The organism is Sphingomonas flavida (assembly GCF_036663655.1).
Lineage (GTDB): Bacteria > Pseudomonadota > Alphaproteobacteria > Sphingomonadales > Sphingomonadaceae > Sphingomonas.
Genome location: NZ_JAXOJH010000019.1, coordinates 1 through 54,424, shown reverse-complemented (window position 1 = coordinate 54,424; position 54,424 = coordinate 1). Strand labels below are relative to the sequence as shown.

The window sequence follows — 54,424 nt, the reverse complement described above, 5'->3', positions numbered from 1 at the left end:
ACAACAAATCACCGGCAACACCTTACCACCCCGTTCCCAGGGCTTCCAGCGCGCCAGTCTGTCGTAGCTGCACCGGTCAGTCGTTGCGACCACCGCTGCGGTGAAACCCCTCTAGGCGGACGTCGCGAACCGGTCAACAACATTTTTCACACCAATGACACTTTTCCTCCAAAACATCGTCACACACCCCCCCTAACTTCCCCAGCTCGCCGACCTCCCAGGGTTTCATACGGGCCGCACAGCCCCCTGCCCCGCCCCTGCCCCTGCCCATTGATCAAGAGCATCCTTCGACACCGATGCCTGCGGGCCGCAGTTCAAGAGCTCGGCTATTCGCGCCGCGTCGGCGTCGACCTTTTTCCGCAAAATCACGCTGACGTTCCGAGTCACCTGCAAAATGCACCATTATCATGTGCGGGTCGTTGTCGGCCCCTATGGTTACTCGACCTATCAGGGCAGCAGGCCCCGGACGCCCTGTCACCCGCTTTACCGCTGCGCCATCTGGGCGTGGAAAAGCGGGACACATGCCGTCACTTCGCTTGGAGGAAACCGTATGACGATGGCCACGCTATCGCACCATGGGCGCTATGACTATCGGCCGATCGTCGGGTGCGCCGACTATTCGTGGCCCGAGAACCGCCGTCTGGCGATCTATCTGGGCGTGAACCACGAAGTCTTCGCGTTCGGCGAGGGAATGGGAGCGACGCTGGCGCCGTCCAAGACCGAACCGGACGTCATGAACTTCGCCTGGCGTGACTATGGCAATCGGGTCGGAGCGTGGCGGTTCATGGAGATGTTCGACCGGCTCGAACTGCGGACCACCGCGCTCGTCAACGCCGCGATCATTACCCAGTGTCCGGGGCTTGCCGAGGCATGCCGGGATCGGGGCGACGAGATTGCCGCGCACGGGCATAGCAATGCGGAGGCCGAGGGGGAGCAGAGCGAGGACGATGAGCGTGCGATGATCGCCAACGTGCTCGAAACGTTCGCCAAGATCGGTGTTCGCCCGCGCGGCTGGCTGGGCCCCTGGATTTCCGAAAGCCACGGGACGCCCGATCTGCTGGAGGAGGCCGGTTTCGATTATGTCCTCGACTGGGCGCATGACGACCAGCCGACGCGACTGAGAACCCGCAGCGGCAGGGACATCCTGTCGATCCCCTATTCGCAGGAGATCAACGACATTCCTTCGATCATAGCCCGCCAGCAGGAGGCGGTGACCTTTGCGGGCATGATTGAGGACAATGTCGAACAGTTGCTGAGCGAGTGCGATCGCCGACCATCGGTCCTGGGTATTGCCCTCCATCCCTATATCATGGGGCAGCCGCACCGCGCACTGCATCTGGAACGCGTTCTGACCCGGCTGCGGAAAGCGGACGACCCGCGCATCTGGTGGACGACGGCGGGTGCCGTGGCCGAACATGTCGCCTCTCTGGGACATCCAGACGTCTGATGCTCCGTGCCTCGTCGTCGGCCGGTGATCAGCCTGGCTGGTTGGCAAGCACCGCGTCGAGCAGCCCCGGAAAGCGCTGGTCAAATTCACCACGGCGCAGCGTATTGATCATCTCGCGCCCCGCCTGCGTCGTCTCGATCAGCCCCGCAGCACGCAACAGCTTGAGGTGATTGGACAGCGTGCTCTTGGGGATGGAGTCGCACGGTGCTGCATCGGTGCAGCTCAGCCGTTCGGTCGCGGCCAGCCGCGCCACCATCGCCAGGCGATTGGAATCGGCCAGCGCGTGCAGCGCCAGGTCGAGGGGAACGTCCTCCAGCCGGGGATGGGTGAAACGGGGCATGAACCCGATATAGGGCAGACGAGCCAATTTAATAGTTCGGCATTATTGAACTATTAAAGCCTAACCCCATCTTCTGCCTGCCGACAGCGCACGATGCCGTGATCGCGGGCCCTATGTCTTGGAGAATGTACATGTCGCTTGCAGGCAAAAAAGCGCTCGTCACCGGTGGATCGCGCGGCATCGGAGCGGCCATCGCCAAGCGGTTGGCGGCCGATGGCGCGACTGTCGCGATCACCTATGCGGGCAACACGGCCGCAGCCGACGCCACCGTCGCGGCGATCGAGCGGGCCGGCGGCACCGCCTTCGCCTTTCAGGCCGATGCCGCTGATCCGGCCTCTCAGCGTGGTGGTGTCGAACAGGCCGCCGCCGCGCTCGGCGGGATCGATATCCTGGTCCACAATGCCGGGATCGCCGAATTCTCGACCTTGGCCGAGGATAGCGACGACACCTTCGATCGCCAGTTCGGCGTCAACGTGAAGGGTCTGCACGTCGGCACGCGCGCCGCCCTGCCGCATCTTCGCGATGGCGGGCGGATCATCCTGATCGGCAGCATCTCGGGCGAAATGGCCTTTCCTGCGACAACCATCTATAGCGCGACCAAGGCAGCCGTGGCGGCGCTGGCGCGCGGCTGGGCCAAGGACCTCGCCCCGCGCAACATCCTGGTCAATACGATCCAGCCCGGTCCGATCGACACCGACATGAACCCCGCCGACAGTGAGTTCGCGGCCCAGGTGCTGGGCGCCATCCCGCTCGGTCGCTATGGCAAGGTCGAGGAAGTGGCGGGCGCGGTCGCGTTCCTTGCCGGGCCGGACGCCAGCTACATTACCGGCACGACGCTCAATATCGACGGCGGTGTGACGGCGTAAGTCGTAGGCGGCCCCTTCCTCTCTATGGGAGGGGCCGCGCGTCGGGCTCCACCCATGATAGTGTCCGTGACGACTCGCGCGTGGCATGGGGCGGACACGCATGGCGTCCGCCACGTTTACAGGCGGCATCGGAAGCCCCAGCCGGAGTGTTCCCCATCTTTAATCTCGTCTTTGCTGTCCCCGCGCTGATCGTCCTGGCTCGCTGGCTGTCGCCGTTGCCGGTGCCCATCTGGGCCAAGCTTCCTGTCGGACTGCTGATGCTGGCCGCCTCGCAATTCCATTTGTGGAGCCGCTTTTCGTCCGGGTCGGTATTCGCGCCGGAGTTCTCCCGCCCGGTCGTGATCCTGTTCAACTGGGCGTTCGGCGCGCTGGTGCTGCTCGCGGTGTTCCAGCTGGTGGCTGATCTGGGGGCGCTGGTGACGATGCTCGTTCGTCGACAGGCGATCCGCGAACCCGCGACGCTGCGTTACGCCATCGCCGCGCTGGCGGCCGGGTTGGCCGGGCTCGGGGTGGCCAATGCCTTGCGCGTGCCACCGGTCCGGGACGTGACGGTCGCGATCCGCGACCTTCCGCCAGCGTTCAACGGCTATCGGATCGTCCAACTGACCGATCTGCATATCAGCCGCCTGTTTACCGCCGAATGGGCGCACGCGGTCGTCGAGCGGAGCAACGACGCCGGAGCCGAGCTGATCGTGGTGACCGGCGATTTCATCGACGGCTCGGTCGATATGCGCCGGGACGACGTGGAGCCGTTGCGCCGCCTGCGCGCGCCCGACGGGGTCTATGCCATTCCGGGCAATCACGAATATTTCTTCGACTATGAAGCGTGGATGCGGCACCTGTCAGGCATGGGGTTTCGCATGCTGACCAATGCCCATGCGGTCGTCGAACGCGGTGGCGATCGGCTGGTCATCGCCGGAGTGACCGACCTCTCGGCACCCAGCGTCGGCCAGGCCGGACCCGACCTGACCCTCGCGCTCCGCAACGTCCCCGGCGATGCGCCGGTCATCCTTCTCGACCACCAGCCCGGCAAGGCGCGCGATGCCGCCGCGCAGGGCATTGCGCTTCAGCTGTCCGGCCATACCCATGGGGGCATGATCCGTGGGCTCGACCGACTTGTGGCTCGCGGCAATGCCGGGTTTGTGTCTGGTCGCTACGCCGTGGGTGACATGACGCTCTATGTCAGCAACGGCACCGGCCTGTGGCCGGGCTTCGCCCTGCGACTGGGCGTACCGTCCGAGATCACCCGGTTCACGCTGCGGCCGATGCCGTAAATCGGGGCCAGCGCATCGTCGGCAATCCGACTTTATAATCAGGAATTTGCAACCCGCCGCATGATCGCGCAGGAGGGGAGACGCACGGGGACGCTTTAGGGGGAATGAGAATGAAGCGTCGGGTTCTGGGGCAGTTGCCGCTCCTTCAGGAACACCGGGCCTTGGCCTATGCGCTGAGCCTGTTGCTCTGCGCTATCGCCTGGTGGATACGCTGGATGCTTCATTCGGCCTTCCCGCCCGGCTTTCCGTACCTGACATTCTTTCCTGCGGTCATCCTTACCTCGTTCCTGTTCGGCCGCGGTCCGGGCGTGGTTTCGGCCGTGGTCTGCGGGCTGCTCGCCTGGTATTTCTTCATTCCACCGATCCACACCTTCGACCTGTCGGGGCGGACGCTTGTCGCGATCGGCTTCTACACCTTCGTCGTTGCCGTCGATATCAGCCTGATCGACGCGATGCAGCGCGCGTATCGGCGGACGGCGGGCCTGGCATCCGGGCAACGGCGCCTGGCCGAGCGCACGGAGCTTTTGTTCAACGAGCTCCAGCACCGGGTGTCCAACAACATCCAGATGGTCGGTGCCATGCTGTCGCTGCAACAGAGACAGGTCACCGATCCGATCGCCCGCATGATCCTGACCGATGCGTCCAAGAAGCTGCAACTGATCGGGCGTATCCAGCGACAGCTGTACTCGACCAGTGGCGAGCAGGTGCCGCTGGACATATTCCTGCGCGACCTGATGACCGACCTGTTCGCGGCCGATGCCAGGCCGGGTATCAGCCACCGGATCGACGCGGTTCCCGGCATCCTTCTGCCCCCCGATGCCGCGATCCCGCTCGCCCTCATCATGGCCGAGGGTATCGCGAACGCGATGGAGCACGGCTTTGCAGGCAAGGAATTCGGCACGGTCGTCGTCAACCTTACCCGCCGGGACGGGACGACCGAGCTTTGCGTCATCGACGACGGGGCCGGACTGCCGCCGGAATTCGCCCTCGCTCACTCGGACAGCCTGGGCCTGAAACTCGTGGCCAGCCTGACGCGGCAGATCGGGGCGCAGCTCAGCATCGAAAACCGGCCCTCGGCCGGGACCATCCTGCGCTTGCTCCTGCCCGACAATAATGGTCGGGATAGATCGGCTGACGCGGGAGGTTGAGAAACGATCGTGGCTCGAAACCAAGCGTCGAGCGGTTGTCCAGATACGCCTAACGAGGACCAATTGAAGCTGCTGCATCCGCTGCGCATGATATCCGTAATCGGCATGACCTCGCCGTTCATCGTCAGCGCCGCGGACCTGGAGATCGGCTATACCGTCGCACATAACCTTACGCTGACGATCGGCTCGCCCCCACCGCGACCATACTGATCTATACGATCACCGGCGGCACCGCCGATGGTCAGGTCTATCCGCGCAACGGCGGCTTCTATTACACTCGACTGCGTATAAAATGCTAAGCCCGTGGCAGTGGGGCGGCCTCCCCCGCCCCACTGTCCGATCAGTCCAGTCCGGTCAGGGCGAGTGTCGCGAAACTGGCCAGCCAGTGCTCGCCCATATAGTCGCCAGACACCGCCTCCAGCGCGACGTCCATGTGCCGGGCGGCGGACTCCTCCAATATGGCGGTGAGCTCCGGCGGCAGCGTTTGGGCCAGCGTGCGCATCGCCCAAGCACGGCTGAGGTTCAGGCCGTCGAGATGCGCGATCTGTCCGTCGCTGCGGTCGCTGACTTCGGCCGGGGTCAGGAGCGCCGCGGGCTGGCCTTCGGTCAATTCCGGCAGGAAGCCAGCGAACCAGTCGGCGAACGCATCGGCCGGCAGCAGGCGCTGCATCGCCATCGCCTCCACCAGCACCGGGGACAGGAAGTCCTGCCCGCTCGGCTCCCATGCCTGGGCGGCGCGGTCCTTGCCATACCAGCGGCGGGCACAGTCGGCCATCGTGGCGCGCATCGCATCGTCGCCTGCCACCCGCGCATAGCGGTCGGTCAGGACCAGCGCGAAGGCGGTATTGGCATGCATCCCGACCCGCACCGGATAGGTCAAGAGCGGCAGGAAATCGTGCCACCGCGTCGCGAAGGCTTCCGCCAGCGGCCTCAGGGTGGCGGCATGCGGGCTGCCCGAGACGGTCAACTCGCTCGCCAGCATCATCAACCAGGCCCAGCCATAGGGGCGCTCGAACCCGCGCGACGCGGGCCGATCGAGATAGGCGCGTTCGACCTCGACCTTTTCGGGCGTGAACGCCTCGGCAAACAGCGCGTCGATCTCGGCCGCTTCGCCAAGGGCAGGAAAGCGGTGGCGCAGCCGTGCCAGCAGCCAATATCCATGGACGCAGCTATGCCAGTCATAGCTGCCATAGAAGATAGGATGCACGACGCGCGGCACATAGGCATCCGCATCGCTGGTCATCACATGGTCCGCCTTGTGCGGATATTCGCGGGTCACATGGCCCAGGGCGATACGGGCGAAACGGCTGGCGAGATCGGGGGTCATGCTGTCTTTCCGGGGAAGGCGCAAAGCGTCAGGACGATGATGTTGAAGACGAGCAGGATCAACGCGGTCGGCCACTGGACGCGGATCACGCCAAACCGGTCGCGCAGTTCCAGGACGGCGGCGGGCACGATGTTGAAGTTGGCTGCCATCGGCGTCATCAGCGTCCCGCAAAAACCGGACAGCATGCCCAGGGCCGCGACCGCCGCCGGATCTCCGCCGAAGCGGTGGATGACGATCGGCAATCCGATCCCGGCGGTCATGATCGGAAAGGCGGCAAAGGCATTGCCCATCACCATCGTGAACAGGGCCATGCCGATGCAATAGGCCAGGGTCGCGGCCAACGGCGTATCCAGCGCCACGACACCGGTCACGCCGTCCGCCACAACGGTCCCGACCCCCGCCATCGCAAAGACCCCGCCCAGCGCCGCCAGCATCTGCGGCAGCACCATCGCCCATCCGATCGCATCCGATAGTCGCCGCCCCTCCGCTACGGCGGCACCGCGCGGCGGGCGGGTCAGCAGGATGGCGAGGCCAAGGGCGACCACGGCACCGACCGCCAGCGCGACAAGCGAAACCTGTTTGGGATCGATGACCGGCATACCGGCGATGATGCCATCGGGGATCAGCAACGTTCCCGCCAGCGTCACGACCGGCAGGGCGAGCGCGGGCACGAACAGGCGATGGCCCAGCCGTGCGGCCCCGGCGCGAGCGAGCCCCGCGTCATTGGATGCGACGGCCGAGGGACGCAGCCCCCAGGTCGCAAGGCCGACGAGAACCAGCACCAGCATCCCGGCCACCAGATCGGGAAGCCAGACGCCCGGCCCCAGCAGGACCGCGAACACGCCCCAGAACGCCGCATTGCGCCAGCGCGTCGGCGAGGCCCGGTCCAGCGCATGATGCACCGCGACGGCCGCAGGCAGGGCCGCCGCCGCAAAGCCCAGCGCATCCAGCCCGATCATCGGCACCGCGCCTTTAAACGGCGATCAAGCAGCAGCAATCGGATGCCATGGACGATAAAGGCCATGATCGCGGTCGGGATCGCCCATAGCGCGACATCCAGTGGCGCGACGACGACCCCCTCCTGCTCCAGCACCGCACGGATCAACAGGATCGAGCCGATCGCGATGAACACGTCCTCGCCGAAGAACAGGCCGATATTGTCGACCGCCGCCGCCTGCGCACGGATATCGTCGCGCAAGTCGGGGTCGAGCGCGGGGTCGCCGTCACGCGCCGCGACGCCTTCGACCATCGGGGCCACGATCGGGCGGACCATCTGGACATGCCCGCCCAGCGCGTTGAGGCCCAACGCAGCGGTCACTTGGCGCACCGCCAGATACCCCAGCAAGACACGCCCGACCGTCGCCCCACGCAACCGCCCGACCAGTTCACGCGCATGGTCGCGCAAGCCCGCCCGTTCGAGAAGTCCGATGGTCGGCAGCGCCAGCCAGGCGACGGCCATGAACCGGCTGGAGACGAAAGCCTTGCCGATCATCGCCACGACCTCGACCGGCCCGTGGCCCGCCGCCGCCGCGCTGGCGAAGGCGGCAATCGTCACGACCAGCAGCGGATTTACGCCCAGCGCAAAGCCGATGACGATGATCGCGATCCCCGACAACACCAGCATCGCGTCGCCCCTTCCCTACAGCGTCGCGGCGGCGCGCGCCGCCTGGTTATAATGGCCCGACAGCCGACGCAGCAGGGCAGCGGCCGCCGACAGCGCTTCGGCATCGGGGCCGTCCGCATCGACGGCGGCGGCCAGCACATGCTCGCGAATATCACGATACCCCGCGCAAAAGTCGCGCCCCGCCTCGGTCGCCAGCAACAGCTTCTCCTTGCCCTCGCGATGCGTCGCGATCAGCCCCGCCTTTTCCAGCTTTCGGATGGCGTAGGTGACCAGGTGCGTGTCCTCGATGTCGAGGACCAGCGCGATGTCGGCGATCCGCTTGGGCCGATCGCGATGCCGGACGGTGTGGAGGATCAATACCTCGAGCGGCGCAAGCGCCAGGCCGGTCGCGGCAGCGCAGCGGGCCATCCAGCGCTGGTAGGCGGCGGCCGCCAGCGTCAGGCTGAACTCCAGCTCCGAGAGCGCGGGCACCGAACCATCGGCAAGGTGCGCCGACGATACGATCGCGCGCCGTTCATTGGCCATATGCCCTCCAGTCCCGACCAACGATCGCGCTGGCCAGCCAATCTGTCAACATGTACACGATGATTCGTTGATAAATTACATACAAGGCTTATGCGATGCGCTGGTCGTTCTGGATTGATCGTGGCGGCACCTTCACCGACATCGTCGCGCGGGCGCCGGATGGGGCGATCACGACCACCAAGCTGCTCAGCGAAAATCCCGAACGCTATGACGATGCGGCGGTGGCGGGCATACGCCAGTTGCTGGACCTGTCCGACGATACCCCCCTGCCGACCGACATCATCGCGGAGGTAAAGATGGGGACGACGGTTGCGACCAACGCCCTGCTCGAACGCAAGGGCGCACGCACGTTGTTGGTGGTCGACCGGGGTTTTGCCGACCTGCTCGCCATCGGCAACCAGGCGCGGCCACGTCTGTTCGACCTCGATATCCGCCTTCCCGTTCCGCTCTATGATGCGGTGATCGAGATTGGCGGTCGCATCGACCGCGACGGAAATATCGTCGTGCCGCTCGACGAAGCGGCAACGGCCGAGGCCCTGGCCGCCAAACGCGCGGAGGGGTTCGAAGCGGTGGCGATCGCGCTGACCCATAGCTGGGCGCACCCCGCCACCGAAGCGCGTGTCGCCGAACTCGCCCGGGCGGCAGGCTTTGCGCAGGTGTCGGCCAGCCATGCGGTCAGCCCGCTGATCGGCCTCGTCTCGCGCGGGCGGACCAGCGTCGTCGATGCCTATCTGTCGCCGGTGCTGCGCCGCTATGTCGACCGGGTCGCGGGTGCCCTCGACGGCGTGCCGCTGCACTTCATGCAGTCGAACGGCGGGCTTGCCGAGGCGGCGGCGTTCCAAGGCAAGGACGCGATCCTGTCCGGACCGGCCGGTGGTGTCGTGGCGGCGGCGCGCACGGCGGAGGCGACCGGGATCGACCGTGTGATCGGATTTGACATGGGCGGCACCTCGACCGACGTCACCCTCTATGCCGGGCGGTTCGAGCGTGTGTTGGATGCCGAAGTGGCGGGCGTGGAAATGCGCGTGCCGATGATGGCGATCGACACGATCGCGGCCGGTGGCGGATCGATCCTGCATTATGACGGCGCACGCTTCCGCGTCGGCCCCGACAGCGCGGGCGCCAATCCCGGCCCCGCCTGTTATCGTCGCGGCGGGCCGCTGACCGTCACCGACGCCAATGTCCTGGTCGGCAAGATCCAACCGGCGCATTTCCCGGCGGTGTTCGGGCCGAACGGTGACGAGCCGCTGGATGCCGAGGCCACCGCGCGCGGCTTTGCCGCACTCGTCGCGCAGACCGGCATCACGGACCCGCGTCGGATCGCGGAGGGCTTTATCGAGGTGGCGGTCGCGCAGATGGCCGCCGCGATCAAGCGTGTCGCGCTGGAGCGCGGTGAGGATGTCTCCGGCTTCACGCTGCAATGCTTCGGCGGCGCAGGCGGCCAGCATGCATGTCGCGTCGCCGAGACGCTGGGCATGCGTCGGGTGCTGATCCATCCGCTGGCCGGGGTGCTTTCCGCCTATGGCATGGGTCTCGCCGATCGGATCGCCATTCGCCAGCGCTCGGTCGAACAACCACTCGGCACGCCGCTCGGCGACATCGCGGACGCGCTGGGCGAGGCCGCCGAGGCGGAGGTCGGGGCGGGGGCCGAGCGCGTCGCCACCGTCAACCTGCGCTATGCGGGAACGGACACCGCGCTGGGCGTCCCCTTGGGCGAGGATAGCGTGATGCGCGACGCGTTCGAGGCCGCGCACCTGACTCGCTTCGGCTTCGTCAGCCCGGACCGCGACATCATCGTCGACAGCCTGCTGGTCGAGGCGATCCTTCCGGGCGCGCCGGTTGCCCCGCCACGGCTTGCCCCCCGGCACGGCCCCCTGCCCGCCCCGATCGCGACCGTAACCGTATGGACCGGTGGTGCCGAACATGCGACGCCGATCCACGACCGCGCCGACCTGCGGCCCGGCGACCGCATCACCGGCCCGGCGCTGATCCGCGAGGCCATCGCCACGACGATGGTCGAACCGGGCTGGACCCTGGAGGTCGATGACGGCGGCGCGCTGATGCTCCATCACAGCGGGGCTGCGGCCCGCGCCGAACCCGACCCGGCGATTGCCGATCCGGTTCAGCTCGAGCTGTTCAACACCCAGTTCATGGGCATTGCCGAACGCATGGGCGTGGTGCTGCGCAACACATCCAGCAGCGTCAACATGAAGGAACGGCTCGACTTTTCATGCGCACTGTTCGACGCGGCGGGGCGGTTGATCGCCAATGCGCCGCATGTGCCCGTCCATCTGGGCGCCATGGGCGAAAGCGTGCGCGCGGTGATCGCCAGCCGGGGCGCGACGCTGAAGCCCGGAGATGTCGTCGCGCTCAATAACCCGTTCAACGGCGGCACCCACCTGCCCGACGTGACGGTCATCGCACCCGTCTTCGACGATGCAGGCAAGGCAATCCGCCTCTTCGTCGCCAATCGTGGCCATCATGCCGATATCGGGGGCCTCACCCCCGGATCGACGCCGCCCCAGTCCAGGACGCTGACGGACGAAGGCGTGGTGATCGACGACTTCCTGCTGGTCGATGGCGGCACCTTCCGCGAAGAGGCGTTTCGCCGCCTGCTCGCCGATGCACCCTATCCGGCGCGCAGCCCGGATACCAATGTCGCCGACATCAAGGCGCAGCTGGCGGCCAACGCCACCGGCATCGCCGAGCTGAACGCCCTGATCGCCGCGCGCGGATGGCCGATGGTGGACGCCTATATCGGCCATGTCATGGACCATGCCGAGCAAAGCATCCGCGGCGTGCTGTCCCGCCTGACCGATGGGGTGTTCGATTATGCGATGGACGACGGCACCCCGCTGAAGGTCCGCGTCACGGTCGACGCCGCGACCCGCAGCGCGACGATCGACTTCACCGGCACCGGCCCGGCCAGCCCCGGCAATTTCAATGCGCCCCCTGCGGTCACGCGCGCGGTCATCCTCTATGCCTTTCGCTGTCTGGTCGGCTCGGACCTGCCGCTCAACGAAGGTTGCCAGGTGCCGCTGACCATCGTCATTCCCGATGGCTCCTTCCTGTCGCCGCCGCGTGGCAGCGCGGTCGTCGCGGGCAATACCGAGGTCAGCCAGGCGGTCTGCAACGCGCTGCTCGGGGCGCTGGGCGCGTGCGCGGCGGCGCAGGGGACGATGAACAACTTCCTGTTCGGCAACGAGCGCTATCAATATTACGAGACGATATGCGGTGGTGCCGGAGCCGGGCCGGGCTTTGACGGCGCGTCGGCGGTGCATACGCACATGACCAACACGCGGATCACCGATCCCGAAATCCTCGAACTCCGCTATCCCGTCCGCCTCGACCGCTTTGCGATCCGCCGTGGATCGGGAGGCCAAGGCGCAACGCAGGGGGGTGACGGGGTCATCCGGTCAATCACCGCGCTGGAGGCGATGACGGCGACGATCGTCGCATCCCGCCGGACGATCGCCCCGTTCGGCCTTGCCGGGGGTGGCGATGGTTCGACCGGGGTCCAGCATGTCCAACGGGCCGATGGGACCAGCCAGGCCCTGGCCGGTGTCGACCAGGTGGCGCTGGAGGCAGGCGACTGCCTGACCATCCAGACCCCTGGCGGTGGCGGCTTCGGCCTCTCGCCAGACGGATAACGCCGCATGATCCCGTCAGGCGAGGCTGGAACCTTTCGCGGCTAAGGGGGTGCCGATCGCGGCAGCGATGTGCTCGAACGGAATTATCGCTCGTGAAAAATACATGGTCCGAATGCGGTTTCGATTCGTTTCGACGATGTCCCGAACAGGAGAGAAAAATATGCTGTTTCACACGATGGTCGGATCGAACGACATCGAGCGATCGAAGCGCTTCTATGACACGGTGCTTGGCACCCTGGGCGTCGGCGAACCGACACGAAATATCGCCGACAGCGGCCATATCCGTCTGATCTATAACAATGGCAACGGGACCAACTTCATCGTCAGCCAGCCGATCAACGACGAGCCGGCGACAATCGCGAACGGCAGCACCGTTGCCTTTGCGTGCGACTCGCCGGAACAGGTGAAGCGGTTTCACGACGTCGCGGTCGCCCATGGCGGCACCTCGATCGAGGCTCCGCCCGGACCGCGGAACACCGCCAGCATGGGCACGATCGAACTCGCTTATGTCCGCGATCCCGATGGCAACAAGCTGTGCGGGATTCACTTCCCCAAATAATCGGGCTCATCCGATATCGGCCTGACGGCGCTGCCCGTTCTCATTCTGAACGGGCAGCAACGCGGTTCCGAGAGGATGCAGATGGCCAGACGTTGGGACGTTGATCGCCGCATCCGTCAGGCGTAACGCTCCATCATGACCCGCAACCGAACTTGGCGAAAAGCCCTGATCGCCTTGTTCGTCGCGATCGTGGCCTTCACCGGCTACCACGCGGTTCGAACAGTCAGCGATGCCATCTATTGGAATGCGCACCGCGACGAACCGATCGAGCCGTGGATGACGATCGGCTATGTCGCCCATTCCTATCACGTGCCCCCTCATGTGCTTCATGCCGCATTGGGCCTGCCGCCGCACCCGGACCGGCGGCCGCTGGCCCGGATCTCGCGCGACAGCGGACTGACGATGACGCAGATCGAGGCACGACTGACCTATGCGATCGTGCATGTGCGCCCCCCCTACCCTCCGCCCGGCCCACCCCCGCAACCGATCATGCCATCGCGATCATCGTCGTCCGCCCGATGACCGACCAACTGCTCGAACTGCTGACGACCTACGGGCTGCCTGCGCTTTTCGTCGCGATGGTGCTGGCCGCAGCAGGCATGCCGTTTCCCAGTTCGCTGACATTGGTCGCGATGGGCTCGTTCGTCGCGCAGGGGGAATTGTCGTTCTGGCCGGTGATCTTCGCCGGTTCGGCCGGGGCCGTTGTCGGCGATCAGATCGGTTATGCCTTCGGGCGATATGGCGGGCGACCTTTGCTCGCGGCGGTCACGCAACGCATCGGCGGGGCGGACAAGGTCGAGAAGGCCGAGGCCCATTCGCGCAAATGGGCGGGCTGGGGCATTTTTTTCAGCCGGTGGCTCATCGGACCGCTGGGGCCGTGGATCAACGTCACCAGCGGGCTGACAAATTACCCCTGGGTGCGGTTCATCGTCCTCGACATTGCGGGCGAAGTCCTGTGGTTGTTGATCTACGTCTCGCTCGGTCGCGCCTTCAGCGACCAGGTTCAGACGATCGCAAGCCTGCTCGGCAACCTGACCTGGGTGATCGTCGGCCTGCTCGCGGCCATATTGCTAGGATGGAAGCTTTTCGGCCGCTCCCAGACGGCCTCTGACGACACGGAGTAACGGCCGAGCCATCCGGCGAATGCACGCCGCGTCGATCACACGCGAAGGCGCGACCGATACGACTTAGCCGTCCGCCAGACCGTGCCGATTGGCCTCGGCGATCATGCGCGCCAGACGCTCGGCATCCTCAGCGACCCGATCGTCGTCCAGTTCGCGCCGCAGCCACCGCAATTCGTGAAGCTTGCCGCTGTCGTCCAGTTCCCCGCATCCGACCCGCTTGCCATAGTCCAGCAAGGCACAAGTCGCACCGGGAACATGCTGCCGGACGATCTGCTGCACCCGATCGATAACATACTCGCCGGTTCCTGCAATTTCTGTCATTTCATCCTTCCATTCGGTGCCATGACGGCACCCGTATTTCGGCCCGGAAAGCCGCCCATGTCCGTCGATCCGATGCCGGACGTTTTTTGATTTGTATTTCGGTCGGGGCGATCGACCGGCCGGTATCAGCGCTGCTTCTTGGTGATGGTCGCGGTGAAGTCCGGATCCTTCTTCGCCACCCAGTCCACGAACTTCCGCACGTTCGGATTGTCGAGCAGGCCAGCGACATTCATGCCATGCCGCTGCAACTCGGAGTTGGTGAAATTGGCGGTCAGCGTCTGCTGGCAGATCGGATGCATCGGCACGACGTCGCGGCCACCGCGGCTTTTGGGGACAGGATGGTGCCAGACAATGGTCTTGCCCGTCGGCCGACCGCACAGCCAGCATGGCGTCGGCTCCGCCGGAACCTCGTCTTCCTGGGGAAGGTGATCATAGGGATCGTATTTCGAACGTCTGGCCATAACTCGATCTAGCTGCCTCGATTGCCGTGGCCTGTAGCAAAGCGAACGGCGGCATCATATGGAAAGCTGGGCGCAGGAGCCTCCATTCGAACGGCACGATACCGCGCCCGAGAAGCCCCGCAGGATGGCTACATCAGGTGCCTCAACGAGACGCCGTTCCCATGCTCTCCCGGTGCTGCGGCTGTGGCGTAACGAACATGATCATGTGCACGCGCATAGTGGTGATGGCGGGCGAATTGCCCTCCCCCCGACGGGCATACTACCGACCTAGAACTTCCGTCATGACTGACGAAGCGTTGGTTAGCATGTCTTCTTTGAAGGCATTTATATCCGCTGCATCCATGCAGCGGATATAAATGCTGGAATGAAGCCACTTTAATCGTTTGCAAAGCCTTGGTTGGTATTGGGTCCCCCGATTAAAAAACGGGGGATCAGGTGCTTCTTCAAAAGCTAATCATGTCGGGCATTCCATTCGTACTGACGGTTCCGGTACAAGCCCAGGCACAAACTACGCCGGCTGACAAGCGGACCGATGACAAGGCCGTCGAGAAGAATACGGCTAACAAGGATGTCGTCGTTACAGCCGTCGCGCGCGGGCGCGATCGTCTGGACAGCGCCATCTCGACCAGCTCGCTCGGCGCGGCCGAGATCCTGAAGGCGGCACCGCGCTCGACCGCCGAAATCTTCCGCAACATCCCCGGCATCCGCTCGGAAAGCTCGGGCGGCGACGGCAACGCCAATATCTCGATCCGGGGTCTGCCGATCGCGTCGGGCGGTGCCAAGTTCCTGCAGTTGCAGGAGGACGGGCTGCCGGTGCTCGAATTCGGCGACATCACCTTCGGCAATGCCGACATCTTCCTGCGCGCCGACATGAACGTGTCCTCGGTCGACGCCATTCGCGGCGGCTCCGCCTCGACCTTCTCGTCCAATTCGCCGGGCGGGGTCATCAACATGATCTCCAAGACCGGCGACGTGCCGGGCGGCGCGATCATGGCGACCGCCGGACTGGATTACGGCGAGTATCGGCTCGACTTCGATTACGGCGCCAAGCTCACCGACACGCTACGCTTCCATATCGGCGGTTTCTATCACCAGGGTGAAGGGCCGCGCCGCGTCGGCTATGACGGCACCAAGGGCGGCCAGATCAAGCTGAACGTCACCAAGGATTTCAGCGGCGGCTATATCCGCTTCTACGGCAAGTTCCTGAACGACCGGTCGGCGGCCTATCTGCCCAATCCCGTGCGCGTGACCGGCACCAACGCCGATCCGCGCTACGAAAGCATCCCCGGCTTTAACATCGCCCGCGACGCTCTGCTGTCGCGCTATAACACCAGCAACGTGACGCTGGATGGGCAGAATAATCCGGTGGTCGACGATATTCGCGACGGCCAGCATCCGGTGGTCAACGCCTTCGGGGTGGAAACGCGCTTCGACGTGTCGGGATGGACCGTGACCGACCGGTTCCGCTATGCCGATGTCTCGGGCCGGTTCATCTCGAACTTCCCCTCGGCGGTCGACGGCGCGGCGGCGACCGCGACCGCGCTGGGCGGTACCGGTGCGACGTTGCGCTATGCCAGCGGACCGAACAGCGGACAGGCGATCACGAACCTGTCGGGGCTGAACGGCAACGGCCTGCTCGCCCGCGTCGTCGTGTTCGACACCAAGCTCAACAGCCTGGACAATGTCACCAACGACCTGCGCGCCAGTCGCGTCTATGACATCGGCAAGGGCGAGCTGACCACCACCGCCGGCTTCTACAAGTCGCGGCAGACGGTCGACACCGACTGGCTGTGGACCTCGACGTTGATGGACGTGCGCGGCGACGGGCGCGCGGCATTGGTCGATGTGTATAATGCCGCGGGCGTCGCGCAGACCCAGAATGGCTATTATGCATTCGGGGCGGATTATTTCGGCGGCTGCTGCCGTCGCAGCTACCGCGTCGACTATAACGTCAATGCGCCGTTCGGCTCGCTGAACTACAAGATCGGGCGCTTCGCGCTGGGCGCCAGCATCCGCTACGACTTCGGCAATGCGCAAGGATCGATCTTTGGATCGGACCTCGGCGGCGGGCGCGTCGGCACCACGGCGCGCGACATGAACGGCGACGGCGTGATCTCGGCAGCCGAGCAGCGCGTGGCCGTGATCCCGCTCACCAGCCCGGCGCCGGTCGATTATAGCTGGCACTATCTGTCTTATTCATCGGGCCTGAATTTCCGCGTGTCGGAGCCGTTCGCGATGTTCGTCCGCTATAGCCGGGGCGCGCGCGCCAATGCCGACCGGCTGTTGTTCGGCCCGGCGGTCAGCACAACCGACGGCCATCTGATCAATCGCGACGCCGCGGTCGATTATGTGCGCCAGGCCGAACTGGGCCTGAAGTATCGCAAGAATGGCATGTACGTGAACCTGACCGGCTTCTGGGCGCGGACCGAGGAGCAGAATTACGAGGCGACGCGCCAGGTCTTCATCGACCGCGAATACCGCGCCTATGGCCTGGAGCTGGACGGGGCGTATAGCGTCGGCCCGTTCAACATGACTGGCGGGGCCACCTGGACCGATGCCAAGATCGTCAGCGACGCACTCAACCCCGGCGTGGTCGGCAACACCCCACGCCGTCAGGCCCGGCTGATCTTCCAGGCGACGCCGCAGGTCGATTGGGACCGCATCACGATCGGCGCGAACGTGATCGGCACGACCAGCAGCTATGCGCAGGATACCAACCAGCTGAAGCTGCCCGGCTATACGGTGGTCAACGCCTTCGTGCAGTTCCGCGCCACCGACCGCATCCTGGTTTCGCTGAACAGCAACAACCTGTTCAACGCCTTGGGCTTTACCGAGGCCGAGGATGACGTGATCCCGACAAATGGCATCGTACGGGCGCGGACGATCAACGCGAGAACGACCTCGCTGTCGCTCCGTGTGGGTTTCTGACAAAGATACGGGGCGTGGCCCGATAGCTGCGCCCCTCGTATATTTCCGTTTTGCTCAACATAAGCCTGTTATGGGCGTGTGATTGCTGCTGATCCATCCGTTCTCGGAAGAACATTTGCCGCGAGCCCTATCCGTCTGACGTAAGCGACGAGGAATGCTCACCGATCGCGCCGTACTCGCTGCTGCAGGGCAGCGGGTACGCAACCAGCATAAGGTGTTCAACAGCCTTCACCACACCTGAAAGACGGGTGCACCGTGGCGACGGCTGATCAACAACCCGCTGCCCTGAGCGGTGGTTTACGAGCAGAGGTGGCGACGGCTTGCTGCGGGATGCTTCGAGGCGCTTGTTGATCTGCCCCCTATTTTGAACGGACGGATTTTGGCCCAAGCAGAAAGCATGGCGCTATCCCCTGAATATAGGCTTATGTCCGTGTCCGAGATCATCACCGACGGCAGTCGGCGCCGTCACTGGAGTACGGCTGAGAAACTGAGGATCGTCGAAAAGACGCTCGATGGTCGCGAAAGCATATCGGTGGTGGCGCGCCGCAACGGGGTCGCGCCGAACCTGCTGTAACGCTGGCGGCCGCTGATGCAGGAAGGCGGGAGCGTCGTGGCCACCAGCGACGATGACGTGACCAGCCATCGCCAAGTACGCGAGATGGAAACCCGCATCGGCGAACTGGAGCGCCAGCTCGGGCGCAAGACGCTCGAAGTCGAGATACTGAAGGAGGAGCTGGAGCGCTCGCGCCCGAAAAAATGCGAGCTTGCTCATGCACTCACCGCTGCCGGAGAGTATCCGGTGAACCTGATTGCCAGCACGCTCGGCGTTGGGCGCTCGACGGTGTACGACCGCCCGACCGCCCGACCGGCAGCACCCGGACCCGCGGGCCGTACTCCAAGGCCCAGGATGCCGATCTGCTGTCCCGCATCCGCCAGATCGCCGCGCATCGGCCCACTTACCGCTACCGCCGCATTGCTGTGGTCCTCAACCGACAGCAACGCGCCGAAAGACTGGCGTCGGTCAATCGCAAGCGCATCTACCGCATCATGGCAGCCGACCGCCTGTTGCTGGCGCGGCGCTATACCAAGCGGGCGGACTATGGCCATGACGGGGTCGTGGTGGCGATGCGTTCCAACCTGCGCTGGTGCTCGGACGGCTTCGAGTTCATCTGCTGAAACAGCAAGGTCCTGCGCAGCGCCTTCATCAAAGATGTCCATGACCGCGAGATCGTCGCCAGGCGCGCGGTGCCGAAACTGGCATTAGCGGCTTGAACGTGCGCGGCATCATGTCGGAAGCCGTGGAAACCCGCTTCGGCGGCATGCGCGCGACGACACCGGTCAAGATGCTGTCGGAAAACGGCTCGGCCTATACCGCCAGCAAAACACGGATCTTCGCCCGACAGTTGGACCTCAAATCCTGCTTCACGCCTGTTCGCGGCCTACAATCCAACGACAGCTCGGCGGCCTTCGTTCATACCCTCAAACGCGATTACGTCCGCGTCTCGCCGCTTCTCGATGTACCCACCGAGTTGAGTTCGCTTGCCGGATGGATCGAGGACTACGGCACCTCCCACAGTTAGCGCTCAAAATGCGTTCGCCGCACGAGCATCACGCACGGATGTCTGCACCCGCCTGAACCCGTCCGGTGGAACAGGGGCCAGATCACAGGTGGACGACCTGAGCGCGGTGCTGCGACTGGCGGCCGGGCACACGGCCGAGCAAACTGCTGCGATCATCGCTAGCCAGGCCAAGTCAGCGACTACATCGGTCCAGCAGCGCTACTCGATGACATGCCGAAGACGCAGTGGCTGGTCGGCGACCGCAGCTACGACGCCGATGGATGCAGGGACGCCTTGCAGGCCAAGGGCATTCAACTCTGTATCCTGGGCCACAGATCGCGCAACGAGCCGGTACAGCACGATAAGCCCCGCTACCGGCATTATAGCCGCATCGAGATCATGTTCGGACGTCTCAAGAATTAGCCAGGACTGGCCACCAGCTACGACTACTGCCTGCCCGCTTTCTTCTCCGCCAATGCTCTCGCTACCACCGTCATCTTCTGGTGATGATCAACGAGCCCTGATCCTAAAGAACGTCAAATCAAACACCTAATCGAATCATGACGACGCCATGTGGCGCCACTTCAGCATGGTAGCTGTTAGACAAACGCCCCAAATCCTTGTGGGTCCACAGGTCGCGACCATGCAGCTTAACGCTGGTCGGCAAACCCAACTTCGTCCAGTCTGCGACGATCCGTGCGGGTGCTTCGCCCCGATTCCACAGCAGCAGCGTCCGTCCGCCATCCGCCATCGGCTTTACCCATACCTCTTGCTTCCCGGACCGTGCCACACGGTGGCCCTGCGCACCGAGCGGGTCCTGATCAACCGCGATGACGTCGCGATTGAGCAGGATGTCGCGCGTCGCCGCGCTCATGTCCGCCACATTGTTGCCCGCGATCAGCGGCGCGGCCATCATGGCCCAAAGCGAAAAATGGGTACGATATTCGGTGTCGCTGAGCCCGCCGTTACCGACCTCCAGCATGTCGGGGTCGTTCCAGTGACCCGGCCCGGCAAAGGGCCAGAGCGGCTCGTTGAGATCGACGATCGACGCGACGCCCCAGCTATAGCCGTGCTTGCCTTCCCATTTGTTGGTGATGTCGCCGGTCGTCCGCCACATGTTGCCGATCTTGGTACCCCATAACCACGGCCGCGAATTGCCCCATTCGCACAGCGAAAACAGGATCGGCCGCCCCGTCGCGCGCAATGCGTCGGCCATCGTCGCATAGGCCTCCTCCGCATTGCGGACGCCGGTCGAGCACCAGTCATATTTGAGATAATCGACGCCCCAGCGGGCATATTGCAGCGCGTCCTGATACTCATGCCCCTGGCTGCCCGGACGACCGCCGCAGGTCTTGGTACCCGCATCGGAATAGATGCCGAACTTCAGCCCCTTGGCGTGGATATAGTCGCCCAGCGCTTTCAACCCGCCGGGGAAGCGCGTGCGATCCTCGGTGATGAAGCCGTTCGCGTCGCGCGCGCCGTGCCAGCAATCGTCGATGACGATATATTCATACCCCGCCGCCTTCATCCCGTTTGACGCCATCGCGTCCGCCGTCTTGCGGATCACCTCCTCGTTGACGTTGCAGGAGAATTTGTTCCAGCTATTCCAGCCCATGGGCGGCGTCTGGGCCAGGCCGTTCGCGGTCCGCTTGGGGTCCTTGGACGGGGCTAGCGTGTTGGGATCGGTGTCCAGCACCTCCTGCGCCAGGACGGGTGCGGCCTGGAACAGCAGCGTGGCAGCGGCCAGCGGACGAATGAGGCGACGGAGCATGACGGTGCTTCCTGGCTCAGCGGGTCTTGGGAAGGCGAGCGATCGCCCTGGCGTGCTCGGCGACCAGACGGACGGTCGTGTCGCCGGTAAAGATGCCGTACCAGCCCTGCGGCTCGTGGGGCGGGTCGCCCATATATTGGCCGTCGCCGTCGCGGAAGCGATAGTCGGGATGCTGCGCCCGTGCCTCGCCATTCCACGCCCAGAAATTGGTCCCGGCGACGGGGCCGCCCTGCTGCATGTCGCGCAGCGCCGCCGCGTAGATCAAGCCGTAGAAGCGATCCTTGAACGTCGTCGCGACCTTGGGATCATTGCTGCCGCCGTCGCGTGGATAGCCGAATTCTTCGAAGATCAGCGGCTTGTTGAGCTGCCGGGCATAGCCGACATGCTTGGCGATATAATCCTGGGTCAGCGTCTCGCCGCGCTTGTAGGTGTTGGCGAGGTCGGTCTGCTTCACCCAATCCCAGTTGTTGGGCCAGATATGCGCGGTCAGATAGTCGATCTCAGGGATGCCATGCTCGGCCAGGACGATTTCCGGCTGCTCCAGCGCGCCCTTCAACCCTTCCGAACCGGTGCAGACCAGGTGATTGCCGTCGAGCGACTTGATCAGCTTCGCGCTGTCGCGCACCCAGCCATAGAATTGGTCGAGATGGGCATGCGCGGCATCGCCCGCCGGACGAGGTTCGTTGGACAACTGCCACGCCATGATCGTAGGATCGGCGGCATAGGGTTTGCCGGTGACGCTGTTGGTCCGCGACACGACGGTCCGGATCCAATCGTCATACATCAGCTTGGCCCGGGCATTGCCGTAGAATTGCGCGTTGAAATTGGCGAAGGCGGGCCAGGGATGCTCGGGATCGTTGGCGTTGATGAACGTGCCGCCGTTCACATAGGACAGATAGGTCATCATGCCCCCCGACCATTCCCAGAAGTTGGTCAGGTAGAGGACGGCGCGCATGTCACGCTTGGCCATCTCGGCGAGCGCATAGTCGAGCCCGGCGAGCAGCGTCTGGTTGATCGTCGTGGCGGTGCGGAAACCCGGCTTGATCGAGTTGCGCAACGGGCCTTCCTCGGCCGAGGCGAGGATCCGCAGGTTGGTCACCCCCATCGCCGCCAGCGCGTCCAACTCGCGCCCAAGCCGCGCGCGGTCGCCATAAGGGGCGTCGGCCCCCAGATAGGCGGCATACCAGATATTGGCACCGGCGAAGCGATAGACATCGTCGTCGATCATCAGCCGCATACCGTCGCGCCGGACGAAGGCGCGCTCCCCGGCCTTGGCCGCGCCGGTCGCAAGCGCGGGCGCACTCACCGCCCCCGCCAGCAGTCCCGCCGTACCCACAAAAGCGCGACGATTGATCGCCTTCGTCATCCTCTTAATCCCCGCTTCGTACCGGTCCCTTGGCGGGCCTGATATGTCCGTAGAAATCGGGGCGGCCCGTTATCGAGCCCCCCGTCCGATCCGTCGCTCAGCGGACCCCGCAGCTCACTGGCCCCGGAGGCGCGCTGGCGATCCGGATCGACGATATGTCAAAATTCAGCTTGCCGTTGGTGGCGATGATCCAGGGCTTGGACACCGCGCCCATCGCCACGCCGCCATCGGCAAAGCAGCGCAGCGGCACCGCGAGTTGGCGCCACTGCCCCAATTCGCCCTTCAGCGCCCCGGTAATAGGCACCGAGGCCATCTTGCCGCCCTCCATGCCCAGTGTCACCTCGCCACTCGGCGCACCGGTGACGCGGTAATCGAGCAGCAGGCTGAGTTGGCCGTTGGACTCGCGGGTAATGTCGATCGGCTTGGCCTCCTCGATCGCGGCGCCCGCAGGACCAGTGCCTGCGAAGGCGAAGCGAAGGCTGTCTTCCTGCGCAGCGCGGTCGACGCGGGTCTGCTGGACCGAGCCCATGACGTTCAGGCGCGCGCCAGCGGCCACCCGGCCACGCACGAACAGCGCATTCTGGTCGCCCGCCGTCACCGCCGGGCGTGCCTCGCTCAGCGTCGGCACGGTCATGCCCTGGCCATAGGTCAGGCCATAGCCGATCGGGAACAGCGGATCGTAATTGGGATCGCGCTTGTTCAGGACATATTGGTCGAGCCGCTTGGGCCAGGAAAAGCTGAGCTTCCCGTGGAAGTCGTTGCGCGGCTTGCCGTCGCGCCCGGCGATCAGCACGTCGGCGACGCCGCCGCCCTCGGTGCCCGGCAGAAAGGCCGCGACGAAGGCGTCCGCTGCGTTAAGCTCTGGGTTCACCCAAAGCGGGCGGCCCGACAGGAACACCGCGACGACCGGGATACCGGCGGCCTTCAGCTTCTTGAGCAGCGCCAGGTCGCTCTTGTCCTCCGGGCTGTACTCCAGCGTCGGACGGTCACCGGTGAACTCGGCATAAGGCGTCTCGCCGAAGACGACGATCGCGACATCGGGTTTGGCGGCATAGCTGCCGTCAATCGCCAATGTCGCCTTGCCGCCACCTGCCTTGACCGCCTCGTCGATGCCCGACCAGATTGACTGGGCATTGGGGAAGTTGGGATTGGTGACGCCGGTTCCCTGCCAGGTGATCGACCAGCCACCTGCTTGCTGACCGATGTTGTCAGCGCCGCGCCCCGCGACGAGGATGTTAGCGCCGGGCTTGATCGGCAGGATGGAGCCGTTGTTCTTGAGCAGTACCAGCGACTCGCGCACCGCCTGTCGCGCAATTGCACGATGCTCGGGCGCGCCGATCAGATTGAACCTGCCGCTGATAGGACGCGACGACGGACGCCCCGCCTCGAAGCTGCCCGCAAGCACCTTCACGCGCAGGATGCGCCGGACCGCATCGTCCAGACGTGCGGCCGGGATCGTCCCGTCCTTCGCCTCGCGCAGCGTGTTGGCGTAAAGCTGTTTCCAGCCCGGACCCGAATACATGAACATGTCGAGCCCGGCGTTAATTGCAGGCGCGCAGTCCTCGTTGGTGCAGCCCGGCACCTGGCCATGCGCGTTCCAGTCGCCGATGGTGAAGCCGTCAAAGCCCCAGCGATCCTTGAGCACGCCCGTCAGCAGGCTCTTGTTGCCGGTCATCTTGGTGCCGTTCCAGCTCGAGAAGCTGGGCATGACCGTGAGCGCGCCCGCGACCAGCCCGCTGCGATAGCCAGCCGCGTGGACGTCGCGCAGCACCTCTTCGGACACGCGCGTATCGCCTTGGTCGCGCCCGCCGGTGCCGCCGTCGCCGAGGAAATGCTTGATCGACGAGATGACATGGCCGGGCTTCATGAAGTCGCCACCGACGCTGCCCTGAATCCCCTCGACCATCTTGCCCGCATAGGATTCGACGACCGCCGGATCTTCCGAATAGCTTTCATAGGTCCGGCCCCAGCGGTCGTCCTGGACCACCGCGACGGTCGGCGCGAAGCTCCAGTCGATGCCGGTCGCCGCCGTCTCGGCCGCCGTCGCCGCGCCGATCTTGCGGATCAGCTCGGGATCGCGTGCCGCGCCCAGCCCGATATTGTGCGGGAACAGCGTCGCGCCGACGATATTGTTGGCGCCGTGGACCGCGTCCGTGCCCCAGATCAGTGGGATTTGGGGGCGACCGTCGCTGCGCTTCGCCGAAGCGTCGTAAAAGGCGTCGAACAGCTTGAGCCATTCGGGCGCGGGCGCGAATTCGTCATTATTGGGCGCCGAGTTGCCACCGTTCAGGATCGAGCCGAGCTTGTAGGTCTCGAGGTCCTTGGGAGTGATCGAAGCGATATCGACCTGGATCAGCTGGCCGACCTTGTCTTCGACGGTCATGCGCGACAGGATCTGGTCGACCCGCGCTTCCACCTTGGCATCACGCTGGCGCTTCAGGGGCAGCTTGGGCCATAGATCGGGATGCGCCACGGCGCTTCCAGTGCCAGCTGCGGGTGCCGTCTGCTGTCCAATCGCACCGCCGCTCAAGGCGGTCGCAGCCATGATCATGGTCAGGATGCGGTGAAACGCCATGAAATATCCTCCCCTATTTTTTATACCCCGACGTGCCGGTTTCCGGACGCCACTGTCAAGAAAACTTATTTCAAATTGTCTTATCGCGGCATTAGGATCGCCATCACCCTGGCCGCAATTCATGTGGCAGGAAAAGGGAGAGGCGGCATCCGGCGGTCGGAGGCATGCCGATTTCCGTACCGGAGAGTTCGATGCGCTACGCCCCTGCCCTGTTGATCCTGATGGCGACCACGGTATCCGCGCAGCAGACGCCCCCCGCCCCGGCAGCCGCACCGACGCAGAAGGCACCCGACGAAGGCGAAATCCGGCTGCACAACGACTTCGGCTGGTTGGGACGCTACCGCAACGCCAATGCCGAGGTGACCAAACCGGTGACGATCGTCTTCATGGGCGATTCGATCACGCAGGGATGGTTCGACAAGATGCCGGGCTTCTTCACGTCCGGACGGATCGGTCGGGGCATTGGCGGGCAGACGACGACCCAGATGCTTCTCCGCTTTCGCCAGGACGTGATCGACCTTAAACCGCAACTGGTTCAGATCATGGCGGGCACCAACGATATCGCGGGCAATACCGGCCCGATGACGCCCGAACAGACCGAGGCGAACATCATGTCGATGGCGGAGCTGGCCCGCGCGCACGGCATCCGCGTGATCCTGGCCTCCATCCCGCCCGCCGACCACTTCCCGTGGCGACCCGGCCTCGACACCGCGTCGCGGATCGCAGTGCTGAACGCCTGGATGCAGGGCTATGCCAAGCGCACCGGTTCGACCTATGCCGATTACTGGTCGGCGCTGCACGACGGACAGGCGACCCGCGCCAGCTTCACCTATGACGGCGTCCACCCCAATGAGGCGGGCTATGCCGCGATGGCGCCAGTCGCGGAAGCGGCCATCCGCACCGCGCTCACCAGCCCCCGCCCACGCCCGATCGCCGATTGAGCTTTGTCGGGACGATAGATACCAAGACGGAAAATTGGAGGAGGGAGTTACGGAGAGCCTTTTTGGAAAGCAGCAGGCAATCGATCCGGCCGGTGGTGCAAACCGGCGTGATGCGCGGCTTTCCATCTCGCTATCCGGAACGAACCTAGCTCGGGCGGGCGACTATAATCTGCGCACCGTGCTGCAGGCGATACGCCTCCGCCCTGACATCACGCGGGTTGATATCGCACAGCAGACCGGGCTGACCACCGCCGCGATCGCCAACATCACCGGCAAGCTGGCCCATGCAGGGCTGATAAAGGTCGCGGGGCGGCGATCCGGGGGGCGCGGCCAACCCGCGCTCAAGCTGACGATCGAGCCCGATGGTGCGTTCGGGATCGGGATCAACGTCGATCGCGATCACCTGACCCTGATTACGCTGGACCTGACGGGCGAGGTGCGGAGCCGGGTGACACGCGAGATGCCCTTTCCGATGCCCGGCGATCTGCTCGACTTCCTACACGACGAACTCGACGCCGCGATCGCGCAAGGACGCCTCGACCGGAGCCGCATCGTCGGGGTCGGTGTGGCGATACCCGACAAGATGGGCAGCATCGCCATACCGCACTCGCCCCCCGGCTATGCCATCTGGGACGAGACGGATCTTTTCGATCTGCTCGGCACGATGCTGCCGTGGCCGATCCACTGCGACAACGACGCCGCGGCGGCCGCCCTTGCTGAGGCCGAATATGGGATGGGGTTCGACCATCCCAATTTTTTCTACCTCCTGGTCAGCGCGGGCCTGGGCGGCGGGCTGGTGATCGATCGTCATTACCGGCGCGGCGCATCCGACCGATCGGGCGAGATCGGACTGATGCCCGATCCGGGGGGCGGCCGCACGGAGGGGTGCGTGCAAAATACGGTGTCGGTATCTGCGCTGCTCTTACGGTTGGCGGCGGCGGGGTATCGGGTGTCAAGCGTACCGGCGCTGGCCGAACTGCCCGAGGCCGCAGAGCCACTGATAGAAGACTGGATTCAGGATTCGGTGCGCGCGCTTGTCGGGCCAATCATCGCGGTCAATTGCCTTATCGACCCCAATGCGATCCTGATCGGCGGCCGGCTGCCGCCCGCCCTCGTCGCGCGATTGGCTCAGGCACTGGCCGAGCGGCTGGCGGTTGTCGCCATGCCTCGATCGGCTCCGATCCTGCCTGCGAGCATTGCCATGGACGCATCGGCCGTCGGCGCGGCGATCCTGCCCTTTCTTGACCGGCTGGTCCCTTCCGATGCCACGCTGATCCAAGCGGGGCGATAAGTATAAAAAAGGCCGCGGCTTATGGCCGCGGCCCAGTTATTCCCCAGGGGGGGAGCTTTAGTAGGTCAGGCGAACGCTCAGCTGGAACTGGCGGTCGCTCTTGAACCAGGTGCGCGGCGCTTCCAGCCCGGTCTGGTTCAGCACGAACGTCGTCCGTGTCGTTGCGTCGAGCAGGTTCTGCACCTGCAGGCCGATCTTGAACTGCTTGTTGACCGTGTAGAACAGCGAAGCGTCCGCCTGGCCGGTCGCCAATGCATAGACCGGCAGGAACGGGAAGCAGCAATCGCGGTTGGTCAGCAGATACTTCGACCGCCAGCTATAGGCGATACGCGCATAGATGCCGTTAAAGTCGTAGAAGGCCGAGACGTTGAAGTTGTACTTTGACAGCTGAGCCAGCGGCAGGGTGTTGTAGAGCCCAGCCACGTCGACCGGCGGACGACTGCCATCAGCAGGGCCGTTGTTGGGCGTCGCGTTGGGGATCTTGCCCGGATCGATATAGGTGAACGTCGCCTGCGTTCCCAGACCGCGCAGCAGGCCCGGGAGGAAGTCGTAGGTCTGCTGGTAGGACAGCTCCGCGCCCTTGATATTCGCGGTGCCCGGCGCATTGGCCGGGCCGTTCACCGATACGGCGAAGGTCTGGCCGTTGTTGGTGAAGTTCCGGACAAATCCATAATTGTCCAGGATGATGTTGGACAATTCCTTGTAGAACACGGCGCCGGTTAGCGAACCGACCTTGGCGAAGTACCATTCGGCAGTCAGATCGAACTGCTTGGCATCGATCGGACGCAGATACGGGTTACGCGCACTCGACTGAAAGCCATAGGATCCGGTCGTGTTGCCACCCGACGGGGTCAGTCCGACGAAGTTACGCAGGTCGTTGAACGCCGGACGCGAAATCGCCTTGGATGCGGCGAAGCGGAACAACAGGGTCGGCGTGACCTGATATTTCAGGTTGAGGCTGGGTAGCCACTTGTTGAAGCTCTGGCGCGCCAAGTCGCTCGTCGAGGCGCCGTTCGAGAAGGCAACAACTGCCGCCTGCTGTGCCGCGGTCAGCGTACAGATCGGACGCACGGTATTGTTGGTATTGGGCGAGGCGCAGAAGGCCGCGACAGTCGCGAAGCCACCCAAGGTCGTGCTGATCTGCGGGAAGGTGACACCGCCGACCGACTCGTCCTGGGTCCGGACGAAACGCAGGCCGATGTTACCCGACAGGCTAGTCTGGCCGCCACCGATATTGTCGGCACCGAAATCAACGCGTGCATAAGCGGCATAGGTCCGCTCGCGCACATTGTAGACTTCATTCGGCAGGAAATACCCGTCGACCAAGTTCGTGCCACGATCCTCCAGCGGCGTATAACCGCCGCCCGAAGCCTTGGTCGCCTGGCGGAGCAGTGCCGTCAGCGCGTCATGATCCGTGAGCAGCGAGTCACGGAGCGCAATCGTGGTCGGCGGGGTGTTTGCCTGACCACGATAGAAATCAGTGAAGTTCAGGCCGGTGACGGCGCCTGGATATTGGGCAGCCGTTGCAGGCCCCCCCGAGGTCCAGGTATCCGATACCGCACCCCAATTGTTGTAATCGTTGGTTTTCACCGTTTGATCGCGGTCGGAGTAACGACCACCGACGCGAACCTTGCGCAGGAAGGAGTCCTCCGACAGGTCATATTGCGCATCCGCCTTGAACGCCCACTCATGGCCGTCGCTGTTGGTGCGATTGTTCATCGCGTCGCGGATATAGATCTGGGTCGGGTCACCGAAATAGGCTGCAGGCGACTGACCATTTGGCGGAATGACCGAGACCTTCGGCACGCCGTTGCGGCCGTCGATCGACACGCCCGAGAAGGTCGCCAGCTCGACGACGTCGTCCGAATCCCGCCCCTTCGAATAGACATACTGGCCGTCGAAGTTGAGGTGCAGGCGGTCAATCGGATCCCACTTCACGTTCACCGACTGGTCCTGCGTGAAGCCATCGGTCTGGAAGTAGCGGTTGCCGAGCGTGGTGTACTGGCCACCACCGTTGCGGATCAGCGCGCCTGAGGTGAACAGCCCGTTCGCGTCATAGGTCGGCTGGCTGAAGGTCTGCCCGGCGAGCGGCGCGTTGGGGTTATAGCCCTGCGGGAAGATCTGGTTGGCGTCGGCATAATAGACGTTCGGTTCGACGGTGTGGTCGAGCCAAGTCTGCTTCGACTCGGCGCGCAGGAACTGCGCGGTGACCAGCAGATTGCCACGTGCATTCTCGTATTGCGCCGAACCCGAATAGCCGATGCGCGTGCGGTCGAAGTCCTGCATACGCGAGCCGGCACCCAGCGGCACATAGACTACGTTGCGGCCCGACGGGACGGGGTAATGGTCATAGGCGGTCGCGGCATAGGGCGTGCCTGCGTTGATCGTCCGGCCCTCGCCCGCATCCTGCTGGCCATTGCCGTTCGTGTCATCATTGTAGCGCGGGATGAAGGCGGAGTAGAATACCGAGTCCGAACGGCTAAACTGCTCGTTGTAGCTTGCACTGGCGAGCAGGCCGAAACGGCCGCCATTGCCAAGTTGCCACTGCTTGGAGAACAGGCCCACGACGGCCGGCGCGCTACGCTTGGCGAAGTCGCCATAGTTCACGCTGCCGGACAGATAGACCAGCGTGTCTTTCGTATCGAACGGCTTGCGGGTGTTGATATTGACGGTGCCCGAGATACCGCCTTCGATCAGGTCGGAAGTCAGGTTCTTGAACACCTCGACCGAGCCGACCAGTTCGGTCGGCACGTCGTTGAAGCCGATCTCGCGACCGCCCGACACGCCGAAGCTGTCGCGGCCGTTGAATTCACCGCGCACGTAGCTGAGGCCGCGGATGGTGACGCCCGAGCCTTCGACCGAGAAGTGGGCGGTGTCGCTGGCGGCGGCGAAACGGGTGATCGCGACGCCCGGCACGCGCTGCAGCGCTTCGTTGACCGATCGGTCGGGCAGCGCGCCGATATCCTCGGCGGTGATCGCGTCGACGACGGTATCGGCGTTGCGCTTGATCGACTGCGCATTGGCCAGCGACTGACGAAGGCCGGTAACGACGATGTCGCCTTCGGTCGCACCCTGCGCGGCGGGGGTCTGTACGTCGGCGGGGGTCACGTTGGACCGGTCCGCAGTCGTCTGGTTCTGGATCGAAACGCTGTTGGAGATCGGCTTCTTGCCGGCTGCGGCACCGGCCGGCACGCTGCTCGTGGCGGCGTCGGTCTGCGGCTTGCTTTCATCGTCACGCGACGCCGGTGCGGGGGCGGTCTGCGCGAATGCGACCGATGGGATGAACTGCGTGGCCGTGCACAGGGCCAAAAGCGACGCCGTCGTCGTCAAACGATTGCGGCGCACATTCTTATGCGCAGAATGCCGTTGATTCATCCCCTCTTTCCTCTCCTAGAACTTGGTTGCGGCGGATCGTCCTGTCCGCATCACGCACGATTTTTGGCTTGTTCAGCGCGTGACAGATTGGCGGCTAAAGCGGTACCGGATCGGGCACAAGCAAATTATAGAAACTTGATTTAGTTATTGCAGAATTGCAAATTAGTGTTGCTGGCCGGTGACACCAGCTGGCCATGGAGAGGCAGAATGGCGGGTGATCCCGTGGCCGATCGGCCTGTTCGCGTGGTGGTGGTCGGCGGCGGTACCGCCGGGTGGATGACGGCAGCCGGCTTGGCCGGCCTGTTGCCGAAGGCGTGCACTGTCCACCTGGTCGAGTCCGAGGAGATCGGAATCATCGGCGTCGGCGAGGCTACCCTTCCGCATTTGCGTCTCTATCTGGAACGATTGGGTATCGACGAGGCCGAATTCATGGCCGCGACCGATGCGACCTTCAAACTGGGTATCGAATTTCGCGACTTTGGCCGCATCGGCGACCGCTATATTCATCCGTTCGGAACCTATGGCCGTCCCCTTGGCGGCGTCGGCTTCCATCATTATTGGCTGCGCCGCCAGGCGGAAGGTGCCGATCTGCCGCTCATAGGCGCCTATTCGGCTGGGGTCGTGGCGGCCGAGGCCTGTCGGTTCGAGCGGCCGGGAACGGACCCGGACGATCCCACCACAAGTTTCGGCTATGCCTATCAATTCGACGCGACCCGTTTCGCACCATTCCTGCGCGCCTGGGCCGAACAGCGCGGTGTTCGACGAACCGAGGGGCGCGTCGTCTCGGTCGAGCGTGATGGGGGCGACGGTACGGTCGGCGCGATCACGCTGTCCAACGGCGCTCGCATCGAGGGCGACCTGTTCATCGACTGCTCGGGTTTTCGCAGTCTATTGCTCGGCCAGGAACTGATGGAAGCGTGGGAGGACTGGTCGCACTGGCTACCCTGCGACCGGGCGGTAGCAGTGCCGAGCGTCAGCCCCAGGGCTCCGACCGAACCCTATACCCGCGCCACCGCGACTAGGGCGGGCTGGCGCTGGCGCATTCCGCTTCGCCACCGCGTCGGTAACGGCCATGTCTATGCCAGCGCCTTTTGCAGCGATGATCAGGCGACCGAGGCGTTGCTGGCAGGGTTGGACGGCGCCCCCCTCGCCGACCCGCGTTTCCTGCGCTTTCGGGCCGGTCGGCGGCGACGCAGCTTCGTTGGCAATGTCGTCGCGATCGGGCTGGCCTCGGGCTTTCTCGAGCCACTGGAGTCGACCAGCATCTATCTGGTGCAGGCGGCGATCACCGCGCTGGTCGAGCATTTCCCCGACGCGCGCGTCGAGGCGGTAGACCGCGATGGCTTTAATGCCGCGATCGATGCGGAATATGATCGAATCCGCGACTTTCTGATCCTGCATTACCACGCAACGACCCGTGATGATTCGCCGTTCTGGAACCATGTCCGCACGATGGCGGTGCCCGACAGCCTGGCCGACAAGATGGCGTTGTGGCGCGCGTCCTCACAAGTGGCGCATTACCGCCACGGCCTGTTCCTGGAGCCGAGCTGGATCGCGGTCTATTTGGGACAGAATATCGTGCCGCATGGCTGGGATCCGCGTGCCGATCGGCCTGATGCCGCTGGGCTTGACCGCGCGATGTCGGGCCTGTCGCGCGCGATTGCCGACCGGGTTGGGCAGATGCCGCTGCACGACCGGGCCCTTTTGGGGTCAGGCGCGGGAGCGGAAACGTGAACAGCCGCAGGTTTCCGAGCCGCATCGCGGTGGTCGGTGCCGGTCCGGTCGCACTGGCCGCCGCAGTCGGGTTCGCCAAAGCGCTGCCCGAGGCATCGATCGAATGGGTGCCGACGACGATTTCGGATTCAGCCCTGGCGGATCGCTGGCCGCTGGTCCTGCCCTCGGCACAGGCAATGCTGGCCCGGCTGGATTGCCCGCCCGAACTGCTTCTCCGCCACGGCGTGGCGACCCCGCGCCTCGCCACCCGGTTCCTCGACTGGAGTCCGGGCGGCTCGCCCTGGATGGTAGGTGACGAACCCGCCCCCAGTCCGCCTGGGATCGCGCTGCATCAGCTATGGCTGCGGGCCGGGACGGAGCTGCCCTATCATGCGCTGAACCCCGTCTGTGTCGCAGGCGAGGCCGGGCAACTCGGCGGGGATATGCAACCGGCGCTCCACTGCAACGCACGCGCACTGAGCCAGGGATTGGCGTCGCTTGCCCGACAGAGCGGCGTCATCATGGCGCAATCCCCCCTGACCGGGGTCATGCGCGATCGGGATGGCGTGAAGGGACTACGACTGGCCGATGGCCGCGCGTTGGCGGTGGACTTCGTGATCGACGCGACGGGGCCCGATCGGCTTGTCGCCACCTCGGACGGCTTCAACCGGTGGGACGATACGCTGCCCCATCGCTTCCTTTCCATCGAACCCGATGCGGCAGCGCCATCGCTGATCGACACATATCGGGCCATCGAAAATGGCTGGACCGCGCGCTGGCCCGGCACGAAGGCGACCGCCCTGGCAAATGGCGGCGGCATCACGATCGCGCCCGGCCGCCTCGACGCGCCGTTGCGGGGCAATGTCCTGGCTCTCGGGGAAGCCGCCGTGCAGCCGGGGCCCCTGGGCCTGACCGGTTTCACGCTGGCACTTGCGGGACTTTCGCTGGCACTGGACCTATTGCCGGTCGGTGGGGACTCTGTGCTGCTGGTGGCCGAGTATAATCGCCGCGTCGGTCAGCGTGCCGACCGGATGCGCGACTTCCTCGCCGCGCACCAGATCGCCCTTGGACCCCGGGCTGACGCGGCGATACCGCCTTCGCTCGCGACGACGCTGGCACAATTCATGCGGCGCGGCACCCTGCCCCCGGTCGACGAAGATTCAGTCGAGCGCGACGCCTGGATCGCGGTGCTGATCGGCCAGGGGCTTCGGCCGCAACGGCCCGACCCGATCGCGCTGGGCCTGTCGCGGGACGAAGCCCGGCGCCTGCTCGCCGATAGTACTGGACAGGCGCGCGCCCGCGCCGGAAAGCGCGAGGCATGACCCATGCTCCCATCGATCACGTCGTCATCGTCGGCGGGGGCACTGCTGGCTGGATGATGGCGGCCGCCGCCGGACGCTATCTCGACAATGGCACGCGGCGCATCACGCTAATCGAATCCGATGCGATCGGCACCGTCGGTGTGGGCGAGGCGACGATTCCGTCGATCCTGAACTTTAACGCGCTGCTCGGCATCGACGAGGCGGAATTCCTCCGCGCCACGCAGGGCAGCTTCAAGCTGGGCATCGAGTTCGTCGGTTGGCATCGCCCCGACAGCCGCTATGTCCACCCCTTCGGTCATTACGGCCGCGACATTCAGGGGCTGAATTTCCATCAGCTCTGGCTGAAGATGCGCGAGCAGGCGGGAGTCGGCCCGATCGGCGATTATTCCGCCTCCACCGTCGCGATGGAGCGGGCCGCGTTCGGGATGCCGCAAAGCGATCCCCGATCGCCCCTGTCAGGCTTGGCCTATGCCTATCATTTCGATGCCGGGCTCTATGCCGCCTTCCTGCGACGCCGGGCCGAGGCCGATGGCGTCACGCGTGTCGAGGGGCGGATCGTCGCGGTCGATCGTGACCCGAATGGCGATGTCGCGGCGGTACGGCTTGACGATGGCCAGCGGATCGCGGGCGACCTGTTCGTCGACTGTTCGGGCTTTCGCAGTATGTTGCTGGGCGAAACGCTGGGCGTCGGGTTCGAGGACTGGTCGCATTGGCTCCCTTGCGACCGCGCGATCGCGGTGCCCACTGAGCGCACCGAACCGCTGCTCCCCTATACCCGCGCCACCGCGCACCGGGCAGGGTGGCAGTGGCGTATTCCGCTCCAGCATCGCACCGGCAACGGCGTCGTCTATGCGAGCCGGTTTATGGACGACGACGACGCGGAGCGGTTGCTCCTGTCGCGGCTCGACGCAGAACCCATTGCAGCACCCCGACGTTTGTCCTTCACCGCCGGATGTCGCACGCGGTTGTGGGAGCGCAACGTCGTCGCGCTTGGGCTGGCGGGCGGTTTCCTGGAGCCGTTGGAGTCGACCAGCATCCACCTCATCCAGCAGGGCATCTCCAAGCTGTTCGCGCTGTTCCCCGACAAACGCATGTCATCGGTAGAACGCGACGAATATAACCGGCAGATGGGCGACAACTACCGTGCGATCCGGGATTTCATCATCCTCCATTATCACGCGACGGGGCGCGACGACTCCCCCTTTTGGGATCATGTCCGGACGATGACGCTGCCCGACACGCTGGCCCGCAAGATCGCGCTGTTCCGCGAAAAGGGGCGGATCTTCCGCTATGAGGACGAGTTGTTCGCGACGCCAAGTTGGGTCGCGGTACTGCTGGGACAAGGCGTGATGCCCGAAGGCTATGACCCGGTGATCGACGCGCTGGCCGACGAGCGCGTCCTGACCGCGCTTCGCCAGATGCGCCAGGCCACCGCCACCGCCGTCGCGGCCCTGCCACCACATTCCGTCGCATTGGCGCATTTGATCGGCCGATCGACCTAGCCGGAGCCGAGCATCCGGCGAAGAAATGCGCGTATCCGCTCGTCGCGCTCAGGGCTTGGCGGCCCCAGAATGCCGCGCGCCGACGGAGGCAGATGGTCCGCCACGCGCGTCGCGTCATCGCCGAAGACATAGAGGTCGAACCATTCGCGAAGCGCCGCCCGCTCCGCCGCAGGACGATCGCGTACCGCCAGAATTGCGTGGATCAACGCCGAGAATGGCGCGTCGGGCGTCCCACGTGTCCACCAGTAGTTCACCAGCAGGTTGAGTGCCCCATCCGCCCGGATCTCATGCCACCACATGGCGGGGATGTAGATCGCATCGCCCGGTTCCAGTAGCGCCACTTGCGCCGACGCCTGCGCGGTCGCGAAACGCGGGAAGCGGGTGAGGTCCGGATGCTCGAGATCGACCATGCTGGTCGGCTGCCCCGCCATCGTCATGTCGAGCGGACCGACATAGAGGTTGGCGGCCTGTTCGGGCGGGAACAGCACGACCCGGCGACGCCCGGCGGCGACCACCGCGACATTGCTCGCCATGTCATAATGGGCCGAAACCCGGCTGCCATTGCCGATCCACAACCGGGCCTGCGCATCGCCGACCGGCAGCGGGAGCGGATGATCGCGGGTCCAGCCCGGGAAATGATCGGCGGCCGTGCTCGCACCCGCATAAAGCGCGGCGGGCTTCTCCTGCCCCTGCGCGTCGACCAGCGCCTCGAGCAACAGCGGCAGCGGAATCTGTGCGCGTTCGAAGTTGAAGCCGGAGAAATCGTCCCGGTAGAAGAAGCGCCCGCCAATCGAAGGATCGCCCGCCATCAGCCCAAGCGGTCTGCCGCCATCATAGCGCCGCAGATAGGCGGCCAGCGGGACCACGCCCTGGCGCCCGACCGCGACGACCGGCCAGTCCGCGACCAACCCGCGCATGACCACCGGTCGCGCCGCCTCGACAAGGACCAGAAAGTCCTCGAGCGTGGTCGGCGCGGCTACCTCCGTCACCGGATCGGCCCGCCCCAACCAGTCGTCAGCGATCGTTGCTCCAGCGTCTTGCGTCATCACGAACCAACCGTGTCAGCGAATACAGAAAAAAGAAAATGTTTTCCGTTGCATCGCGCCGAGCCGTGATTAGCAATCTCGGCGAGGGGCAAGAAAAGGGTTTCGATCGCCCCGTTTTACAGGAGAGCCGATGCCCCGCCCGCTAACACCCATCCTGTCCATGGTCGCGGTCGCGGCAGGCCTGTTGCTGGCCGGTCTGCCCGTTCATGCCGGGCAGACCGACGCGATCCGGCCCTTGGGCATGGCGGCACCGACCGGGACGCCATTGCCGCTGCACGTCGGCGGTCGGGTCATCGCGCGGAACGGCTATCAACGGCAGTGGCCGGGCACATATTGGGAAGCCGCGTTCTGGGGTTCTGCCGTCGATCTGGCGGTCGGCCCCGGTGCCATGTCGCTGCGTATCCGAGTCGACGGCGGGGCTGCCCTGTCACTGGTCCGGCCGATGCCCGGCCTCTACCGCATCGCCGCCAAGGGCACGGGCGCTCATCACATCCGCGTCGATGTGGCCAGCGAGAGCCAAGCCGAGCCGACCGTGCTGCGCGGCCTTTTCGCGCCCAAGGGTGTGGCCCCCCTTCCCGCTCCCGCCGCCCGCCCGCGCCAGATCGAGTTTATCGGGGATTCGCACACGGTCGGCTATGGCAACACCTCGCCCTCCCGCCAGTGCAGCCAGGACGCGATCTGGCGCACGACCGACACGACACAGGGCGTAGCGGGGGTGACGGCGGCAAAGTACGATGCCGACTATCAGGTCAATGCGATCTCCGGCCGGGGGGTCGTGCGCAACTATGGCGGGTTCGCCGCGCCGACCCTGCCCGAGGCCTATCCCTTCGCGCTGTTCGATGGCCGCACGCCCGCCGCGACACCGGGCTGGCATCCGCAGGTCGTGGTCGTTGCACTCGGCACCAACGACTTCTCGACCCCGCTCAAGCCAGGTGAGCGCTGGGCCGATCGCGACGCGCTCCATGACGACTACGAGCATCATTATGTCGCTTTCGTCGGACGGTTGCGAAAAGCCTATCCCAAGGCCTTTTTTGTCCTCTGGGCGACCGATCTCGCGGATGGCGAGATCGGTCGCGAGGTGGGCAAGGTGGTCGAGACGCTGCGCGCGGACGGGGAACGGCGGGTGGCCTTCGTCCCCGTCAGCGGCCTATCCTTCAACGGGTGCGACTCGCACCCCAGCGTCGCCGATGACCAGCAGATCGCCGCCGCAATCGAACGTACGATCGATGCGCAGCCCGACATCTGGACTGCCCGTTGATGCGCTCGCTCCGCAAGAGCCTCGCCATGCTGCTCGTAGTCAGCGTCTTCGCCACGCCGGGTGAAGCGGCAACCCGTTGGCCCGGTGGCGCCAAGGCCGCCGTCGTGCTGACCTATGACGACGCCCTGCCCTCGCAGCTCGATCACGCGGTCCCCGCGCTCGACGCTGCCGGATTCAAGGGCACGTTCTTCCTCGCCAATGTTCGCGCGCAGGACGTGGCGCGTTGGCGGACGGTCGCGCGGGATGGGCATGAGCTGGGCAATCATACCATCTTCCATCCCTGCCGTGCCGCCGCCTTCCCTGCCGATCCTCGCTACACGACCGAGGCCTATAGCCCGGCGAGTATGTTGAAGGAGATTGCACAGCAGAATGTCCTGCTGACCGCGCTGGACGGCAAGACGCGCCATGGCTTCGCCACGCCGTGTGGCGAAACGAACGTCGGTGGTGTCGACTATCTCGAACCACTGCGCACGGCGGGTCTGGTAACCTATGCACGCGGGGTCAGCGCCACGCCGGCCGAGCTGTCCGCCGATGTCGGCACGATCGACCCCATGCACGTACCCGCTCGCGGCTTTGGCGAGGGCGACGACGCCGCCAGGATGATCGCCTTTGTCAAGGAGGCCGAGGCGGGCGGCGGGATGGCGGTGCTGCTGTTCCACGGCGTCGGCGGCGATCATCTGGCCGTGACCGACGCGCAGCACCGTGCCTTCGTCGCCTGGCTGAAAGCCCATCGTCGCGAGCTGTGGGTAACCACGCTGCAACAGGCGCTGGACTGGGCCAAGGGGCAGACGAAGGCGATCAAGTGAGCGTCCTGGTCGCCGCGCTGCTGCTGAGCGCCTCTACACTGCAAGCCCCCCGCCCGGCACCGATCGTCACCGTTGCCGACGGCACGCTTCTTGGAACGCAGGAGCCGGACGGCCGGGTGCTGTTCCGCGGCATCCCCTTTGCTGCGCCACCAACCGGGCCACGTCGCTGGCGTCCACCCGCACCCGCGATGCCGTGGCGGGGCATCCGCAATGCCCGAGCCTCCGCCCCCTCCTGCCCGCAACTCGACGAGGGATGGAACCGCGCCAATGCGGCGGGTGCCCGCGAGGATTGCCTTTATCTGGAGGTGGGGACGCCAAACCTGTCTCCGGCACGGCCGCTGCCGGTCATGGTTTGGATACACGGGGGCAGCAACCGTTCGGGCGGGGCACAGGGCACGATCACCTCCTCGCTCGTCAGCAGGGGCATCGTGCTGGTCTCGATCCAGTACCGGCTCGGTCCGCTCGGCTTCATGGCGCATCCCGCACTGACCACCGAATCGCCTGCTCGTGCCTCGGGCAATTACGGGCTGATGGATCAGCAGGCCGCGTTGCACTGGGTCCGGCGTAACATCGTCCGCTTCGGCGGCGACCCGGCCAATGTCACGATCTTTGGCGGCTCGGCGGGTGGGCAGGATGTCGGCCTTCAACAGCTTTCGCCCGGGGCGAAGGGGCTGTTCGACAAGGCGATCGAGCAAAGCGGCACGGCCGGGTTCGGCTGGGCACCACGCGATCTGCGGCAAAGCGAGGCGATCGGTGAGGAGATCGCGCGAGGCGCCGGGCTTTCGCGTGTCACTGCCGCGACGCTTCGGACCATTGCGGTCGACCGGTTACTGCAAGCCGCGCGCGGCATCGCGACGCCCGCGGGGCTTCCCGATGCGGGGACGGTATGGCTTCAGACGACGGTCGATGGGCGGGTCATAACCGAGCCGCCGATCCAGACGCTGGCGCGCGGCGGCGGGCAGCGCGTGCCGCTGATCATCGGGTCAAACACGCAGGAAATCGACTTCTTTCACGATCCGGGGGAAGCGCAACGGGGGCTGGCCGAGGCGTTGGGCCACAATGCGCCGTCCGGCGGCAATCTTTCCACCGCCCGAGAACGGCTGGCGCTGGCGACCGATCTGGTCTTCACCTGCCCCGCGACGCTGGTCGCCGATTTGCGGCGGCGGGCGGGCGTTCCGGTATGGCGCTATGACTTCGGTTATGCCCCGCCGGGGGGCGTAGCGGCCACACACAGTTCGGAGCTTCGCTACATCTTCAGTCGGCCGGGCGAGAATGGCGTGCCGCCCGACGCCCCGGCGCTACAGGCCTATTGGGTCCGGTTTGCGCAGACGGGAGACCCCAATGGATTTGGGCACCTCGTCTGGCCGCGATGGAACGGCAAGCTGGCGGGGCTGTCCTTCGGCGAGAGCGGAACGACCGCGATCATCCGCAAACCGTCGGTGTGTGTCCATGCCCGTTTTCCCTGATGTGATACGCCGGCTCGGTCACGCCGTGTTGACCACCATTCTGGTCGCCGCCGCCCCTCTACCGCCGAATGACGGGACGATGACGATCCGCGGTCGCTTCCTCTACACCGCAGCGGGGGAACGGGTGGTCCTGCGTGGCGTCAACGAGATGTTCTCGATTTCGACCGATCCCACCGGCATGCGCATCATGCCCGAAATCGCCCGCACCGGCGCCAATGCCGTCCGCATCTTCACCCTGCCCGACTATCCGGCGGAAAGGCTCGACGCGATCCTGGCCCATGCGGTGGCGAACGGGCTTATCCCGATCGTCGAATGTCATGCGGCGACGGGAAAATGGGACAGACTGGGCGTCTGCGTCGACTATTGAACCCGGCCTGATATCGTTGCCGTCTTGCGCAGGAACCGCCGCTGGACGCTGGTGAACATCGCCAATGAGGCGGGCGAAACCGTACCCCGCGATCGCTTCATCGCGGGCTATCTGGACGCGATCATGCGTATCCGTGCCGCAGGGGTGGACACGCCGCTGATTATCGACGGGACCGACTGGGGCAAGGAGTATGCGATGCTGCTCGACAGTTGGCCCGTCTTCCAGCGCGCCGATCCACGCCATGCGATCATGGTCTCGGCGCACAGTTATTGGGTGGGGACGGAGGAGGAACGAAAGGCCCCGTATCGCGCCATCATTGCGAAGGTGACGCGAGACGATATCCCCTTCTTGCTTGGCGAGGGGCCGACCGGGACCGGCTGGGATTGCAAGCCTTCTCCCTATCGATGGGCGATGACCGCGTTGCAAAAGGCTCAGATCGGCTGGCTGGCCTGGTCCTGGGGGCTGGTACCCAATGGCGATTGTCGCGAGGCCAACAGCTACGACATCACGTCCGGGGGGCGTTTTGGGCAATGGAAGTCGCCTTATGGCCGGCAGTTGATGGTCCGGCACCCTGCCAGCGTACGTCGATCGTCGCGACGGCCTTGTTCAATCGCCAAGGCCGGGTCAAACTGTATCGCGGCCTCGTCGCGCATCTCAGGCAGAACCTGATACGCAGTTGGGCACCGACAGGATAAAGGTTTTCCAAGTTATTGTGCGTTCTCGCTTATACCAATGGAGCTCGAGATGCCCTCAGAGCCCGAAGGTCAAACGGACCAAATTCTGGTAGTTTGACAGTACCCTAGCGAGCGATACCGATCAGCGCGGTCGCGGTATAGCCCGCCGCGACGCTCCCGCTGAACGTCGGTCTCTGCTGGGCGACCTGCGCAGCGGTGTTGTCGCCGAAGATGCCGTCGCTCGACAAGGTGATGCGCGCAAACTTGCTGGCGCTCGACGGATAGGTGGTGGCGTCGGCATAGACGGTCGAGCAGATGGCGCTCGGCATCGCCATCTGCGACGTCAGGACCGCATAGCGACCGCTCAGCGCATTGGAGAGGCTGGAGAAGACCTCGAAATGCATATGCGGCCACCGCCCCTCGTAACAGCCGGGGAAGATGGTGGTGAAGGTGACTTGGCCATTGGCATCGGTAACCTGGACACCGCGCAGATAGCTTTCCGCCGGGGCGGTATAAAGCGAGTAGAGCCCCTGGCGGTCGCATTGCCACAGATAGACCGCATACCCGGCAAGCGGTGCGCAGGTAGCGTTGACGTCGACCAGGGTCAGCATGATCTTGACCAGCACGCCGGTCGCGACCGTGGTGGTCGAAATGAAGCTCGGTCGGATGTCGCTGCGCACGACGCCGCTCACGTTGAGGACATTGGACGTCGCTCCCGAAGCGGTGTTGGTGCCATCGCCGGGATAGGGACCGGCGGTTTCGGCCGGGTCGGCGATGCACGTCATGGTCGTGCTGCTGGCGGTCGGCGTGGGTGTCGCGGTCGCGGTCGGTGTGGGTGTGGGTGTGGGCGTCGGCGTGGCGCTGGTGTTGGCGCTGCTGACGACCGCGACACTACCCGAGGCCGCATCGCTGCCACCACAACCCGCAACCATTGCGGCGGTGCCCGCGCCGGCAAACCACTTCAGGGCGCGACGACGCGCCATCATCGTCTCCATGACCTTCAGATCGTCGGCGAGACTGTGGGCGTGGTCATGATGGCGGCCGGACATGCTCTCATACTCCATTGAACGGAGAGAGGATGTCGGCGTGCCGGGTTGCCCGGTTATGTCAGGTCGCCGCGATAATGTTGCAGCGTGTGTCAGCCCGCCAGCGGGAGCACGACGCGGGCCACCGCCCCACCGGTGCCATTTTCCAGCGTCGCCGCGCCGCCATGCCGCGTCGCGATCGACCGGGCGATGGCGAGTCCCAGCCCGGTGCCACCGGTCGCGCGGTTGCGCGAAGGATCGCCGCGCACGAAGGGCTGGAATAGCCGTTCCGCCTGCGCCGGATCGATGCCCGGGCCGTCGTCCACCACCCACACGTTGACATTTCCGTCCTCCATTTCCCAGCCAACCCTCGCGCACTCGCCGTAGCGGACCGCATTCTCGATCAGGTTGGAAAAGAGTCGTCGCAAAGCCGCCGAATCCCCGCGCACGATCGCACGCGGGCCGGGCATCAGCGTCACAGGCTGGCCGGCATCGGCCATGTCCTGAACCAGACTGTCGAGCAGGCTGGCAAGATCAAGGCGGCTCGCCTCTGTCTGGACCGCATCGTCACGGGTAAAGGCGAGCGTGGCGGCGATCATCGCGCGCATCTCGTCGATATCGGCGGCGGCACGCTCGCGCGCGCCTTCGGGCAATTGCTCGACGCGAAAGGCGAGACGCGAAAGCGGCGTACCCAGGTCATGCGCGATCCCCGCCAGCATCGCCGTCCGCGCCTCGGCATGATGGGCGAGACGGGCATGCATCGTGGTCACCGCACGAGCCAGATCGCGCACCTCGCGACTGCCATCCGGCAACGCGGGCAATGCGGCACCGGTGCCCGCTTGATCGGCGGCGGCGGCGAGAAGCCGCAAGGGGCGGGTCAAGGCCCGGGCGATGCTCCATGCCGGCAGGGATAGCAGCAGGATCGCCGCGAGCATCGACAGCAGAGTGCGAACATGCCAGCGCGTCAGATATGGCGGGACATCACTACGCACGACCCACCACCCGGCCCCCTCGTGCCAGGCGAAGGTGTAGCTGCCGACAAAGGCATCACGCTCGGTTTTGCCCGCGGTTTCGGTAAAGGCCAGGATATCGGCGGGCGACACGCCCAACTCCGCCGCGAGACGACGTCGTGCCGTGGGATCGGCGACCTCCCCGCTACGAGCCATGGGCGCGGATGGTTCCTGTCGACGCCGCAACGCCCCCGGTCCGGGACCATGGTCATCGAACGCCTGCCCCGCACCGGGCGGCGGGGCGCCATGACCGAAAGGCGGCGGCCCCTTCCCTTTCAGCGTCATCGCGATCGACCGCAGGCTGCGGGGGAAATCGAAGGGCGGCGGCCCTGAAAAGGTGACCACGAACGAAATCGCCGTCGCCAACAGGACGGAGACGATGACCAGCAGGAAGATCGGCCGTGCGATCGACGCGCCCCGTCGGTCGCCTCGCCGGTCAGCGACGCTCGACATCGGCCGTGAACATATAGCCTTCGTTGCGCACGGTGCGGACGAGATCGTCGCCGCCGCGTCCATCGGATCGTTGCAGCTTGCGGCGCAGACGGCTGATCTGCACGTCGATCGCGCGGTCGAAATGCTCGGCATTGGCCCCGCGCGACTGGTCGAGCAGGAAGTCGCGCGTCAGGACGCGACGGGCATGCTCGACCAGGACGATCAGCAAGCGAAACTCGCCGTCGGACAGGTTGATGATGACGTCGTCCGGGTCGAACAACTGTCGTCCCAGCGGATCCAGCCGCCAGCCGGCGAAGCGCAGATACGGGCGCACCCACGATGCCGAAGCTGCCACGGGGGCCGAAGCGATCGTCTCCGGCCGTGGCTGGTTACGGCGCAGGACCGAACGGATGCGGGCAAGCAGCTCACGCGGGTTGGCGGGCTTGGCGATGTAATCGTCGGCCCCCATCTCCAGCCCGACGATACGGTCGACCTCTTCGCCGATCACCGACAGGATGATTACGGGCGGCGCGGTCGGGCGATCCAGGCTGCGCAGGACAGACAGCCCGTCCTCGCCCGGCATCATCACGTCGAGAACGATCAGCGCATAAGCCTGCTGCACCAGTGCCGCACGCATCGCTGCGGCATCCTCGGCGACGTCGACGACATAGCCGTGGTCGACAAGAAATGCCGCGGTCAGCTCGCGGATGCCGGGATCGTCGTCGACGATAAGAAGACGGGTTTCGAGGTCCACGGTCTCGATCGGTCCAGAAAGCGCGGTGGTCTGCATCATAACGATATGCCTCGCCGGTGTATCGCTCGCATTGCGGAGCTGCAACATCGGCAAAACGGGAGCCCGTGTGACCAAAGGGCGACACTGGCGGCTCTTGCCCGCCAGCATGTCGTTGTATCGCTATTTGTGGCGGGTTCCGGCGAGCCCCCGGCAAGGTGCTGCATGGCGAACGCTGCCCTTCCCGTCTGCAGACCTATAAGCAATAATTTGCAGCCCCTCCCACGCTTCCTAACATCCGACATTCGTTCAGGTTTGAGGTAGCCGCCGATGCTGCGTCTGTTCACGTCACGTGGCATCGATCGCCGATCCGCCCGTATCGACCGGAAAGATCATGAGGCGAAATCGCGGCTGCCGCCCCCACGAAGAGGCGATGACTGTTTCATCCGCCGCTTCCTTGCGACACAGATGGCGCTGGAGTGGCAGACGCGACGTCAGCTGTCGTCTGAAGTTCCGCTTCCATGATACGGCGCATTGCGAACTTTTGGGCCTTGCCGGTCACCGTCATCGCGAAGCCGTCGACGATCCGGATGTGGCGCGGCAATTTGTAGTGGGCGATCTGCCCCGTGCAATATGCGACCACGTCCTCCGGTGTGAGTGGAACGCCGGGGCGCGGGATGATCCAGGCGCAGACAGCCTCGCCATAGATCGCATCGGTCACGCCGAACACCTGTGCATCGGCGATCGCGACATGCCCGAGCAGGAACTCCTCGATCTCGCGGGGATAGATGTTCTCCCCGCCGCGGATAATCATGTCCTTGATGCGGCCGGTGATGCGGACATAGCCGCGCGCATCCATCGTCGCCAGGTCGCCTGAGTGCATCCAGCCGTCGGCATCGATCGCCTCGGCGGTCCGTTCCGGATCGTTCCAATAGCCGCGCATCACCGCATAGCCGCGCGAGCAATATTCGCCCTGTTGTCCATAAGGGAGACTTGCACCGTCGGGACCGACGATCTTGGCCTGCGCATGGGGGTGCACGCGACCGACCGATCCCACTCGCTCCTCGATCGGGTCGTCGGTGGCGGTCTGGGTGGTGAGCGGGCTGGTCTCGGTCATTCCGTAGCCGATCGTGACCTCGCGCATGTTGAGGCGCTCCATCACTTCCCGCATGGTGGGGAGCGGACAGGGTGCGCCAGCGAGGATGCCGGTGCGTAACGACGTGGTATCGGTGGTCGCGCGATCGGGGTGGTTGAGGATGTTGATGAACATCGTCGGCACGCCGTACAGCGTGGTGCAGCGCTCTGCCGCTACAGCCTTCAGAACCTCACCGGAATCGAAGCTCTCCCCGGGATAGATCAGGGCCGCGCCGCTCGTGACCGCCGCGAGATTGGCGAGCACCATCCCGAAGCAGTGATAGAGTGGCACTGGCACAGCGATCCGGTCATCCGGCGTCAGGCGCAGCGTGCGGGCGGTGAAATAGCCGTTGTTGAGGATGTTGCGGTGCGTAAGTGTCGCGCCCTTGGGCAGGCCGGTCGTACCGCTAGTGAACTGGATGTTGATCGCATCGTCGGCATCCAGCCCCGCCGCCGCCACCGCGAGGGCCTTTTGATTTGTCGTGACGCCAAGATCGGCCCACGGCATGAAGCCGTCATGCGGCTCATCGCCAAGCGTGACGATCAGCCGCAGATCCGGCAGCTTGGTCGGCCCCAGTTCCCGTAGCATCGCAAGATAGTCGCTGCTTTTGAAGCGCGCCGCAGTGACCAGCACCGAGCAGCCGACCTTGTTCAGCGCATATTCGACCTCGCTGATTCGATACGCCGGGTTGATGTTCACCAGGATCGCGCCGATCCGGGCCGTGGCGAACTGGATGACTGCCCATTCGGCGCAATTGGGGGCCCAGATCCCGACCCGGTCGCCCGCCTTGACGTCCCTCGCGAGCAGGCCGGACGCGATACGATCGACCTCGGCGTCGAACGCGGCCCATGTCCAGCGGATCGCCTGATGGCGCGAAACCAGCGCCAGCCGGTCACCCCACCGGTTCGCCGCGTCGCGCAGAGCGTCGCCGATGGTGATCTCCAGCAGCGGCGTGTCGGTCGGACCGCACGCGATCGACAGGCCGCTCATCGCTTGACGTTCACGACCTGGAGTTGCGTGTACTCCGCCAGCCCCTCGACCGATTGCTCCGCACCGAGACCCGACTGCTTGAAGCCCGCCATCGGGATGTGCGGGCCGATCGCGATATGTTGGTTCACCCATACCTGCCCCGCGGCGATCCGGCCGGCGATGGCCGTCGCGCGATCGATGTCGCCGCTCCACACCGATCCGCCGAGGCCGTAGTCGGAGGCGTTGACGCGCGCGATCACGTCGTCGACATCGTCGAAGCGTATGACGGGCAGGATCGGACCGAACTGCTCCTCATCGACGATCCTGGCGCCATCGGTCACGTCGCGGACGATCGTCGGCTCGATGAAATAGCCGGCGCGTTCCATGGCGTTGCCGCCGGCGACGATCGTGCCTTCGCCACGGGCCGCGTCGAGGAAACCCTTCACTTTCTCGAACTGGGCCCGGTTCTGGATCGGGCCGATGGTCGCCCCCTGTTCCAGTCCGTCGCCGACCACCGCCTCTTGTGCGAGCCGCACCAGCTCGGCGCACATCGCATCGTAGATGTCGGCATGGACATAGGCCCGCTTCACCGCGAGGCAGACCTGGCCGCAGTTGAGGAAGGCGCTGTCGAAGATGCCACGCGCCGTCTCGCGGACATCGACATCCGCCAGCACGATCGCCGCGTCGTTGCCGCCGAGTTCCAGCGTGAGGCGCTTGAGCGTCTCAGCGCTGCTGGCCGCGATCCGCTTGCCGGTGGCGGTCGAGCCGGTGAAACCGACCTTGGCCACATCGGGATGGGCGGTCAGATGTGGTCCCAGATCATTGTCGTCGGTGATGATGTTGACGATACCGGCAGGGAAGATGTCCTTCGCGATCTCGCCCAGCCGGAGTGCCGTCACGGGTGTGGTCGGCGCCGGTTTGAGGACGATGGCGTTTCCGGCCAGCACGGCGGGGCCGATCTTCCAGCACGCCACCAGCAACGGGAAGTTCCAGGCGATGATCCCGACGACGACCCCGAGCGGCTGGTGCCGGACGGCGATATAGCCGCTCGCATCGTCCTGGATGATCCGGTCGGGCAGCTCCAGCGTCGCGTAATGACGCAGATAGCCCTCGGTCCACGCGACCTCACCCTTCGCCTCGGCCAGCGGCTTGCCCTGTTCCATCGTCAACAGCCGGCTGAGTTCGTCACCATGCGACGCGATCGCATCGGCGAGCGCGACGAGCGCGGCACGGCGCTCCGCCAGCGGACGCGCTGCCCAAGCCGGCTGCGCAGCGCGGGCTGCGGCGATCGCGGCATCGGCGTCGGCGACGCTGGCGTGCGGCACGGTGGCGAACGTCTGGCCCGTCGCGGGGTTGACGACGTCCAGACGCTTCGCCGCATCGACCAATTTGCCGCCGATCAGCATTTGGCAATCCACCATGACCATCTCCATCCTCTCCAATAGAAAATTATATTTTAGTTAAAACTTATAGCCCAGCGTCACACCATAGGTGCGCGGATTGCCGATGTGATTGTAGATGAATCCGAAGCCCGCCAGCAGGTCGACGCGCGACGTGAAGTAGAATTGCTGCGCCGCGTTCTTCGTCCATACCGACGCGGAGAATTTTCCGTTGGCGTTTTCGTAATCGAGATGGGCATCGAGTAGCGCGTAGCCTTTCTGCCTAAGGATCGGCTGATTGATGACCTCGAAGAACTGGCTCGACTGATACGAGACCGAGGGGTGAACGCTGATCGTCCCGAAGTCGCCACGCGCCAGCGTGACGTCCGGCCCGAGATTGAAAGTGAGGGACGGCGCGTTCGCCAGCTTGTTGCCGTCGACGTTCCTGCCGCTGACGCTGCCGTCGATGATCTTGGTCGAAAGCAGGCCAAGGCCAGCGCGGAGCTGGAAACCGTCAACGATGCGCGCATTGAATTCGGCTTCACCGCCGAAGATGCGCGACCTTGGAATGTTGAGCAGCCTCTGCGCGGCGGTCGCCGGATCGACGTTGATGAATTGCTGGTTGCGATAGTCGTAGTAAAAGGCCGCGAGATTGAGCGTTGCGCGGCGGCCGAACAGGCGTGTCTTGGCACCGACTTCGTAAGCGGTGATCCGTTCGTCCTTGGCCACCGACACTTCGCTCGGCTGGAAAAAGGCCTGCGCATTAAAGCTCGGCGCGCGATAGCCGCGATTGACGCTGGCATAGAGGAGATTGCCATCGGCCAGCTTATAGTCGAGGCCGATCTTGCCTGAGAGATTGTCGGTGGCAAACGCGGTCGAGGTGAGCGGGATCAGGTTCGCCACTAGAACGTCGTCGACGCCATAGGCATCGGAGCGGAAGCCGGTCTGCCGGCCGGTATCATGCGTATAGCGAAGCCCGCCGCGCAACGTCACGGCGTCGGAGACGCTGAACTTGAGGTCGGTATAGGCCGCAAAGCTCTTCTTCAGCTGGTCAAAACGGTTTCTCACCTGGCAGGCGACGAAATTCGCCGCGGCGACTCCGGCCGCGCAATCGGCCGAGTTGACCCTGCCGTCGCCGGTCAGATCGACATCGTTGAATATGTTGAAGGACGTGCTGTTGAACACCTTCTCGCGGTTGTAATAAAGCCCGAGAATGAAATCGAAGGGGCCTGCGTTGCTGCTGGTCAGCCGCAGATCCTGCGCGAACTGGTTGGCACGATCCCCATAGGGTATTTCGAGCGTCTTGCTCGCTTGGCCGTCGGTATCCTCGGTGAAGAAGAGGGTGCCGTGATCGTAAGACGTGATGCTGGTCAGCGCTAGCGTATCGGTCAGCTCGTAAATGGCGGTTAGCGACACCGCTTGCGTGCGCGCGATGCGACGGACCGCGACGTCGGAGGCGATCTGATATCGGTTGAGCCCGCCAATGCGCGACTGGTCCGCATTTTGGGCGTAGATGCCGTAATTCTGCGGCGTCTGCTGGCTGACCGAACCGCGGAGCACCAGCTTCAGCCTGTCGCTCGGATCCCATCGCAAGGTGCCGCGAAAGGCGAACTCCCGCGTCGAATTGAGGTCGGGAAAGCCGGGAAGCACATTTCTGAACCAGCCATCGGCACGGGAATAGGTGCCGGCAACCCGTAGCGCGGCGTTGGCGCCCAGAGCGAGGTTGATCGCGCCGTTCGCGTCCACGCGGTTGTAGTTGCCATAGCCGAGGTTGAGGTAGCCGCTATTCTCCCCCAGTGTCGCACTGTGGCTGATGATATTGACCGCGCCGCCGGTGGTGTTCTTGCCGTACAGCGTACCCTGTGGCCCGCGCAGCACCTCGATCCGCTCCAGATCGTACATCGCGACACCGAGGAATGCGAAATTGCCCTTGTAGACCTCGTCATAATAGGTCGCGACCGGGCTGGACTGGTTAAGGCTGTAATCCGACATCGAGACGCCGCGCAGGCTGAAGATCGGCGTATTGTCGCCGACGATGCCGGTCATCTGGAGATTGGCGACCTTGCTGGTGAGGTCATCTATCCGCGTCGTGTGCGATTTCGCCAGGGTGTCGCCGCCGATGGCAGAAATCGAGATCGGCACCGACTGCAGGCTTTCGTATCGCTTGGACGCCGTGACGATGATTTCGCCTGACGGGGATGGATCCGTCTCGGCGGTTCCGGAAGCGGTGGCATCCGGTGCCGATGCCGTTTGCGCGGATATCGGTGACGCCGCGAGTGCCATGGAAGCAGCGAGCGCGACCGTGCCGGCTCGGGAAAGCAGATACATCTCCACTATAGAATCCCCCTATTTCATGATGTCCCCATGTCTTCCTGCGAGTGTGAGCCCCGCCACCAGACGCGCTCTCGTTTCGGCGCGTTCGAGGAGGAGAGGGTTTTGTCGCAGCCGCCCAAGTTCCGCCGACGTGTAAGGCCGGAAGTCTTTGGGAACGTGCTGCGGATCAAATGTGTAGATCGTCCAGTTGACGAGGTTGGCGAGACGTTGATCGTCGAGGTCGACGGTGGCGACGCCGGGCACCCGGGCGAGAAACTCCCGCCCGCCGGGCACGGTCAGGAAACGGGCCACCATATCTCGCATCGGTGGGTTGCTTCGATCGTCGCCGCCACCATCGATGCGGTGGCAACCTTGGCACTTTAGCTGGTAGTCGACACGCGCCTGTGCCGCATCCGCTACTCCACGCATCGGTCCCGATTGACGGGCCAGACCCGCCGCTCCGACCAATGCTGCGGTGAAGCCTGGAAGCAGCAAGGCCCAGCGAAATGTCACTTGCCGGTTATCGCGCCGTGCAGCTTGGCGACATCTGCCCCGGTCATCGAACCCGCTCCGGCCTTGTAGCCGGCGACCTCGGCGGGGGTGAACGGCTTGAAGGGCGGTCCGGACGTCGCGATGGCGGTGCCGACATGGTTGAGCACCGCTGCCACCGCCGCATTGTCCAGCCCGCCCTGTGCCGGCATGAAGTTGCGGTACGTCTTGCCTTCGACCGTCAACGGTCCGGAAAGCCCCTTTACGACCGCGAGTACCAGATAGCGCCGTCCGGCCGGCTTTGCCGCTAATGCACGGACCTCGCCGCGCAGCGGCGGATAGGCACCCGGGACGCCCGCCCCCGTGGCGGTGTGACAGGCAGCGCAGCGATTGAAGATAGTTTTACCATCCTGAGCCGCGACAGCGGTGGCGGGCAGCAGCGCCAAGATTGCCAGCGCCCGCGCCCTCACTTCGGTTGCTCCAGCGCGACGCCGACCACGATGGCGGTCGAGCAGTTATAGACGCTGCTTTCCGTACCCAGGCACCAGTTGTAGTCGTTGTTTGACTGGGTGCGGACTTGCGGCCGATCGCCCTCATTGCGATTGCACAGGCACTGACCGCATGACGTTACGCCGCAGCAATCATTGTAGCTGATGACATAGGCGCGATTGTCGGCGGGATTGGTGCAGGTGCCGATCCAGGTGATCGGCGACATCTCGGTTCCCGGCGGACAGACGTTCACCGATCCGCCGCAGCAGGTGCACAGGAACCCGTCGATGGCACAATAACGCCAATAGTCGCAACTCGTCCGGTCACCGGGATCCTGCGCCAGGCCGGACGTGACCGGCGGGCGTGCGGCCCCGCCCGGATGGGTCGATGCTCGCGCGACGGGCAGGACCGGCAGAAGGCCGGCTCCCGTGATGCCCGCACCCAGTGTCGCCAGCAGGCTGCGACGCGAGGTGCCGCGTGCGATGGAGCGGGTGAGGCCTTCGGTAATCTTGTCGAAACCGGCCATCGATCAGGCCTCCTTCTGGCGGCGGGAAAGAAAGTCCTGGATCGACGCGACGCCATGCTCCTTGGCGACGAACAGGCTTTCGAGATGCTCGCGATTGTTGACCAGGCCGAGCGAGGCGACGCGACCCTGTTCGTCCAGCAAGACGGCGTAAGGGAGCTTGGCGACGCCGAATGCCCGGCCTAGCGCTTCGGACAGGACCAGCGGCAGATCGGTCAGCCCGTGGTCCTTCGCCAGCCGCATATAACCCGCCTTCGCACCGTCACCGGCGATCACGACGTCGAGCCAACTGCGTTCGGCGCGCGCTGCCGAGCGCACGACCGGCAGCAGCGATTTGCACACCGGACAGTCGGGCGATGCGAAGAACAGAAGCTGGCTCCGCCCATCGCGCCGGCCACCCACCTCCAGCGGTTGGCCATCCGTGGTGACGACGGTCATCGGTGTCGCCACGTCGCCCACATCCACCTTCTGGTGAAGCGTCAGCGCGCCGGCGGGGGCGATCCGTTCGTGCAGGATGCCGACTTGGCGCGCGAGCGCGGCGATCAGCAGCCCTTCGACGATCACCGCCGTCCACAACAGCAATTGCGATAGCATCAGGCTTTCCTCCAGGCGGGACGGGGAATGGCAAGGATTTCAGACGCGCCGACGTACAGCGCGAGCAGGCCGAGCGCGGGGATCAGAGCTTCCAGCGACGGCGGAGAGGGCCAAGCCACAACGGTCAGAGCGATCGTCGCCATCAGCGCGGCCCGAAGTATCTGTCCCGCATCGACTGCCCGCGGCCGGTTTACCAGGTCGCAGCCGCAATCGAGCACTTCTCCTCGCCGACGCCACAGCGCCATCGCGTACGTGGTCCACACGGCAGCGGCTATCGCGGCACCGACCGGCCCCGTACCGGGGATCGTCAGGCACAGGGCGGCGACCGCCTCGATTGCACCGGCCAGCACCAGCAGCAATTGCCCGATCGGCGGGGAAACGCCCGCCAGTCGCGCGGCGGCCTTGCTCAGCCGCGCCGGAGAATGGGCCTTGTGCGCAGCGGAGATGGCCAGAACCAGCGCAATGAACAGGGTGAGCGGCGCCATCATTGCACCGGGGTGATGACGATCGGGTTGAACGCCACCGTCGCGCCGAGCGTGCGCACGAAACTACCATCGGCCGCATCATAGATGTCGATCACGCCATCGGTGCGCGACAGCACCATATGCGGCCGCTCCTCACGGGTGATGGCGATGGCGATCGACTGACCCTTGAGCGGATAGCGCGCGACCCGTGACTTCGTTGCGGGGTCGATCACCCACACCTCGGTGCCGCCGTCCTTGTGACTTCCTTCCTTGCCGGCGGGATTCATCAGGACGTAGAGCCGCCCGCCTCCGTCAGCGTTGATGACTTGCCATCCGCCGGGGCGCCATTCGGGTGCGCCGCCCGGCGCCGTGCCGACGCTGAACGCGCCGGGAATTGGTCGCGCTACCGGCCCGGACAGATCGAAGCCCTGCAGCATGCCGTACAGGCTGACGAACCACGCCGTTTTGCCGACCATCGCCGGCGCGCTGAACAGCGGCTGGCGGTCGATGTCCTGCACCGCCTTGATGGTCTTGGAGGTCGCGACCTTGCCTTGATCGTCCAGCGTCGCCGAGAAGATCGAACCGTCGGCGCACAGGCTGGAAAAGCCGCGCTCGCCGGTCGGATAGATCTGGGAACATCCCGGCAGGTCGATCTCGTTCAGCACCTTGCGACCGTCGAGGTCGACAACGCTGACCGACTGGGCCGGCGTGAAGTTGGCGACGAGCGCCCACTTGTCGTTGTTGGTGAACTGGAACAGGTTCGGATAGGTCACCGACTGCTGGCGCTTGCCGGACGGCAGCACGATCTCACCCTTCGGCTGGAGATCGGCCATGTTCCAGACGGTGATCGCATCGGTGCGGTCGCCACGCGTCAGTCGAGAATAAAAGGTTTCGCTTGTGAGGATCTCGCCGCGCTTCTTGGAGATCAGCATGTTGGCAAACTGCGCCGCGCGGATGATCCCTTTCAGCGGTTGGTCGGCCGAGGCGGTATCGACAACGACCACGCGCCCGTCGACGAGTGAGTTGAAGTGCAGATCGTTGATGAGAACCCAGCTTTTCGGCCATTGCGCCGGCAGCGGCGTAACGCTTGGGATGGATTCCTCGGGCAGCGGCCTTGGAAAGGATTGGGCTTGCACCACGGCATGGACCGGAAGCGTTGCGAAGCCAATCGCTGTCGCCAACAGACGGACGAACACTTTCATTGAGTCCCCCCTCAATCCGCCGATTGCTCGGCATTGGTGAAATAATGACGGGGAGGGATCAATCTTGTCAATTGACCTAAATATGCCAAGTGACCTATTTTCGGAATGCTGTTATGTTAGGGTTTCTGCTGGGGAAGTAATTGCCTTGAAACAGTCAGATACAGTGCACGCGGTCGTCGCCGACTTTGTCGTTCCGGAGCGCGATGGTGGCTATTCCAAGGGCCGCGAGACACGAGAGATCATATTGCGCGCGGCGCTGTCGATCCTCATCGACGAGGGCTATCGCGCGATGTCCATGCGCCGAGTCGCGCTCATCTGCGGGATGAAATTCGGCAATCTCACCTATCATTATCGAACGCGCGAGGACTTGGTGCGCGAGCTGCTCGATGCGGTCATCACCAGCTACGAGATCGCATTCGACGCCGTCGTGCGGCGTCCGGATCTCGAGCCGGAAGCCAGGTTGAGGCAATATTGTCTGCTCATACTGGACGACATCGGCACCAAGAAAACGACGCGATTGTTCCCCGAGCTGTGGGCCCTGACGAACCACGACCCGTTCGTGCTCGAGCGGTTGCACGAACTTTACAGAAGAGCGCGCAAGCCACTGTTCGAGATAATCAACGAGCTCCGCCCCGACTTGTCATCTGACGAGCAAGAAGCGCTCACGCTGTTCATTTCGTCCGCGATGGAAGGAGCAACGATCTTCGTAGGCCATGAGAAGCCGTTCGCGTCACGAATGGCCTGTCTGACCGAAGTATCGGTGCAGGCATTCACCGGCCTTGTCCGCAACTTCAAACGGGGATGATTGTTTTGGGTCCACCTTTAGAATAGGCTACGGTCAACTTGTATTTGGACTGAAGTGGACGAAGGTAGAATCCGGCGACTGCTGACGGTCCCCCGATTTTTTATCCGGCTGTGATGCGAGCTTCCGGACTGCATCCGCCGGGGTTAACCCCGGCGGATGCAGCATATTCGGCTGGCGTCAGCCAGCCAAGCGCCGTGTGAGGACGTCTCTCGTTATAGTCTCGACGCCAGGCCTCGATC

General features: G+C 64.8%; 46 protein-coding genes and 3 pseudogenes. 24 read left to right on the top strand and 25 right to left on the bottom strand.

The window, feature by feature from the left end:
* Positions 1-328 precede the first annotated feature (328 nt).
* Both U1703_RS16515 and U1703_RS16510 read left to right on the top strand, forming a co-directional pair.
* Positions 329-442, top strand: a pseudogene (locus U1703_RS16515) (hydroxyisourate hydrolase); the annotation flags it as partial.
* A 114-nt stretch (positions 443-556) separates the two neighbouring features.
* The gene (locus U1703_RS16510; RefSeq protein ID WP_332786569.1) at positions 557-1,447 is read left to right on the top strand and encodes a polysaccharide deacetylase family protein; all 891 of its coding nucleotides are present in this window, start codon (positions 557-559) and stop codon (positions 1,445-1,447) included.
* A 28-nt stretch (positions 1,448-1,475) separates the two neighbouring features.
* Here the strand turns inward: U1703_RS16510 and U1703_RS16505 are convergent, their stop codons facing one another.
* Positions 1,476-1,787: an ArsR/SmtB family transcription factor gene (locus U1703_RS16505; RefSeq protein ID WP_332786572.1), complete on the bottom strand. Its 312-nt coding sequence runs from the start codon at positions 1,785-1,787 to the stop codon at positions 1,476-1,478.
* A gap of 131 nt (positions 1,788-1,918) precedes the next feature.
* Here U1703_RS16505 and U1703_RS16500 point away from each other — a divergent pair, with 131 nt between their 5' ends.
* The 4 genes from U1703_RS16500 (at position 1,919) to U1703_RS16485 (ending at position 5,285) form a co-directional block, all read left to right on the top strand.
* On the top strand, positions 1,919-2,653 hold the full coding sequence (locus tag U1703_RS16500; RefSeq protein ID WP_332786568.1) for an SDR family oxidoreductase: 735 nt from the start codon (positions 1,919-1,921) through the stop codon (positions 2,651-2,653).
* Positions 2,654-2,799: 146 nt separating this feature from the next.
* On the top strand, positions 2,800-3,927 hold the full coding sequence (locus tag U1703_RS16495; protein WP_332786567.1) for a metallophosphoesterase: 1,128 nt from the start codon (positions 2,800-2,802) through the stop codon (positions 3,925-3,927).
* A 110-nt stretch (positions 3,928-4,037) separates the two neighbouring features.
* Positions 4,038-5,075: a sensor histidine kinase gene (locus U1703_RS16490; protein WP_332786566.1), complete on the top strand. Its 1,038-nt coding sequence runs from the start codon at positions 4,038-4,040 to the stop codon at positions 5,073-5,075.
* 63 nt (positions 5,076-5,138) lie between these two features.
* Complete coding sequence (locus U1703_RS16485) at positions 5,139-5,285, top strand: hypothetical protein (RefSeq protein ID WP_332786565.1); 147 nt, start codon at positions 5,139-5,141, stop codon at positions 5,283-5,285.
* A 130-nt stretch (positions 5,286-5,415) separates the two neighbouring features.
* On the opposite strand, the gene U1703_RS16480 is transcribed toward U1703_RS16485, so the two are convergent.
* From U1703_RS16480 to U1703_RS16465, 4 genes are read right to left on the bottom strand one after another with little or no spacing between them, the layout of a single operon-like run.
* Positions 5,416-6,402: a DUF2891 domain-containing protein gene (locus U1703_RS16480; RefSeq protein ID WP_332786564.1), complete on the bottom strand. Its 987-nt coding sequence runs from the start codon at positions 6,400-6,402 to the stop codon at positions 5,416-5,418.
* Complete coding sequence (locus U1703_RS16475; protein ID WP_332786563.1) at positions 6,399-7,361, bottom strand: DUF979 domain-containing protein; 963 nt, start codon at positions 7,359-7,361, stop codon at positions 6,399-6,401. Before U1703_RS16475 ends, U1703_RS16480 begins: the two co-directional genes overlap by 4 nt.
* Entirely contained in the window at positions 7,358-8,026 is a 669-nt protein-coding gene (locus U1703_RS16470; protein WP_332786562.1) for a DUF969 domain-containing protein, read from the bottom strand. The genes U1703_RS16475 and U1703_RS16470 overlap by 4 nt, the downstream gene beginning before the upstream one ends.
* 15 nt (positions 8,027-8,041) lie before the next feature.
* Positions 8,042-8,551, bottom strand: coding sequence for a winged helix DNA-binding protein (locus tag U1703_RS16465; protein ID WP_332786561.1), 510 nt, complete (start codon positions 8,549-8,551; stop codon positions 8,042-8,044).
* A gap of 95 nt (positions 8,552-8,646) precedes the next feature.
* Between U1703_RS16465 and U1703_RS16460 the strand changes: the two genes are divergently transcribed.
* The 4 genes from U1703_RS16460 (at position 8,647) to U1703_RS16445 (ending at position 13,884) form a co-directional block, all read left to right on the top strand.
* Positions 8,647-12,201 carry a hydantoinase B/oxoprolinase family protein gene (locus U1703_RS16460; RefSeq protein WP_332786560.1) on the top strand — a complete coding sequence of 1,185 codons (3,555 nt, stop codon included), beginning with the start codon at positions 8,647-8,649 and terminating at the stop codon, positions 12,199-12,201.
* A gap of 160 nt (positions 12,202-12,361) precedes the next feature.
* Complete coding sequence (locus U1703_RS16455) at positions 12,362-12,760, top strand: VOC family protein (protein WP_320453685.1); 399 nt, start codon at positions 12,362-12,364, stop codon at positions 12,758-12,760.
* A gap of 135 nt (positions 12,761-12,895) precedes the next feature.
* Positions 12,896-13,282, top strand: coding sequence for a hypothetical protein (locus tag U1703_RS16450; RefSeq protein ID WP_332786559.1), 387 nt, complete (start codon positions 12,896-12,898; stop codon positions 13,280-13,282).
* Positions 13,279-13,884 carry a DedA family protein gene (locus U1703_RS16445; RefSeq protein ID WP_332786558.1) on the top strand — a complete coding sequence of 202 codons (606 nt, stop codon included), beginning with the start codon at positions 13,279-13,281 and terminating at the stop codon, positions 13,882-13,884. Before U1703_RS16450 ends, U1703_RS16445 begins: the two co-directional genes overlap by 4 nt.
* A 63-nt stretch (positions 13,885-13,947) precedes the next feature.
* Here U1703_RS16445 and U1703_RS16440 read toward each other — a convergent pair whose 3' ends face one another.
* Together U1703_RS16440 and U1703_RS16435 are read right to left on the bottom strand one after the other, a co-directional pair.
* The gene (locus tag U1703_RS16440) at positions 13,948-14,205 is read right to left on the bottom strand and encodes a hypothetical protein (RefSeq protein WP_332786557.1); all 258 of its coding nucleotides are present in this window, start codon (positions 14,203-14,205) and stop codon (positions 13,948-13,950) included.
* A 125-nt stretch (positions 14,206-14,330) separates the two neighbouring features.
* Positions 14,331-14,666: a hypothetical protein gene (locus tag U1703_RS16435; RefSeq protein ID WP_320453689.1), complete on the bottom strand. Its 336-nt coding sequence runs from the start codon at positions 14,664-14,666 to the stop codon at positions 14,331-14,333.
* Positions 14,667-15,122: 456 nt separating this feature from the next.
* Here U1703_RS16435 and U1703_RS16430 point away from each other — a divergent pair, with 456 nt between their 5' ends.
* From U1703_RS16430 to U1703_RS16420, 3 genes and pseudogenes are all read left to right on the top strand, one after another.
* Positions 15,123-17,594 carry a TonB-dependent receptor domain-containing protein gene (locus U1703_RS16430; protein ID WP_332786556.1) on the top strand — a complete coding sequence of 824 codons (2,472 nt, stop codon included), beginning with the start codon at positions 15,123-15,125 and terminating at the stop codon, positions 17,592-17,594.
* Between the two features lie 397 nt (positions 17,595-17,991).
* A pseudogene (locus U1703_RS16425) lies at positions 17,992-19,230 on the top strand (IS3 family transposase).
* 109 nt (positions 19,231-19,339) lie between these two features.
* Positions 19,340-19,660: pseudogene (locus U1703_RS16420) on the top strand (transposase); the annotation flags it as partial.
* Positions 19,661-19,694: 34 nt separating this feature from the next.
* Here U1703_RS16420 and U1703_RS16415 read toward each other — a convergent pair.
* From U1703_RS16415 to U1703_RS16405, 3 genes are all read right to left on the bottom strand, one after another.
* Entirely contained in the window at positions 19,695-20,924 is a 1,230-nt protein-coding gene (locus tag U1703_RS16415) for a glycoside hydrolase family 27 protein (RefSeq protein WP_332786555.1), read from the bottom strand.
* Between the two features lie 16 nt (positions 20,925-20,940).
* Positions 20,941-22,290 (bottom strand): glycoside hydrolase 5 family protein, encoded by a 1,350-nt coding sequence (locus U1703_RS16410; protein ID WP_332786554.1) that lies wholly within the window; start codon positions 22,288-22,290, stop codon positions 20,941-20,943.
* A 97-nt stretch (positions 22,291-22,387) separates the two neighbouring features.
* The gene (locus tag U1703_RS16405; protein WP_332786553.1) at positions 22,388-24,865 is read right to left on the bottom strand and encodes a glycoside hydrolase family 3 protein; all 2,478 of its coding nucleotides are present in this window, start codon (positions 24,863-24,865) and stop codon (positions 22,388-22,390) included.
* Between the two features lie 164 nt (positions 24,866-25,029).
* Between U1703_RS16405 and U1703_RS16400 the strand changes: the two genes are divergently transcribed.
* Together U1703_RS16400 and U1703_RS16395 are read left to right on the top strand one after the other, a co-directional pair.
* Positions 25,030-25,806, top strand: a complete 777-nt coding sequence (locus U1703_RS16400) for a GDSL-type esterase/lipase family protein (RefSeq protein WP_332786552.1) — start codon at positions 25,030-25,032, stop codon at positions 25,804-25,806.
* A 178-nt stretch (positions 25,807-25,984) separates the two neighbouring features.
* Complete coding sequence (locus U1703_RS16395; RefSeq protein ID WP_332786551.1) at positions 25,985-27,097, top strand: ROK family transcriptional regulator; 1,113 nt, start codon at positions 25,985-25,987, stop codon at positions 27,095-27,097.
* A 57-nt stretch (positions 27,098-27,154) separates the two neighbouring features.
* On the opposite strand, the gene U1703_RS16390 is transcribed toward U1703_RS16395, so the two are convergent.
* Entirely contained in the window at positions 27,155-30,406 is a 3,252-nt protein-coding gene (locus U1703_RS16390; protein WP_332786550.1) for a TonB-dependent receptor, read from the bottom strand.
* A gap of 273 nt (positions 30,407-30,679) precedes the next feature.
* Between U1703_RS16390 and U1703_RS16385 the strand changes: the two genes are divergently transcribed.
* From U1703_RS16385 to U1703_RS16375, 3 genes are read left to right on the top strand one after another with little or no spacing between them, the layout of a single operon-like run.
* A complete protein-coding gene (locus tag U1703_RS16385; RefSeq protein ID WP_332786549.1) occupies positions 30,680-32,206 on the top strand; it encodes a tryptophan halogenase family protein in 1,527 nt (508 codons plus the stop codon).
* Entirely contained in the window at positions 32,203-33,507 is a 1,305-nt protein-coding gene (locus U1703_RS16380) for a tryptophan 7-halogenase (protein WP_332786548.1), read from the top strand. Before U1703_RS16385 ends, U1703_RS16380 begins: the two co-directional genes overlap by 4 nt.
* Entirely contained in the window at positions 33,504-35,009 is a 1,506-nt protein-coding gene (locus U1703_RS16375; protein ID WP_332786547.1) for a tryptophan halogenase family protein, read from the top strand. Before U1703_RS16380 ends, U1703_RS16375 begins: the two co-directional genes overlap by 4 nt.
* On the opposite strand, the gene U1703_RS16370 is transcribed toward U1703_RS16375, so the two are convergent.
* Positions 35,006-36,055 (bottom strand): cupin-like domain-containing protein, encoded by a 1,050-nt coding sequence (locus U1703_RS16370; RefSeq protein ID WP_332786546.1) that lies wholly within the window; start codon positions 36,053-36,055, stop codon positions 35,006-35,008. The genes U1703_RS16375 and U1703_RS16370 overlap by 4 nt on opposite strands.
* A gap of 130 nt (positions 36,056-36,185) precedes the next feature.
* On the opposite strand from U1703_RS16370, the gene U1703_RS16365 reads away from it, so the two are divergent.
* The 5 genes from U1703_RS16365 to U1703_RS16345 are packed head-to-tail and all read left to right on the top strand — an operon-like array spanning position 36,186 to position 40,621.
* Positions 36,186-37,313 carry an SGNH/GDSL hydrolase family protein gene (locus tag U1703_RS16365; protein WP_332786545.1) on the top strand — a complete coding sequence of 376 codons (1,128 nt, stop codon included), beginning with the start codon at positions 36,186-36,188 and terminating at the stop codon, positions 37,311-37,313.
* A complete protein-coding gene (locus tag U1703_RS16360; RefSeq protein WP_332786571.1) occupies positions 37,313-38,119 on the top strand; it encodes a polysaccharide deacetylase family protein in 807 nt (268 codons plus the stop codon). The genes U1703_RS16365 and U1703_RS16360 overlap by 1 nt, the downstream gene beginning before the upstream one ends.
* Positions 38,116-39,585, top strand: coding sequence for a carboxylesterase/lipase family protein (locus tag U1703_RS16355; RefSeq protein ID WP_332786544.1), 1,470 nt, complete (start codon positions 38,116-38,118; stop codon positions 39,583-39,585). The genes U1703_RS16360 and U1703_RS16355 overlap by 4 nt, the downstream gene beginning before the upstream one ends.
* Positions 39,586-39,610: 25 nt before the next feature.
* The gene (locus tag U1703_RS16350; RefSeq protein ID WP_332786543.1) at positions 39,611-39,952 is read left to right on the top strand and encodes a glycoside hydrolase family 5 protein; all 342 of its coding nucleotides are present in this window, start codon (positions 39,611-39,613) and stop codon (positions 39,950-39,952) included.
* Between the two features lie 51 nt (positions 39,953-40,003).
* Positions 40,004-40,621: a cellulase family glycosylhydrolase gene (locus U1703_RS16345; RefSeq protein WP_332786542.1), complete on the top strand. Its 618-nt coding sequence runs from the start codon at positions 40,004-40,006 to the stop codon at positions 40,619-40,621.
* Between the two features lie 130 nt (positions 40,622-40,751).
* Here U1703_RS16345 and U1703_RS16340 read toward each other — a convergent pair whose 3' ends face one another.
* From U1703_RS16340 to U1703_RS16285, 12 genes are all read right to left on the bottom strand, one after another.
* Positions 40,752-41,675 carry an intradiol ring-cleavage dioxygenase gene (locus tag U1703_RS16340; RefSeq protein ID WP_332786541.1) on the bottom strand — a complete coding sequence of 308 codons (924 nt, stop codon included), beginning with the start codon at positions 41,673-41,675 and terminating at the stop codon, positions 40,752-40,754.
* Between the two features lie 89 nt (positions 41,676-41,764).
* Positions 41,765-43,114 carry an ATP-binding protein gene (locus tag U1703_RS16335; protein ID WP_332786540.1) on the bottom strand — a complete coding sequence of 450 codons (1,350 nt, stop codon included), beginning with the start codon at positions 43,112-43,114 and terminating at the stop codon, positions 41,765-41,767.
* Positions 43,098-43,886 carry a response regulator gene (locus U1703_RS16330; protein ID WP_332786539.1) on the bottom strand — a complete coding sequence of 263 codons (789 nt, stop codon included), beginning with the start codon at positions 43,884-43,886 and terminating at the stop codon, positions 43,098-43,100. The genes U1703_RS16335 and U1703_RS16330 overlap by 17 nt, the downstream gene beginning before the upstream one ends.
* A gap of 379 nt (positions 43,887-44,265) precedes the next feature.
* Complete coding sequence (locus U1703_RS16325) at positions 44,266-45,948, bottom strand: AMP-binding protein (protein ID WP_332786538.1); 1,683 nt, start codon at positions 45,946-45,948, stop codon at positions 44,266-44,268.
* Entirely contained in the window at positions 45,945-47,348 is a 1,404-nt protein-coding gene (locus tag U1703_RS16320; RefSeq protein WP_332786537.1) for an aldehyde dehydrogenase family protein, read from the bottom strand. Before U1703_RS16320 ends, U1703_RS16325 begins: the two co-directional genes overlap by 4 nt.
* Positions 47,349-47,387: 39 nt before the next feature.
* Positions 47,388-49,448: a TonB-dependent receptor gene (locus U1703_RS16315; RefSeq protein ID WP_332786536.1), complete on the bottom strand. Its 2,061-nt coding sequence runs from the start codon at positions 49,446-49,448 to the stop codon at positions 47,388-47,390.
* 204 nt (positions 49,449-49,652) lie between these two features.
* Positions 49,653-50,132, bottom strand: coding sequence for a cytochrome C (locus tag U1703_RS16310; protein WP_332786535.1), 480 nt, complete (start codon positions 50,130-50,132; stop codon positions 49,653-49,655).
* Positions 50,129-50,554, bottom strand: a complete 426-nt coding sequence (locus U1703_RS16305; protein WP_332786534.1) for a c-type cytochrome — start codon at positions 50,552-50,554, stop codon at positions 50,129-50,131. Before U1703_RS16305 ends, U1703_RS16310 begins: the two co-directional genes overlap by 4 nt.
* Positions 50,555-50,574: 20 nt before the next feature.
* Positions 50,575-51,123 carry a methylamine dehydrogenase light chain gene (locus U1703_RS16300; protein WP_332786533.1) on the bottom strand — a complete coding sequence of 183 codons (549 nt, stop codon included), beginning with the start codon at positions 51,121-51,123 and terminating at the stop codon, positions 50,575-50,577.
* Between the two features lie 3 nt (positions 51,124-51,126).
* On the bottom strand, positions 51,127-51,714 hold the full coding sequence (locus U1703_RS16295) for a redoxin family protein (protein WP_332786532.1): 588 nt from the start codon (positions 51,712-51,714) through the stop codon (positions 51,127-51,129).
* Positions 51,714-52,202 (bottom strand): MauE/DoxX family redox-associated membrane protein, encoded by a 489-nt coding sequence (locus U1703_RS16290; RefSeq protein ID WP_332786531.1) that lies wholly within the window; start codon positions 52,200-52,202, stop codon positions 51,714-51,716. Before U1703_RS16290 ends, U1703_RS16295 begins: the two co-directional genes overlap by 1 nt.
* The gene (locus tag U1703_RS16285) at positions 52,199-53,380 is read right to left on the bottom strand and encodes an amine dehydrogenase large subunit (RefSeq protein ID WP_332786530.1); all 1,182 of its coding nucleotides are present in this window, start codon (positions 53,378-53,380) and stop codon (positions 52,199-52,201) included. Before U1703_RS16285 ends, U1703_RS16290 begins: the two co-directional genes overlap by 4 nt.
* 163 nt (positions 53,381-53,543) lie before the next feature.
* Here U1703_RS16285 and U1703_RS16280 point away from each other — a divergent pair, with 163 nt between their 5' ends.
* Entirely contained in the window at positions 53,544-54,185 is a 642-nt protein-coding gene (locus U1703_RS16280; protein WP_320453704.1) for a TetR/AcrR family transcriptional regulator, read from the top strand.
* A gap of 100 nt (positions 54,186-54,285) precedes the next feature.
* Here the strand turns inward: U1703_RS16280 and U1703_RS16275 are convergent.
* Positions 54,286-54,424, bottom strand: a 139-nt coding sequence (locus U1703_RS16275; protein WP_332786570.1) for an integrase core domain-containing protein, incomplete at its 5' end; no start/stop codon positions are given.

Bases quoted from the DNA above. Each gene is read 5' to 3' on its own strand.
- U1703_RS16510 (WP_332786569.1), top strand. From the start codon at position 557: ATGGCCACGCTATCGCACCATGGGCGCTATGACTATCGGCCGATCGTC.
- U1703_RS16505 (WP_332786572.1), bottom strand. From the start codon at position 1,787: ATGCCCCGTTTCACCCATCCCCGGCTGGAGGACGTTCCCCTCGACCTG.
- U1703_RS16500 (WP_332786568.1), top strand. From the start codon at position 1,919: ATGTCGCTTGCAGGCAAAAAAGCGCTCGTCACCGGTGGATCGCGCGGC.
- U1703_RS16490 (WP_332786566.1), top strand. From the start codon at position 4,038: ATGAAGCGTCGGGTTCTGGGGCAGTTGCCGCTCCTTCAGGAACACCGG.
- U1703_RS16480 (WP_332786564.1), bottom strand. From the start codon at position 6,402: ATGACCCCCGATCTCGCCAGCCGTTTCGCCCGTATCGCCCTGGGCCAT.
- U1703_RS16475 (WP_332786563.1), bottom strand. From the start codon at position 7,361: ATGATCGGGCTGGATGCGCTGGGCTTTGCGGCGGCGGCCCTGCCTGCG.
- U1703_RS16470 (WP_332786562.1), bottom strand. From the start codon at position 8,026: ATGCTGGTGTTGTCGGGGATCGCGATCATCGTCATCGGCTTTGCGCTG.
- U1703_RS16465 (WP_332786561.1), bottom strand. From the start codon at position 8,551: ATGGCCAATGAACGGCGCGCGATCGTATCGTCGGCGCACCTTGCCGAT.
- U1703_RS16460 (WP_332786560.1), top strand. From the start codon at position 8,647: ATGCGCTGGTCGTTCTGGATTGATCGTGGCGGCACCTTCACCGACATC.
- U1703_RS16455 (WP_320453685.1), top strand. From the start codon at position 12,362: ATGCTGTTTCACACGATGGTCGGATCGAACGACATCGAGCGATCGAAG.
- U1703_RS16450 (WP_332786559.1), top strand. From the start codon at position 12,896: ATGACCCGCAACCGAACTTGGCGAAAAGCCCTGATCGCCTTGTTCGTC.
- U1703_RS16445 (WP_332786558.1), top strand. From the start codon at position 13,279: ATGACCGACCAACTGCTCGAACTGCTGACGACCTACGGGCTGCCTGCG.
- U1703_RS16440 (WP_332786557.1), bottom strand. From the start codon at position 14,205: ATGACAGAAATTGCAGGAACCGGCGAGTATGTTATCGATCGGGTGCAG.
- U1703_RS16435 (WP_320453689.1), bottom strand. From the start codon at position 14,666: ATGGCCAGACGTTCGAAATACGATCCCTATGATCACCTTCCCCAGGAA.
- U1703_RS16430 (WP_332786556.1), top strand. From the start codon at position 15,123: ATGTCGGGCATTCCATTCGTACTGACGGTTCCGGTACAAGCCCAGGCA.
- U1703_RS16415 (WP_332786555.1), bottom strand. From the start codon at position 20,924: ATGCTCCGTCGCCTCATTCGTCCGCTGGCCGCTGCCACGCTGCTGTTC.
- U1703_RS16410 (WP_332786554.1), bottom strand. From the start codon at position 22,290: ATGACGAAGGCGATCAATCGTCGCGCTTTTGTGGGTACGGCGGGACTG.
- U1703_RS16405 (WP_332786553.1), bottom strand. From the start codon at position 24,865: ATGGCGTTTCACCGCATCCTGACCATGATCATGGCTGCGACCGCCTTG.
- U1703_RS16400 (WP_332786552.1), top strand. From the start codon at position 25,030: ATGCCGATTTCCGTACCGGAGAGTTCGATGCGCTACGCCCCTGCCCTG.
- U1703_RS16385 (WP_332786549.1), top strand. From the start codon at position 30,680: ATGGCGGGTGATCCCGTGGCCGATCGGCCTGTTCGCGTGGTGGTGGTC.
- U1703_RS16375 (WP_332786547.1), top strand. From the start codon at position 33,504: ATGACCCATGCTCCCATCGATCACGTCGTCATCGTCGGCGGGGGCACT.
- U1703_RS16370 (WP_332786546.1), bottom strand. From the start codon at position 36,055: ATGACGCAAGACGCTGGAGCAACGATCGCTGACGACTGGTTGGGGCGG.
- U1703_RS16365 (WP_332786545.1), top strand. From the start codon at position 36,186: ATGCCCCGCCCGCTAACACCCATCCTGTCCATGGTCGCGGTCGCGGCA.
- U1703_RS16360 (WP_332786571.1), top strand. From the start codon at position 37,313: ATGCGCTCGCTCCGCAAGAGCCTCGCCATGCTGCTCGTAGTCAGCGTC.
- U1703_RS16340 (WP_332786541.1), bottom strand. From the start codon at position 41,675: ATGTCCGGCCGCCATCATGACCACGCCCACAGTCTCGCCGACGATCTG.
- U1703_RS16335 (WP_332786540.1), bottom strand. From the start codon at position 43,114: ATGTCGAGCGTCGCTGACCGGCGAGGCGACCGACGGGGCGCGTCGATC.
- U1703_RS16330 (WP_332786539.1), bottom strand. From the start codon at position 43,886: ATGATGCAGACCACCGCGCTTTCTGGACCGATCGAGACCGTGGACCTC.
- U1703_RS16325 (WP_332786538.1), bottom strand. From the start codon at position 45,948: ATGAGCGGCCTGTCGATCGCGTGCGGTCCGACCGACACGCCGCTGCTG.
- U1703_RS16320 (WP_332786537.1), bottom strand. From the start codon at position 47,348: ATGGTGGATTGCCAAATGCTGATCGGCGGCAAATTGGTCGATGCGGCG.
- U1703_RS16300 (WP_332786533.1), bottom strand. From the start codon at position 51,123: ATGGCCGGTTTCGACAAGATTACCGAAGGCCTCACCCGCTCCATCGCA.
- U1703_RS16295 (WP_332786532.1), bottom strand. From the start codon at position 51,714: ATGCTATCGCAATTGCTGTTGTGGACGGCGGTGATCGTCGAAGGGCTG.
- U1703_RS16290 (WP_332786531.1), bottom strand. From the start codon at position 52,202: ATGATGGCGCCGCTCACCCTGTTCATTGCGCTGGTTCTGGCCATCTCC.
- U1703_RS16285 (WP_332786530.1), bottom strand. From the start codon at position 53,380: ATGAAAGTGTTCGTCCGTCTGTTGGCGACAGCGATTGGCTTCGCAACG.